This is a genomic window from uncultured Ruminococcus sp. (assembly GCA_902785355.1).
In the GTDB taxonomy this organism is placed as follows: domain Bacteria; phylum Bacillota; class Clostridia; order Oscillospirales; family Acutalibacteraceae; genus Ruminococcoides.
In genome coordinates this window covers 1-57,671 of sequence record CACZYF010000009.1, presented here as the reverse complement: position 1 = coordinate 57,671, position 57,671 = coordinate 1, and the positions used below count along the sequence as shown (strand labels likewise).

The window sequence follows — 57,671 nt, the reverse complement described above, 5'->3', positions numbered from 1 at the left end:
AATCGGAGGAAACCCAAGTTCTCGGCGGTTATGATGCGCCGCAGAATATGTACGAATCCGAGGAGACTCAGGTACTGAGCGACTATGACGCGCCGCAGAGCATGTACGGCTCCGAGGAGACTCAGGTGTTGAGCGACTATGACGCGCCTCAATCTTATGCGCCGCCGCAGCCTTACGTGTCGCAGCAACAGACATATGCTCCTCAGCAACCGACCGTCAATCCACAGCAGCCCTATCAACAGCCGATCGATCCCCGGCAACAGAGCTTTGCTCCACAGTACGGTTACCAACCGGCACAGCCGAAAAAGTCCGGCAAGAAGCCGTTAATCATCGGCGCGATCGCTGCGGCTGTTATTCTTGTCATTGTGCTGGCAGTTCTGTTTCTCCCGAAGCTGTTCATGTCCGACAAGGATAGGATGCACAGCCTGGAGAAAAGCACCGTTCACGAAGCGCTTGCCAGTCTCAGCAACGCAGATTTCGTCCAAGAAAGCAACGGCTCTGTCGAGCTGGATGTTGTACCCGGTCAGTTCCTAGCCGATTTAGCTAAGGATCAAGGCGTCGACATCTCGTGGCTGAAGGACGCCAAGATCACAGAGACGACCGACTCCAAGGATGGCGCTCAGGCGACCAGGTTCCGTCTCACTCTCAACAATACCGAGATCGCCTGTCTGGATATGCTGATCGACAGCAAAACCAATACCTCTTTGATCGGACTGGAGGGTCTGACAAAAAGCTACGGAAAAATCGATCTGAACGCGATCAACACCTCAATCATGGGTATATCGGGTATCGATAAAGAAAAAGCAACCGGCCTGATCGAAAAGTACTTTGCGATGACGGTAGACTCGATCGACGACGTCAAGAAAACCAGCGAAGACGTTACCGCCGAGGGCATAACCGAGAAAGTCACGGTCTATACCGCTACCGTATCCGAGCGTCAGGCGCTCGCTATCGGTAAGAAGGTACTCACCGCCGCACTGGAGGATACCGACCTTAAAGCCTTCTTAGAGCAGGTGTATCCCGTACTGGCTCCCAGTTCCGGCGCAGGCTTTGACAGCTTTGAGGATTTTTATACCAACTTTAAAGATGAGCTTAACAACTCGATTAAACAGATAACCGATCAGGAAGCAACCGCGACCGATAACGCCGTGCTGATCCTGACCGAATATGTCTCCCACGACAAGATCACCGGTGTCAAGGTTTCCTTACCTCAGGAAGACAGGGAGATCTCCGTGATCTTCGCGATCAAGGGCAACAGCTTCGGTGCGCAGGCGGCCGTAGACGGCGAGACCTTCCTCACCGGTTCCGGTACCATTAAAGGATCTGTTATCAGCGGCGACTTCCGGATCATCGCCGAAGAAACAAACTATGCCAACATCAAGCTGACCGACTTCAATCAAAAGGAATTCACCGGTACGGTCGAGCTCTCTCTTACCAAGGACGCATGGGACGGCGTAACGCATAACTCCTCCCTTTCCCCTATTCTTGCTACCGCTGCTTTGAAGCTTGAGTTCTCCAAGGGCAAGGTTGCTGTCGACGTGAATGTAGCAAGTCAGTCCTTTGTCACTGCGACGATCTCCAAATCGAAGCCCGAGCAGCTCTCCTTCGACACTAACGTAACTACTGTCGATATTTCCGAATGGTCAAGCACCATTGATACCACAGAGCTGGTAAAACGTCTCACCGACGCAGGCGCTCCCGCAAGCTTTATCCAGAACATCTTCGGTTCGCTTATCGGATCGAGATAACCCAACGATAACCGCAGATCAGGCGGCAGAAATCCCTGCCGCCTGATCTTTTTCAATTATAATACTGTTATGTAGTGACCGTTTGTCAATAGGCAATCTCAAACGGCCAAAGAATTAAGAACCATGTTAACAGAAATTAGAAACATCAAAAAATCATACGGAAAAAACCATGTGCTCAACGGGATCACCTTCTCGGTCGAAGCGGGCAGATGCGTCGCCATCCTCGGCAAGAACGGCTGCGGTAAATCAACCCTGCTGTCGATCCTCGCAGGCGTGCAAAGATGCGACAGCGGCGAACTGCTGATTGACGGTCATCCGCTGTTCAGCCGACCCGCCGAACTGCGCCGCAACATCGGCTACGTTCCTCAAGGCACACCTCTGATCGAAGAGCTGTCCGCCCGTGACAACCTTCTGCTGTGGTATGCCAAGGCAGAGATCGAACGCGAGCTGAACGAGGGCGTACTCGATCTGCTCGGGATCGGCGATTTTCTGAAAACGCCCGTATCCAAGATGTCGGGCGGTATGAAGAAGCGTCTCTCCATCGGATGCGCCATGCAAACCCGTCCGCCCGTGCTCCTACTCGACGAGCCCTGCGCCGCGCTGGATATCGAGTGTAAGGAACGCATTCTCCGCTACCTGAGCGATTACAAGAGCCGCGGCGGTACATTGGTATTGATCTCACACGATCCGATGGAACTCTCGATCTGTGACGAGTATAAGATCATGCGCGGCGGCATACTGCACGACTACGCCTACGACGGCGACGTTGCGCGTCTGGTACAAGCCCTATGAACCGCGCGATAAAATACTTTCGCTTACAGCTCAAACGATTCTTCAAGCTGACACCTACCGTTATCGTTCTCAGCGCGCTTTTACTGGGAGCTCTCGGCATGGCGTTTTACGGGATGTTTGCCGATTCCGAATCAGATGAGAAAAACTCGCTGATCAATATCGGTATCGTCGGCGACACGGAGGATTCCTACCTCGGCATGGCGATCAACGCTTTACAGAATCTGGATTCTTCACGCTTTTCGATCGCGGTCGAGACAATATCGGATGAAGCTTTTGCCGCCGAAAAGCTCAGGCGCGGAGAGCTGGTGGCATACATTGTGATGCCCGATAATTTCATCTCCGAGGCGATCAGCGGAAACATGCAGAAGATCACCTGCGTCACATCTTCGGGCGCGGCGGATTTCGGTACACGGATCACCGAGGAACTTATGAAAACCGTGACTGAGATCGTAGCAAACTCACAGAAGGCGGTCTACGGCTATCACCGCGCCGCGCTGGATAACGGCGTACCGCCTGATAAAGCATACGATCAAGGTAACGCCGTCGCCCTCGAGGAGCTCGGCGCAATTCTGAACCGTGAGGGCGCATATGAGATCGTCGAGGTCGGTACAAGCGGTGCCGACGCGATCGACGACCCTTTGATCTGCGGAATGACAGTGCTTCTGCTGATGCTTTGGGGAATCACCTGCTGTACGATCTTTGCCGCCCGCAGCACGCCGCTCAGCCGTGTACTCTTCTCCAAGGGAACGGGCGCTGTCGCCCAAATACTCGGCGAATACGCAGCCTATCTGCTGTTCATGACGTCGATCCTCACCATCCCTGCCGTTGTGTTTACAGCAGCAGCGCGCTTTCTGCCTTCGATCCCGCTTTTAGAACAATACAACTTCACCCGCCTGTTCCCGGGAATCATAATCCCCCTGATCACTATCGCTGCGATGCAGTTCTTCCTGTATGAAGCGGCGGGCGGGATGGTCTCGGGAGCGCTGCTCCAGTTCTTCTGCGCGATGGGACTGGGTTATATCAGCGGCTGCGTTTATCCCGCATATTTCTTCCCCCGTCAGGTGCAGGACGCGGCGGCATGGCTGCCTGCTTGGTACTGTCGGCTGTGGCTTGATGAGCTGCTCGCGGGCGTTCCTTCGCTGAAAACCTTCGTCATCCTTGCAGCCTATTTCTTCCTGTTCCTGTTGTTGAGCGTGCTGATACGCCGCGTACGTATCAAACGAGAAGGAGGCGGCGCATGAAACGCTTTTTGACCCGTTGGTATCTTTTGAATAAACGTCTGCTGAAAAAGCCTGTCTTTATCATGATCCTGTGCGCCGTTCCCGTACTGATCGCCGCACTCAACGCCGTGACCTCTCACACCGAAGGCTTCGTCAAGATCGCATTAGCGGCAGAGGATCCCGCCGATCCTTCCGTCACACGTATGATAGACGAGCTTTGCGAGAGCTCGGGGATCGTACACTGCGCACGATGCACTGGCACAGAAGAAGCGGAGGATCGGGTGCGCTACGGTGAGGTTGACGGCGCATGGATCTTCTGCGACGATATTCTCGGACGTATCGACCGCTTTGTCAGCGGAGACAAAAGCCCCGCCTGCATCCGAATCATCGAGCGCGAGGACACGATCGCGCTGAAGCTGGCGCGTGAGAAGCTCGCCGCAACGTTATCATCCGACACAAGCTTCTCCATCCTCAAGCAGGCATATGCGAAAAACGTCTCTCCGAATTACGATGGGACAAAACTGCGCCGGTACTTTGACAGCGTGATCAACAGCGGCGAGCTGTTCGAGTTTCGCTACGCTTCGGGCGAATATGCGGGCGATAACGATGCTTCCTACCTGATGCTTCCCATCCGCGGAATTCTTGCGGCGGCAATACTGCTGTCGGGCTTTGCGATGGTGATGTTCCGCGTCAGAGACAGGGAGCAGAAGCTTTTCGCCCGTATCAACAAACGGACGCTTCCGCTCTTTGAGCTCTGCTACCACCTGACAGGCATCGTCGATGTCGCTTTGGTGGTGCTTCTGTCGCTTTATCTATCGGGCAACGCGACCTCTCCCCTGCGGGAGATCCTCTCGATGGCAATATACTGCCTGAACTGTGCGGGCTTCGTTATCCTGATCGGTCTTATACTGCGCAAGGCGGGTAGGATCGCGGCGGCAGCTCCGCTTATTATTGTAACGGTGATCGTCGTCAACCCGATCCTGTTCAACCTGCCGTTCGTTTATCCCCTGCGCGTTATCACACCGCTGTACTACTACTTACAGGCCGCTTACAACTCCGCGTACCTGTGGTACGGACTCGGATACTTCTCAGTCGTCGCATTGACCGATCTTGTTCTGATACTAAACACTGATGAATATTGAGTTAAACCATCTATATCATCGGAAAGGATTAATACTAAGTATAAGTATAAACGATACACCGCATCACTCGGCTAAACGCCGTAAGTGATGCGGTGTTTCTCTATAAATTACGGATCACACGGCAGGGATTACCGACCGCGAGAACATTATCGGGGATATCCTTGGTCACGATACTCCCCGCGCCGATGACGGTGTTCTTACCGATATGCACTCCGGGGACGATGATCGCCCCGGCGCCGATCCAGACATTCTCTCCGATATAGACGTCGCGGTTGTACTGTAATCCTCTGCGCCGCTGTTCGTGATCAAAGGGATGGTTTGCGGTCGCGATGGTGACGTTCGGGCCGATCATGACCCGGTCGCCGACATAGATATGACCGTCGTCAACCAGCGTCAGGTTGGAGTTTGCGTAGACGCCCTCGCCGAAATGGACGTGATGACCGCCCCAGTTCGCGTGGAAGGGAAGTTCGATATAACAGCCTTCTCCGCACTCGGCAAAGACCTCGTGCATATATGCCTGTTTTTTCTCAATATCGGAGGGTCGGAGCTGATTGAACGCCCATAGCTTATCCTGATAGGGCATCTGCTCGCTCATGATCTCCTCGACGCAGGGGTCGTAGACCTCGCCCCGCACCATCTTCTCATATTCAGTCATCTTTTCTCTTCCTTCCGTTAAGGATCGGCTGTGCGACACGGACGTTGAAAAAACTGATCAGCGGACCCATGAAGAACGCCGTGATGATCGTACCGACGCCGACGACGCCGAAGACCTCCCCGAACGTCATACCCGAGATCAGGCACAGCGCGATACCGATCGCCACACAGACGAAATCGCAGATCACGCGGCAGTAAGCGAACTTGATCTTATTCTGTCGCTGTGACCAGACGAGCGCGACCGCGTCGTAGGTCGATACGCCGAGGTCAGCGGTGAAGTACAGCGCCGAGGATAGGCACAGGATCACGATCGCGATCAACAGAATTACGATACGCAGCCAGAGCGGAGCAGAAGGCATCAGCTGCTCACACATTCCTTGTGAGAACTCAACGATATAACCGAGCAGAAACAGGTTGATGAGGGTCGCGATACCGATCTTCCTACGGTCAAAGATCAGCGCAAAAAGCAGTAGGATTGCGTTTACGATAACGTACAGCGTCCCGAAACGGATCGGGATGATAGCGTCCAGCCCGCTCATCAGCGACTGGAACGGGTCAATACCAAGAGCCGCGAACTTAAACATGCCGACGCTGATTCCACAGATCACGACGCCCATAACGCTCATGATGATTCGTTTTACCAATTGATTCATGTTATCACCTATCGGTATCTATAATACAGTATTCATAGGCGTTCACCACCGTGGTGGCGCCTTTTTCGCATATTTGCGGGATATCCACGCCGTAGTTGCGATGGATATGACCGTGGATAAAATACATCGGCTCATAGCGCTCCATCAGACTGTTGAAACACTCGAAGCCGCGGTGCGGGATGGTCTCAAAGTCGTTGAGATGTCTCGCGGGAGCATGGGTCAGAAGAATATCAAAGCCCTTGTGCTTATGCAGCGGATACCACAGCTTGCGGATCCGCCGCGCCATCTCACGCTCGGTGTACATATATGCCCCGTCGCGATAGCGGTTCGCGCCGCCGAGTCCGAGGATACGCAGACCGCCGATATCGACGATCATATCATCCGCGCAGATACATCCCTGCGGATCGCGGCCGTAGCTGTCGTCGTGGTTGCCGTGGACATATACCAGCGGACATCGCGCCATCGTCACCAGAAACTCCAAATACTCGGGTCTGAGGTCTCCGCAAGAGAGTATCAGATCAAATTCATCGAGCTTTCCGGGCTTGTAATATTCGTAGAAGCGGTCGGCTTTTACATCAGCGACAGCGAGGATCTTCATGAGTTGCGCTCCTTTTTGACAGCAGGCTTCGCCTGCGGGACCCCCATCATCTTGACCGTCTCCCGACCGATCGGGGTAAGCTCGTCGTAGGAGGGGATCGAACCGACGACGTTATCAACGAGGTAATCCATACGTATGATCTGCTCGAGCGTCAGCTCACGTTGACGCGAGCCAATGATCTCACCGCTCTGTATATAGAACGGGGTGAGAAACGGCGTGCCGACGCCGTGGATCAGGCTCTCGCGGAAGAAATCGGCATAACGCCGGGACGCGAGCGGCAGAGCGGGGGCGTATTCGATATCGACAACGCCGGCGGACATACCCCAGTAGTAGTTCAGCGCACGGCTGCTGCCCTCATACTCGCTCTGGAGAATACTCTCGAGCATTCCGCGTAGGATGCGTTCGTAGTAAACGCCCCACTTCCAGACAGGCACCGCGAGCAGGTCTGTTTTGTCGTGACCGATGTGCGACAGACCGAAGCTGTGGCGGTCGTCGCCCATATAACGCGCGGTATCCTGGGACGAGATGATGTGGATATGGTTACGGTTCAACGAAAGCGCCGCCTCCTTCGCGCCCTTGACGGACGACCATTCGAGGAACACCTTAGCGCGGGGATTCGCCATCTGCGCACCGAGGGCGAAGGCGTTGATTCCCGCGATCTGACCGTAGATCGGATAGTCGCAGACGTAGCCGAGCCTTCCGCTCTGGGTCAGCGAGCCCGCCAGCAAGCCGAGGATGAACTTCACCTCATACATGCGCGGATAATAGGAGCGCACATAACGGTGCGAGGTATTCAGCGAGCAGTTCATGATAACCGCGTCGGGATGATGGATCGCCGCCTTCAGGCTCGCCTGCAGCATACGCGGCGAAACAGTGATGATCAGCTTGTTGCCGTCCGCGATCGCGCGTTCGATCACAGTCGCGAAGTTCCTCTCGTCCTCTTCGATATAAACGGATGTGTCCACCTTGCCGCCGAGGGCGGTCTGTGCGTGACGGCGACCCAACTCGTGGTCGGTGACCCAGCCCGAGCGCTCGGGTCGCATATCGTAGACGAACGCCGCCTTGAGGAAAGCGGGCTTGCGCTCGAAAACGCGCTCGATGACGGAGGGCTTCTTCTTCTCGGCAGGAGCGGATTTAAGCTCGATCGCCTCGTTCTCCTCGCTGAGAGCGATCTCCTCCCACATCTTCTTGAGGTTCATCTTGATCTCGGCTTCCCCCGAATGCTGGAGCTCGGTGTAGCCGTATATCCGGATATACCGGAGCATCGCGTCGCCGACGGTGGTCTTGAGCTTATCGCCGCCGCTGTGGACGTATGCCTGCTCAAAGTAGTAATACGCGCTCGAAAAACGCCGCTGTTCCTCGACCGACCAGTATTCGTCGAAGGGCTTGCCCATCGCCGAGAGCAGCTCGCGGTAACCGCCGCGGGTCGACATCTCGATGAAGTTGATCTTCGTGAAGCGGTTGAACTCGACAAACTCGTAATACAGCTGCACCTTTTCATCGTCGCTCGGTTCGGGCATCACGCGGATGACGTCGGCGGGCACGCTGTAGGCATTGCAGTATTTCAGCACACTGACGCGCTTATTGCCCTCCTCAACGTAATAGCGGTTCAGGTATTCATACACCTTGATCGGGTCGCGGATCCCTTCGCTCAGGTGGGAGCGGTAGAGCGACTCCCACTTATCGGCGAACTCGGTACTCTCATCCAGCAGCGGCATGAAGTTCGCGGCAAAGGCGTTGAGGCGTCCCGCAGTCTTGGTGCCTTCGATGAAGAAAACAGGTATTTGGATCACGCCGAGGTGACTGCCGCCGAGTGACTTCTCGGGCGGAATGATCCCGTCGAGTGCCGGCAGGTACGGACTCTCGCCCTTTGCGATACGGGCTTTATACTCTTTTTGTCCAAGCTTCAACGCTTCTTTATAATCATAATAATCCTGTTGCATGGTTACTCCTAAGGGTTTTGCGTTTGTGGATAAAAAGCTCCTTTGCAAAAGCAGAGGAGCTTTGAGTTACTCGTCAATCAGTATCCATAAAAAGCCGTAGGGCTTCAGTTCTGTCGTCAAGCCGCTGAACTCCTCGCCGGTCACCAGATCCCTTCCGGTCAGGATGGTATCAAAGTACACATTCTGCGGCTGTTCGCTGAAATTGAAGTAAGAACAGAGGCGCTGACCCTCATACTCTCTTCTGATACCCAGCACATGGTCGTTCGCGGTATTCAGCACGCTGAAGCCTGCCGCCGCGGTAAAGACCGGATGCTCTCTGCGGAGCTTCTCGAGCTGTAACAGGGCTTGATAGATCCTACCCTGTACCGATTCAGGGTCGCTGCGCTTCTCGGCGAGCTTCCAATCGAACCTTCCGCGGTGCAGATAGCGGCTGTCGGCTTGTTTATCGGGATCGTCGTGATAGGTCAGATCGTTGAGCTGACCGACCTCGTCGCCGCTGTAGATGACGGGGATGCCGCTCTGGGTCAGCATATAGGCGTGGAGCATGATATCGCAGTTGACCGCTGTATCCAGACGCTCCCTGTCATCGGAATCAAGCGCGGATTCGATACCGCACAGGCTCGCGGCAGTGCCGCAAAGCCGCGCGTCACCAAGGCTTTCGTCATCGTTATACAGTTCGCCGCGCGAGGGACTGCCCTCGAACTTGCCGGTGAAATAATCGTTTAAAAATCGCTTATGCGCAACCTCGCTCATACCTAATTCGCTCAGATATTCATAGTCCAGTCCCCAGCCGATGTCGTCATGACAGCGCAGATAGTTAAGGAACACATAGTCCTTCGGCAGATAAGTGAGCTGCTTCATCTGGCGCTCCAGCAGGCGCACGTCGCGGGTCGCGACGGTATGCCAGGTGCTCGCCATGGTGGTGACGTTATAGAGCATGTGGCACTCGGGCTTATCGGGCGTACCGAAGTAAGGCGCGACCTTGGAGGGCTCCATCACAACCTCGCCGAGCAGCAGTACCGAGGGACAGACGATCTCGGTGATGATGCGCATCATGCGCACGAGGGTATGAACCCGCGGCAGGTTGCGGCAGTTAGTGCCGAGCTCCTTCCAGATATACGGCACAGCGTCCAGTCGGATGATGTCGATACCGCGATTGCACAGAGACAGCATGTTGAGCACCATATCGTTGAACACGACGCAGTTGCCGTAGTTCAGATCCCACTGGTAGGGATAGAAGGTGGTCATGACGACCTTGTCGCAGTCGGGCAGATAGGTGAAGTTGCCCGGCGCGGTGGTCGGGAACACCTGCGGCACGGTACGCTCAAACTCAAAGGGGATATCCCAGTTATCGAAGAAGAAATAGCGCTTCCTCGCCTCTTCATCGCCGGCACGCGCCGCCTTCGCCCATGCATGATCCTCGCTGGTATGGTTCATCACGAAGTCGAGACATACGCTGATCCCGTTCTTATGACATTCGGCAGTCAGCGACTCGAGATCCTTCATCGTACCGAGCTCGGGCTGGACTCTGCGGAAATCCGCTACGGCATAACCGCCGTCGCCGCGATCCTTCGGGCTCTTCAAGAGGGGCATCAGGTGCAGATAATTGACACCGCTCTCCTTAATATAATCGAGCCTGCTTTTCAGCCCCTTGAGGTTATCGGCGAAGTTATCGACATACAGCATCATGCCGACGAGGTCGTTCGTGCTGTACCAGAAGGGCGTTTTCTCACGCGCTCTGTCGAGCTTTTTCAGCGATGCGCCGCGCTTTTGATAATACTCATAAAGCGAGTTGCACAGCCAGGAGAAAGCGCCGATATCATTATTGTAAACCTCGCAGTAGAGCCATTTCAGCTCGTCAAAATGCTTTTGGAATCGCGAGGTGAATTCTTTATCCCATTTTGCGGACGGTTTCATCATATCACATCATTTCACTGAGGGTAGGCATCGCGGGGATTGCGCCGTGGCGCGAGGTCGTCAGCGAAGCCGCTTTATTCGAGAAGATCACAAGCTCCCTGAGCTCATCTTCGCTGAGCTCACAGGGCTTATACTTGCCGAGTCGCGCCATGCCGCTGAGGAATGCGCCGAAGAAGGTGTCGCCCGCGCCGTTTGTATCGGCGACCTTGACCTTGAAGCCCTCGCACATACCTGTGATATCACCCATGCAGTAGTAAGCGCCCTTTGCGCCGAGCGTCAGCAGGATCAGGCTGATGCCGTAGGTGTCGCGGAGCATTTTTGTTCCCTTCTCCGCGTCATCGGTATCGGTCAGAAGCGGCAGCTCCTCGTCGGAGATCTTGAGGATATCCACCATCGGCAGGGGGCGCTTCATCATCTCGATCGCCTCGTCGCGGTCGCGCCAAAGGCTCTCACGGTAGTTGGGGTCGTAGGTGATCGTCGCGCTCTCCTTCGCTCTTTGCGCCGAAGATAAGGTAGCCGAGCGGGACGGCTCGTCCGTCAGGCTGACGGAGCCGAAATGCAGGAAGCGGGTATTCTTCAACAGCTCGTCGGAGATCTCATCCTCACTGAGCAGGGTATCGGCGAAGCCGCGGCGGTAGAAGGCAAAATTACGCTCGCCGCTGCCGTCGACCGAAACCACCGCGAGGGTGGTGTTGGCGGTCTTTGAAACGATCATGCCGTCGGTGCATACGTTATTCTCCTTCACGGTATCGACCAGAAGCCGACCGAAAGCGTCGTCGCCGACCTTGCCGATGAAGGCGGTTTTCGCGCCCAGCTTCGACGCAGCTACCGCGACGTTCGCGGGAGCGCCGCCGGGAAAGGAGGTATAGACGGGGATCCCGCCCTCCGATACGCCTGTCTGGGTCAAATCGATCAGTATCTCGCCGATCGCGGTAATATCAAACATCTCGTCCACCTCATTTACTGTCAAATAATCTATTAGACGACCTGGATACCGCCGACGGGACGGATACGCAGAACATAGCAGCTGCCGTCGCCGAAGAGGGCGTCCATCTTATTCTTATATTCTTCTGTTTTGTCAACGGGGACAAACGCCTGGATCGTACCCGCAAACCCGCCGCCATGTACGCGGACGGCGCCGTATTCGCCGAGGATCAAGCGGCTGACGGCGATCGCCAGCGGGATGCCCTGCTCGAGGGGCTTGGAGGTCGAGTAGAGGTTCTGGAGCAGGTTCGCGGAGGACGCCGCCGACTGACGGTACAGGGTGAAGAAGCGCTCCAGGTCGCCGCGCTCCAGTGCGTCCGCCTCATAGATCGCGCGGCTGTTCTCTCCGAAGAAATGGATCGCACGCAGGATGGCGCGGTCGCTGACCTTGCCGTGAAGCTGAGGTACAGCGGCGAAGAACGCCTTATCGTCCACCTGACGCAAATATTCCTTGCCGAAATACGCCGCGACGCTCTTCATCTCGGAGGGTACGGCGACATAGTCGTCGGTCAGGTCGCTGTGGCTGCCCTTGGTATCGGTGATACACAGGCTATAGCCTGCTTTCTCAAAGTCGAAATCATGCTTCTCAACCTTCGGGTTCTCGGTATCGTTGAAGTCGATGAATACGAAGCCGCCGACGGAGCAGACCATCTGGTCGAGCAGACCGCTGCCCTTGCCGAAGTAGACGTTCTCTGCATACTGACCGATCTTGGCGATCTCGATCTCTCCCGCCTTGCAGTCGTTGTAACGAACGTCGATAATGGTACCGAGCAGGGTCTCGAACGCCGCCGAGGACGACAGGCCGCTGCCGCTGAGGACGTCGGAGATCGTATAAGCGTCGAAGCCGCCGATCTTCACGCCCATCTGTGCAAAGCGCGCCGCGATACCGCGGATGATACCGATCGACTTACCCTTCTCCTCCTCGTGGACGCTGAGATCGGAGAGGTCGACCTCGCTCATACCGTAGCCTTGCGACTGCAGGCGGATGATTCCGTCCTCACGGAAGGCGACGACCGCTACCGCGTCGAGGTTCACTGCCGCCGCCAGCGCACAGCCGTGCTGGTGGTCAGTGTGGTTGCCGCCGATCTCCGATCGGCCGGGTGCGGAGAAAATATGCACGTCATCCCGCTCGGGGAAGAACTCCATAAACGCGCGGATCGCCTCAATATAGCGCTTGCGCTGGGGGTACAGCGCCTTTTCATCCGCGCCGTACAGCAGCTTTAATTCATCGGTATATTCTCTGTTTTCTAATCTTTCAATTAATTCCAGGGGTCTCATGATAATCCTCACATATCCAGTTTTTTCATTTCTTCGAGGATCTCATCCTCGGTCATCGAACGTCCGCCGGTGTTCATTCCTTCGCCGGCAAAATATGCCTTCTCCTCGGGGGAGCCGGGCATGATCTTCTCACCGTCCTCGGTGAGGATAAAGTCACCGTCGTCATCGACGAGCGGCAGATATTTGGAAAAGTCCTTGATCAGCAGTCGGGAGGTCAGCATCGTGATCGCGCCGAAACCGAAGAAGAACCAACAGAACGCATACAGCGGCATCATCTGGGGGTCGGAGTAGGTCAGATACAGAGGGAACACGTGGAAGAACAGGTTGACTACCAGCCACCACGGCTTATGAAACGCGAAGTACAGCCCGTTGCGGATCAGGTTCGGGATCGTATTCGCGAACGCCGCCATCGTCGGGAAAAGGTAGATCATGATGATCACCGCGACGATGCCCAGCGCATAGATGCCGTACTGCAGGTAGTTGATGAAGCCCGTTGCCTGACGGCAGATACCAGCATTATAATAGCCGAACGCAAACAGCAGGGCGAAGATCACCCACGCGATGGTCGCCTGCTTAAAATTCGACTTGAAGCCGATCCAGAATTCCTTGAAGGGGTTGAGACCGGTGTTGCCGCGCAGGGTCTTGAGCATTACGTGATAGAGCGCGACATACGAAGCGCCGATCGTCACCACCGGCATACTGAACAACACGAACATCAAATTCGCGCAGATAATGATACCGATCTTGGTCATCGTTCTGCCGAAGGCGCTGTCGTTACTCATGAAGGAGTTGATAAAATTTCTCATGGCTGCTTCTCCTCCAATACATAGTCGATGAAGGCTTCTACCTCGCCGAGGTTCTCGCTCTTTGCGCCGATACCGATGGCACAGCTATCCTTGTACAAATGATACTTTGTCATGAGGATGCTGTCGCTGATATCGATACCGACAGGTATCTTCTCGGGCGTTTTGCCGTCCTCCGCCTCGGGCTGATAGTAAACGAAGCGGTCGGCATATTTCGCCTTGATGGAAGCACAGCGCTCATCGTTCAGATCAAGCAGTCTCCCGCTCTGTCCGAGGGCTGCGAGCGAATCCTTCTCCATCGTGATCGCGTCCAGCTCGCCGACGTCGGCAAGCGTGACAAATGCATTGTAATACGCGTTGCCCTTCGCCTGATTTTGCAGGTAATCAAAATAGGATTCTGCGTTGAACTCGACCTTTTTCTTTTTCAGGTCATAGCCCTGCTTCTCGGTGAAGTCCTTCCACAGCTCGGAGTCGTTGCCGACCCTCGCGGTCGTATTCGCGAAGGTGACCGAGATCCAGTTGTCAGGGATATTCGTCGTGATGCGGACGATCAGGAAGGTGCCAAACGCGAGAATGAAGATAACGGCGATGATCGGGATCTTGAAGTACATCCATATATACGCCGCCGCTTCCTTGAACGGCATCTTACGTATCTTCTCCTTCTCCTCCGCCCAGACGATCTTATTGGGATTCATAGAACGCAATCTAAGCGCCTCACTTTACTTGCTTGATATCCACCTGCAGTGCGGGATAATCTCCCGTCAGCCGGGTGAAGGTGTAGCCCGCCTTCATCAGCGCGGAGCCGCTGCACTCGAACTCGCCGTCCACGGAATACAGCGCGTCGGGATCGAGACCCTTTAAGCGCACATGGATGGGCGTTGAGTTCGCGAGCGGATTGGTCACGACGATGTTCACGAGGCTGCGGTCCTTTTCGGGACTGACGAACTGCCAAGCGAAGTAGTGACCGCTCTCCTGCATCGAACTCAGGCGATAGAACAGACCGTTATGAACGATCGGCTCGATCTCCTTGAAGCGCGCGACCTGCTCCTTGATCTCGGCGAGCTCCCCGTCGCTCAGCTTGAGCAGATCGAGCTCATAACCGAAGGCGCCGGACATTGCGACGATACCGCGGGTCGACAGGGGCGTAAGGCGGCCTGTCTGGTGGTTCGGAGTGGCGGAGACATGCGCGCCGACGGATGACATCGGATAGCCGAAGGACGTACCGTACTGGATGGTCAGGCGGGAGATCGGATCGGTGTTGTCGGAGCACCAGATCTGCGGCGCATAATGGAGCATGCCCGCGTCAAAGCGTCCGCCGCCGCCCGCGCAGCCCTCGAAGAGGACATTCGGGAACTTCTCGGTCAGCCGCTCATAGATTTTGTAAAGGCTCAGGTAATAGCGGTGAGCGACCTCGCCCTGGCGCGGCGAGGGGGTGGAGCGGGAGTAAACGTCCGACAGCGGACGGTTGAAGTCCCACTTGATATAGGTAATGTTGTATTTTGACAACAGATCGGAAAGCGTATTGAAAATGTATTCATGCACCTCCTGGCGCGAGAGGTCGAGCACAAGCTGGTTACGCGCCATCATGGGGGCGCGGTTCGGTGCGGTCAGCGCCCAGTCGGGGTGCGCGCGGTAGAGGTCGGAATCCTCGCTGACCATCTCCGGCTCGACCCACAGTCCGAACTTCATCCCCTTCGCGTTGATCTTCTCGATCAGGCTGTCGAGGCCATTCGGGAGCTTCTTCTCATCCGGTACCCAGTCGCCGAGCGCCGCGTTATCATCGACGCGGTTCTTGAACCAGCCGTCGTCGAGGACAAAGAGCTCGATGCCGAGGCTTGCGGCTTTATCCGCGAGGGCAAGGAGCTTCTCCTCATTGAGGTCGAAGTACATTGCCTCCCAGTTGTTGATCAACACGGGACGATGGCTGAGCTTGTACGCGCCGCGGACGACGTTGTTGCGGATGACGCGGTGATAACGGTGAGAAAGCTCGGTCAGACCGTCCGCGCAGGTCAGGATGACCTCGGGCGTATGCAGGCTCGTATTAGGAGCCAGCTCCCAGCGGAAGCGATCGTCGCTGAGTCCCATCACCACGCGGGTGCTGTCGAACTGGTCGAGCTCGATCTCGGTCTTATGATTGCCGGAGTACATCAGCATCATGCCGTAGCAGGTTCCGCTGTCCTCGGTCGCTTCGTGATCACAGAGGATGACGAAGGGATTATGCTGGTGGCTGGACATACCTCTGCCGGAGGAGAGCGTATGGATGCCGTGGAAGAGCGGGACGCGCTCGGGCTGGCGCTCCATGCAGTGACGGCCGTGGAAATGGATCATATCCCACTTGCCGAACGGCAACTCAAGGCACATGGAGGACGCCTTCCTCAGCCACACGATCTCGTAGCCCGCGTTGCTGATCTCTGCGGCACGGGTGATGATATCCAGGCTCTCGAAAACACCGTAATACAGCTTGATACGGATATTGGCGGCATTGTCGATCAGGGTAACGATCAGCGTCTGGGCAACAGCGCCGCTGTCATAGACGGAGGGCAGCCCCGGGATACTGTACTTTCCGTCGATGATCTCGTGCTTTTCATAGCGGAACTCCGCGCAGCGCGAGCCGTCCGAGCAGGACGCAGCGATACTGCTGACGCGAAAATCGCCTACGCCGAAGGAGGTATATTCCTGCGGCATCGAATCGAGCGAGAAGGCGCGGTTATTGCGCATATCGTAGGGATTGCCCGAAAAGCCGTGATCGTAGATACGATACGGATAGGACATATCGGTCGTTTCTACCTTCGGACCGTAGTATAGATGATTGAGATAGCCGAGGCTGTCGATCTTCATCTGATAGCTGGTAGATCTCGTTTCCAGGATAAGCTGCCCGGTTTCTTCGATATAACGGATACTCATGCGATTTGGCTCCTTTGATTCAGATTATGATTCGTCATTCTTCAGATGTCTTGTACGGTATTCGCGGGGACTGATGCCGTAAAAGTTTTTGAAGGTCTTTGAGAAGGTCAGGGGATTATCATAGCCGATCTGGCGCGAGATCTCCTGGATCGGATTACCGGTTTCCTCCAGCAGCTTGCAAGCCTGCTGGAGCTTACACTGCATCAGATACTCCTGCGGAGATATCCCCATTTTTGATTTGAACAGATTGGTCAGATAGCTGCGGTGCAGCCCGACGAACTTGGCGACGTCGCCGATCTTGGCGGTCGCGTAATTGGCGCGGATAAAGTCCGCGGCGTAGGTGACATAATCATCCGAGGGGTATTGATGCACCCTGCGGATACGTTTCTCGGACTCATAGTTCGAGTGTACCGCCGTGCTGATGAATTCGAGCAGATGACCGGTGCGGGAGTAAACATTGGAGGGGGTGACCTCCGCCTGATCGAGAACCTTCGCGACGATTGAATAGAACTGACGAATATCGACATGACAGTCGAGCACGTTGACGCCCTTGACAAAGCCCGCCTCCTCAGCGCACTTCTGAGCGATCGTGCCGTCGAACGCCATCCAGCAGTAGACCCACGGGTCGTTGCTGTCCGCCTTGTACCAGGCTTCCTCACCGGGCTTGGTCATGAACATCTGGCCGAAGTGCAGCTCCGTCTCCTTACCGTTGACGGAAAGCACGCCTCTGCCCTCCAGGATGACATGCAGATGATAGCCCGATCTGCCGGTCGCGTCAAAGCAATAATCCGGCAGACAGTGTTCAAGACCACACAGCATCAAATAAAGCGAATCCGTCACGCGCTTCTGGTAGACGAGGCATCGCACCTTGGGCGTCACATATAGGCCGGGTTCACCGTATAAGCTGATTTCATCATTCATAGAGATCTCACCTACTTTCTCAGTAGTTTACGGTAAAACTGTAAGCACTTATCAAAACCGGGCGGTATATCGGAGAAAAGGAAAAGAAGGAAATCGTACTAAAAAACTCTGACTATAACGCCTCAAAGCTTATGAATCAGGGGTTAATACAAGAGAGTTTGCCCGGTTTTGATAAATGTTCACGGAATCAATGCAGAAAGCCGGAGGCACCTTACGGGACACCTCCGGCTAAACGTCAATTATACAGGCTCATCCGCCATAGAGCGAAATAACCTTACAGCTTGCCGCCCGAGGTAGCGATACCTTCTACAAATTGCTTCTGGAAAATCACATAAATAACAATCATCGGTACAACTGCCAGAACAGCCGCCGCCATCATGGTGGGATAGTTACTGCTGAACTGTCCCTGCATCTTCGCGAGACCTGCCGACAGGGTGGTGGTCTCAGCCTTGGTGCAGACGATCATGGGCCACATCAGGTCCTTGAATGCGAACAGAGCGGTGAAGATACCCAGAGATACCATCGAGGAACGGGTCAGCGGCATCATGATGCGCAGGAAGCGCTGGCCGATGTTACAGCCGTCGATGTCAGCCGCCTCCTCCAGATCCTTCGGCAGACCCTCGTAACCGGTCTTGAGCAGGTAAGTACCGAACGCGGTAACGATACCCGGGAATACCAGACCCGAGATGGTGTTCAAAAGGCCGAGCTTAGAGACCATCAGGTACTGAGGGATGATGAAGATCTGAGCGGGGATCATCATCTGTACAAGAACCAGAGCGAAGAAGAAGTTCTTGCCCGGGAACTTCAGACGACCGAAGGCGTAACCCGCCATGGTCGCTGTCAGACATGCACAGACAACGCGGAGCAGAATCATCAGAAGAGTGTTCTTATAGAGTACGACAAAATTGTAGCTCTGCCATACCTCGGCAAAGTTTTCCCAGTGCCAGCCGTGGGCGGGGAAGATGTAGAACGGATCTACCGAGATCGCTTCCTGATTGGTTTTCAGGGCGGTCAGGATCATCCATACGAAGGGAACCAGCATGATGAACGCCATGATGATCAAAACGATATACATCACGACTTTACTTGCGATATTTCTTGCGCGAGCGCTTTGCATAAATCAGTTCCCCCTTTCTTACGGATGATAAACTAACTTCTTCTCTGCACGCTGCAGGATGAAGGTTACGATCATAATAAAGATGACCAGGAAGATAACGACGGTCGCGCCGTAGCCCTTGTTGCCCTGTGTGAACGCATAATCGTAGAACAGGTAAACGATAGACTGGGTATTCTCGAGCGCGAGGTTCGTCTTATCCATGACCATGAACATCAGGTCAAAGATCGTCAGAGCGCCGATGATTCGGGTCTGAACGATAAAGAAAGTCGTCGGGGAGAGCAGCGGAACGGTGATGTGGAAGAACTGGCGGATACCGGTCGCACCGTCGATCTCAGCAGCCTCGTAATAGTCGCCGGGGATCTCCTGTAAGCCGGAGATGAACAGAACCATGTTATAACCGATGACTGACCAAACGCCGATGATACCGATGGAGACCCATGCGATCTTCGGATCGGAGATCCAAGCGACGTTGGTGCCGAAAACATTATTCAGCAGACCAAACTGCTGGTTGTACAGCCACTTCCATACCATGGCAACCGCTGCGGGAGCGCAGACCATGGGCAGGAAGAAGATGGTGCGGAACAGCGAGGTTCCCTTGAGCTTTTTGTTAAGGAATACCGCCAGGATCAGCGCGATCACGACACCGAAGGGTACTTCGATCAGCGCGTACTTGATGGTGTTCCAGAGTGAATGCCAGGTCTCACCCGCGGCGAAAACCTTCGCATAGTTTTGAAAACCTATGAAGATATTGCCCTTACCGAAGTCGCCGGTTTTGCAGAAGGACTGCCACAGTGTATCAAATGCCGGATAAAAGTTCAGCACGATCAAACCGATAATGGTCGGCGCGATAAAACACAACGCCCATATGGCTTCTCTCTTCTGCGCCTTGGTACGCTTCTTCTTAGGCGCTTTCTGTTTCATAAGTCCCCTCCTTTTCAGATTTAATAAAGCCGCAAGGCGAGCCGCGCCGCAGTACGGTTCGGCTCGCCGAAATTATTCATTAGAGTTCTGTTGAAACAGATTACTCGGCAGCGATAGCGTCCTCGATGATCTTCTGAGCATTGTCGCAGGCAGTAGCCATCAGAGCAGGGTCCTCGGGATTCTGCCAAGGATCAAGGAAAGCACCCTTCTGCTGGAGAGCATCTTCCCAAACGGTGGTGTTGCGGGTGTAAGGACGGAAGTAGAGGCTGTACTCTTCAGCCTTCAGGAAAGCGGAGATATCCATGCCGTCGAACGCATTCGCGAATGCGTCGGAAACGCCGGTCATACCGCCCATGGTAACACCCTTTTCAGCCTGCATCTTCTGGCCCTCTTCGGAGCAGAAGTAAGAGATCAGGCTGTAGCAGGATTCGGGATCCTTGGTAGCAGCGGAAGCAGCCCAGCCCAGACCGTTGTAAGCGGACCAGCGCTCTTCCTTCTCGCAGGTGCCGTTACCGTTTACATCGGCGTAGGGCAGCAGCGACCAGTAATAATCAGCGTGGTTCTCAGCAGTGTAGAAAGCGTTAATCATCCAGGAGCCCTGAGTGATCATGCCGACCTTACCGGACTGGAACAGAGAGTCGGTACCGGTCTCGGCAACGACGGACTGAGGAGCGCCTACGGTGAGGAGCTTTCTCATCATTTCCATACCGGCCTTAGCCTCGTCGGAACCGATCTTGGTGGACTTATGATCCTCGCCGACAACGTTGCCGCCGTAGGAGTAGATCAGGTTGTACCAACCGTCCTGGTTGTTAGAGGTGTTCATAGCCATACCGTAGACCTCGCCGTTGGAGCCTTCGGTGATCTTCTTGGCAGCCTCGTACATATCCTCCCATGTCCACTCGTCGGTGGGATACTCTACGCCGTACTTGTCAAAGATCGCCTTGTTGTAGAGCAGAGCGATGGTGTCATGATCCTTAGGCAGAGCGAATACCTTGCCGTCGGAGCGGGTGTACAGGTTCTTAACGCCCTCATAGAACTTGGACATATCGACGGAGCTGTCCTTCGCGATATAATCGGTCAGGTCGAGCAGAATGTCGTTCTCCATGTACATCTGAGCGGTGTTGGAATGCATCCAGAATACGTCAGGCATGGTGCCGCCGGAAGCGCCCGCCTCGAGCAGGGTCCAGTAGTTATCCCAGTCAACGACCTCGACATTGACCTTGACGCCGGAAGTCTCGGTCCACTTGTCAGCGATCTCCTGAATGCCCTTCTGCTGGTTGGAGTCCCAGATGTTTACGGTGATGGCCTTAGCCTTAGCACCGGAGCCGGAGCCCGAGCTGTCCTTGGAGCTGCCGGAGCCGGAATTATTTCCGCCGCAGGCAACCAGAACAGATGCAACCATCAGAACTGTGAGTAGTAATGCAACTATCTTTTTCATTTTTTCCTCCTGTAAGAAAATTGTTATTTTGCACAAGGTAGCCTCCTCATGCTTGCTTACAACGCCATTTTACTCCCTAATCTCACATTTGGCTATGGTTCGATGTGAGCCAAACATAGAATTATGTTGGAATTATATCAAAAAGGCTACCATTTGGCAAGTTTTTTCGTACTTTTCCGCTTCGATCTGTGCGCTTTTTCTACAGAAACGCCTCACATCACGTCTTTTGTTTGTTCGTTTTGCTTGTTGAAAATTATAGGAAAGTTGCACAAAATTCCCTATATTTTTTCTAACCGACCTGCCGACAGGGTTGATTCAGCCGCGAGAAGCCCAGTATTTATGCGGGTTTCGAAATAATATTGTCTGATGTTTCCAGCAGTTATCTTTATGGTATATCAAATACCAATATTGACTTTTTGTTAGAATACAACATTTTGACATATTTTCACGACATCTGCCTATAGTCATTTACGTTTTTATGCTTTACACTAAAGGCGTCGAGGTATATCTCGGCGAAAACCATTCCCATGGCGCTTGCTCACTCCACACTATGAGCGGCGTACATCCTAAAGGAGGTACTGTCAACCCGTCAGGCTTACGGTGCGGCAGCGTGGAGACCTGTCGTATATGCGGAGCAATACATTATATAGTCATTGTCAGGCTATAAACAGCCGCGGCAATCTCAACCTTATTATGCTGTTGCCCGTGAGGCGGTATCACGGAGGTTTTACCGTCAGAGCCGATTTTATGTCCGAAGTAATCTTAAAAGGAATCAAAAAAATCTATGACAACAAAGTAACCGCTGTACATGACGTCAACCTGAAGATCGCCGATAAGGAATTTATCGTTCTGGTCGGTCCCTCCGGCTGCGGTAAGTCCACCACCCTGCGCATGGTCGCCGGACTGGAGGATATTTCCGAGGGCGAGTTGTACATCGACGGCAACCTCATGAACGACATCGTCCCGAAGGATAGAGATATCGCAATGGTTTTCCAGAACTACGCGCTGTATCCTCATATGACCGTCCGCGACAACATGGCTTTCGCATTAAAGCTCAAGAGAACTCCCAAGGCGGAGATCAACAAGAAGGTCGACGAGGTGGCGCAGATCCTGGGCATCACCCAGTACCTCGACCGTAAGCCGAAGGCTCTCTCCGGCGGTCAGCGCCAGCGTGTCGCCATCGGCAGAGCGATGGTCAGAAACCCGAAGGTCTTCCTGATGGATGAGCCTCTCTCGAACCTCGATGCAAAGCTCCGTAACGAAATGCGTGCCGAGATCATTAAGCTCCGCCAGCGCATCGACACCACCTTCATGTATGTCACCCATGACCAGACCGAGGCTATGACGCTCGCCGACCGTATCGTTATCATGAAAGACGGCTTCGTCAATCAGATCGGTACTCCTCAGGAGCTCTTCAACAAGCCCGTCAACCTCTTTGTCGCAGGCTTCATCGGTATGCCCGTCATGAACTTCTTCAAAGGCAGCAAGCTCCTTCTCGAAAACGGCAAGTACTTTGCAGAGATCCGCGGCGTGAAGTTCGAGCTCAGCGACTTCCAGCAGAAGGCGCTCAAGGCGAAGGGTCAGAAGCCCACCGGCATCGTTGCAGGCATCCGTCCGCAGCATATCACCGTCGGCAGCGGCAAGCTCTCCGCGAAGATCGAAGTCAGCGAGATGATGGGTACCGAGTACAACATCCATGCAGTCAGCGGCGATGATGAGGTCGTCATGGTCATCCCCACCATCGGTCTCGGCGCAGACGTATCCATGGGCAACACCATCAACTTCGACGTTGCTCCCGAGCTGATCCAGCTCTTTGACGAGGAGACCGGGAATAACCTGATCTGGTTCGACGAAGAATCCGCGAAGGCGAACGCTCCCGAGTGCGCTAAGTACGACTGATCCGCGCAATTATGAATTATAAGTATTAGAGTCTTTTACTTCTTTCTTTAATTTTTTCCTTATATTCCTTTTTTCATTTCTCTAATACGCTTCCTTTCAGCATCCCCGGACGGTCTATATCGTTCGGGGATGTCTGTTGTCTGCTTTTATTATAATTATAGTATCATTATATATTGAAAAGAGGTTATCCCTATGAAAAAAAGCTTGGGTTCCTTCCCCGGCGTCTACCCGATGCCCGTACTGATGGTCGCCGCTTACGACGAGAACGGCAAAGTCAACGTTATGAACGCCGCGTGGGGCATGATCTGCGCGATGGATAAGATCGCGCTTTTCATCGATGAGGAGCATAAAACCACCCAAAATCTACTGAAAGCCAAGTCGTTCACCGTTAGCATCGCCGATAAAGCGCACATGGACGCCGCCGACTTCTTCGGCATTGCCACCGGCAACAAGATGGCGGACAAGTTCGAGCGCACCGGCTACCATGCCGTCAAGAGCGACGTTGTCAACGCGCCGGTCATTGACGAGTTCCCGTATGTAATGGAATGTGAGCTTGCCGAGGTCATCGACACAGAGAACATGTACGCGATCGTCGGCAGAATCGTTGATACAAAAGCCGAAGAAAGCATCCTCGATGAAAAGGACAAGGTCGAGGTCGATAAGCTGCAAGCCCTCATCTTCGACCAGTTCAAGCACGGATATTTCATCACGGGCGAGCAGGTCGGAAAGGCGTGGAACGCCGGCAAGGACTTGTTCGGCGGCTGATTTCATCTCTTTAGCCCGAAGCGGAGAGACGTCGTGAGCTTCGCTGTTACATAAATCTGATATTATACCGAAAAGGCGCCGAGGTTCAGCCCCCGGCGCCTTATCTGTGTTTACGCATATATTCCACGGTTCGGTGGAGAGTCTCGACCTTGTAGATCTTCTCAAGATTTCCGGCAAAATCCAGATGATACCGCTCTCCGAGTCGGTCGAGCAGAGCTTTCAGCTCCGCGTCATGATCTTCAGCTCCGCTGTCAAAGAAACCGTCAAAGGTCAGCTGCGTTTCTTTCTCCTGTGAAAGATTATAGATGCTCACACCGATCAGTCGGACGGGGCGGTTCTCAACCACGTCCAGCATCAACGCCGCCTCGCGGTAAATCGCCAACGCCGAATCGGTCGAGTAACAGGCGCGGGAGCGGGAGATGGACTTCATATCGCCGTAGGTCAGCTTCAGAGTCACGCCCTTGCCGTGCAGTCCGACGCGCTCAGCACGATTCTGTACGCACAGCGAAAGGAGCACCAGCACATCTTTCAGCAGCTCATAATCGGAAACATCCTTCTGAAACGTGACCTCTCTGCCGATGGACTTTGCCTCCTCGGGACGGTAGGGGGTGACCTTCCTGTCGTCGATACCGTAGGCGATCTGCGTGATCCAGCGCCCCTGCTTACCGAGCAGGCGCACGACGTCATCGGGCTTTTCACGAATATCGCGCACCGTGCGGATCCCCGCGGAATACAGCTTCTCTGCGGATTTCGCGCCGACGGTGTAGAGCACGCGCACATCGCGGTCGATAATCAGGTCAACGAAAGCCTCGGGAGTCGGGATCTCAAAATAACCGTCCGGCTTCTTCTCCTCGCTGGCGGTTTTCGCGGCAGTCTTGGAGTAGGCAACGCCGACGGAACAGGTCAGCCCCAGCTCGTCGAGCGTTCGCTGCTTGATGGTGCGGGCGATCTTTCGGGCGCCGTCAAAATCCTTCGCCTGCTCGGTCACGTCGAGATACGCTTCATCCAACGCGATCGCCTGAGAAGCCGAGGCGTAGGTGTTCCAGATCTCGTGCAGCCGGTGCGAAATCGCCTTGTATTTCTCAAAGTTCGGATGCATGAATACCGCGTGAGGGCAGAGCCGATACGCCTCCTTGATATTCATGCCCGAGCGCACGCCGAACGGACGCGCCTCATAGCTGCACGTCGCGACGACGCCCCGCTCGCTCGGCAGGGAGCCGATGACCAACGGCTTGCCGCGCAGGGACGGGTCGTCCCTGATCTCTACGGAGGCATAGAAAGCGTCCATATCCACATGTATGATGATCTGATCCACTTCTGTCCCTCCTTCACCGTTTTCTTTATTATACACCTTATGCGACAAAATGTCATTATTAATTCGCTCTTGAGAAACTTCCTTCATCATGGTAGAATAACACCGTGAGGTGATAGTATGAAGATCGCGTTCGCGGGCTTTGACCTGATGGCTCCGGCATTGGAAGCGCTGGTGCAAAATAACGAGCTGCTGCGGCTGTTCACCTGTCGCGTAGACGGCGTTTATGAAACAAACAACAGGGTGATCGCCCTCGCAAAAGGGCTGAACGTCCCCTATACCCTCGATCGGATCACGAAACACGACGTTGAGCAGCTTTTGAACGACGGCTGTGAGCTGCTGATCTCGGCGGGCTACTACTACCTCATACCTATAGACGACCGCCTGCCGATGGTGAACATCCACCCCTCTCTCCTACCCTACGGACGCGGGGCGTGGCCGATGCCGCTGGCGATCCTCGACGGACTGACAGAAAGCGGCGTGACCGTCCATAAAACGGAAAAAAGCTTTGATACGGGCGACATCCTTCTGCAGGAGCGCTTCACGCTCGCGGATGATGAAACGCTCACAAGCTTCATGGATAAGGTCAACGCCCGTCTTCCCGCGATGATGCATCAGCTGACGGCAGATTTCGACACACTTTGGCAGAACGCGACCCCGCAGGGAGAGGGCGAGTACCAACAGCAACCCGACCCCGAACGGTATGTGCTGACCCCAAAGGACACCGTCAAGTATGCCGACAAGGTACTGCGTGCCTTCTTCGGCTTTCCGTGCTTTTACCGTAACGGCGAAGACCTGATCGAGCTGATCGACAAACGCGCTTACCCCGACGGCGAAGGGTATCCGTTGATTGACGGCGTGATCCGATGATCGGATTTTCTAGCCGTCGTACTCCTTGCAGAGCTTTATAGTGACGATAAAATGCAGGAAATCCTTACAAAATTGCAAAAAATGTAAAAAACTGTTGACGAAAACAGGTCAACAGTACTATAATACACTTTAGTAATAGAGGCGCGGGCTTCATCAGTAGCCGGATAACGCACGGGAATGTGCCGGTGAAAGGGGATACCGCCGAGGTTCCTGTACGTTTCCCGACGTACATCTGCCGGGATCACGCAGAAGATGCGTGGTACTGTCGTTTCTTAACGGAGTGCTATTCGAAAAGCTTTGTTTTCCGAGCCGCGGGTACTCCCTGCGGCTTTTGATATTTCCAAATAAACTAAGGAGAGAAAACAAATGTCAAAGACTAACAAAATCGTGCTCGCGATCGCGGCTGTCGTTATCGTCGGTCTGTTGATCTACGTCGCCGTATCGGGCGGCGCGCTGGGCACCATCAAGTGTCAGGACTGCGGCGGCACCGGTCTCATCGACGGCGCTGACTGCGAGACCTGCGGCGGCGAAGGCGCTGTACGCGGCTCCGCGTGGGCACTTCTGCCTCCCATCATCGCCATCGGCTTGGCGCTGATCACCAAGGAGGTTTATTCCTCGCTTGCTGTCGGTATCGTCGTAGGCGGTCTGATGTATTCGAACTTCAACTTCCTCAAGGCGATGGACGCCATCACCTCCGACGGTCTGATCTCTGCCGTGAGCGATACGGCGGGTATCTTTATCTTCCTTGTCGAGCTGGGCATCATCGTCGCTTTGATCAACAAGGCGGGCGGCTCGCGCGCCTTCGGTAAATGGGCGGCAAAGCACATCAAAACCCGTACCGGCGCGATGCTCGCGACCTTCGTACTGGGCGTGCTGATCTTCATCGACGACTACTTCAACTGTCTGACGGTCGGCTCCGTCATGAAGCCCGTGACAGACGGCCACAAGGTCTCCCGCGCGAAGCTCGCGTACCTGATCGACGCGACCGCGGCTCCCGTCTGCATGATCGCTCCCGTATCCTCCTGGGCGGCGGCTGTCGCCTCTTATGCGGATGAGGGTCAGGGTCTCAAGCTCTTCATCAACGCGATCCCCTACAATTTCTATTCCCTCTTGACCTTCGTGTTCATCATCGGCATCTGCGTCATGGGCTTCGATTACGGCTCCATGGCGATCCATGAATTCAACGCCATGTACAAGGACGACCTCTACACCACCGGCGACAGAGTTGATACCGAGCTCGAGAACGAGGGCGTCAATGAGAACGGCAAGGTCATCGACCTGATCCTGCCCGTGCTCGTCCTGATCGGCGTTTCCGTATTCGCGCTGGTCTATAACGGCGGAATCCTCGAGGGCGCGTCCTTCATCGATGCATTCGGCAACACCGACGCGACTGTCGGTCTGCCCTGGGCAGGCGCGATCGCGCTGGTATTCACCATCGTTTACCTGATGCTTCGCAAGATCGTCAACTTCAAGGAGGCGATGGAACAGGTTCCCAAGGGCTTCTTCGCCATGGTTCCCCCCATCCTTATCCTCACCTTTGCTACCGCCCTCAAGAATATGACTACCATGATGGGTGCGAAGTACTTTGTTGCTGATATGATGAGCGGCGCGGCTGCTTCCTTACAGAATTTCCTACCCGCGATCATCTTCCTGGTAGCCTGCCTGCTCGCATTCGCGACCGGCACCTCCTGGGGTACCTTCGGTATCCTCATTCCGATCGTCCTGTCGATCTTTACAGACAACCCCACCCTCCAGATCATCGGTATCTCCGCATGTCTTGCGGGCGCTGTCTGCGGCGACCACTGCTCCCCCATCTCCGACACCACCATCATGTCCTCCGCGGGCGCACAGTGTAACCACATCAACCACGTCAGTACCCAGCTGCCCTATGCGATCACCGTTGCGGCGGTATCCTTTGTCAGCTTCATTATCGCAGGCTTTGTCCAGAGCTGGTATATCTGCCTGCCTGTCGGCATAGCGCTGATGATCGGAACCCTGCTCGTGATCAAATTCACTACCAAGAACCGTCGCGAAGCGATGAAGTCCGAGATTTGATCGATCATACCATAGTATATGCCCGTCGTAGCGAGAAACGGCGGGCATTTCTGTTGCAAAATCGCTGAAAATAGTGTATGATATGCCATAGAATCTGACCAAGGGGGTGACGCGATGAATCCGAAGATGAAGGAGCTCCGCGCGAAGGCGATGGCGCTGCCGCTGCAGCCGGGCGTTTATATCATGAAGAACAGCCGCGGCGACATCATCTACATCGGCAAAGCGAAGAAGCTCAAGAACCGCGTCAGCCAGTACTTCGGCTCTCAGAACAACCACACCGAAAAGGTACGCCGCATGGTCGACAACGTCGACGACTTCGAGTATATCATCACCGACAGCGAGTTCGAGTGTCTGATCCTCGAATGTTCGCTGATCAAACAGCACACGCCGAAATACAACATCCTCCTAAAGGATGACAAGGGCTACAGCTACATCCGCGTGACCGACGAAGAGTGGCGGCGGCTGAGTTACGTCTTGCAGAAGGCGGACGACGGCGCGCGCTACATCGGGCCCTACAAGTCGAGCTATTACGTCAAGTCCTCCGTCGAGGAGGCGAACAAGATCTTCGGACTCCCGACCTGCAACCGCCGCTTTCCCGAGGATTTCGGACGCGGCAGACCGTGTCTGAACTTCCACATCAAGCAGTGCTGTGCTCCCTGCACGGGCAGGGTCAAGCTCAGGGACTACAACGAGCGGGTCGACGCGGCGCTGGAGTTTCTCTCCGGCGACAGCTCCCGTATGATGAAGGAGCTGCAGGATCGCATGACCGCCGCAGCGGAAGCGCTGGACTTTGAGCGAGCGGCGCGATACCGCGACCAGATCGCCTCGATGAAGAAGCTCCGCGACAAACAGAAGGTCGTCGATATCCGCCTCGACGAGCTGGACGTCATCGCCGTCGCTATCGAGGGGAACAAGGGCAGCGCCACGGTGCTGCGCTTCAACGAATCGCGGCTGTACGACACTGAAAACTTCATCATCGACGATGTAGACGACGAAGTCGACTTCCGCTCCCAGTTCACCCTGCGTTACTACACCCTGCGCGGTGAGATCCCCTCTCACATCGCGCTGGACGGCGAGATCGACGACCCCGAGAACACCGAGCACTGGCTCAGCGACAAAAAAGGCAAGCGCGTTTATCTGACCGTTCCCCAAAGAGGAGTACAGAAGAATCTGATCGATATGTGCCGTAAAAACGCCTTTGAAGCGCTCGGTCAGCAGCGCGGCGTAACGGGCAGACAGCTCAGCGTGCTCGACGAGCTGAAGAACCTGCTCGGACTTGATAAGCTCCCCGAATACATCGAGAGCTATGATATCAGTAACCTCGCGGGAGCCGACAATGTCGCGGGCATGGTCGTATTCGAGAATGCGAGACCGCTCAAAAGCGCCTACCGAAAGTTCAAGATCAAATCGTTCAGCGGTCAGGACGACTACGGCTCGATGGCGGAGGTACTGACCCGCCGCCTGAATGAGTACAAGAAGGCGCAGGAGGAAGGGATCGACACCGGCTTCGGCAGGCTCCCCGATCTGATTCTGCTCGACGGAGGCAAGGGACAGGTCGGTGCGGTACTGCCCGTTGTGGCGAGCACCGGACTCGACATCCCCGTATTCGGCATGGTCAAGGACGACCACCACCGAACCCGCGCCATCGTCAGCGATTCGGGCGAGATCGCCATCCGTCCCAACCGCGCGGTATTCACCTTTGTCACCAACATCCAGGACGAGGTTCACCGCTACGCGATCGGCTTCAACCGCCAGCAGCGCAAGCGCGTCTTAGGCTCGACGCTGGAGGAGATCCCCGGGATCGGAAAAAAACGCGCGAAGGAGCTGATGCGCTTCTTCCGCACGATCAGAAAGATATCCTCCGCCACGGTCGAGGAGCTCGAACAGGCTCCCGGGATGACCCATCCCGCCGCCGTGAGCGTGTATCAATACTTTCATGAAGAAGAAGGAGATTAACTATGCTTGGATTTATCTGCGCCCTGTCAATCGAGGTCGAGGGCATTGTCGGCATGATGGAGAACAAGAGTGAACAGACCGTCGCGAAGATCACCTACCATCAGGGTGAGATCGGCGGAAAAAAGGTCGTGTGCTGTGAGTGCGGCATCGGCAAGGTCAACGCCGCCATGAGCACCCAGCTGATGATCGATCTCTACCACCCCGACGTCATCATCAACAGCGGCATCGCCGGCTCGCTGTCGGGAGATATCCGCATCGGCGATATCGTCGTCAGCGACGACTGCGTCCAGCACGACATGGACGGCACCGAGATGGGCGATCTGCCCGGCGAGGTACAGTTCAATGATGAAAAACGCATCTACTTCCCCGCCGACAAGAGAACCGCCGACAGCCTGTATGAAGCCTGTCTGACCCTACCCGACATCCATGTATTCCGCGGACGTATCGCCTCGGGCGATATCTTCATCTCGGCGCATGATCGCCGACAGACGGTCGCCGATACCTTCAACGCTCTCGCGTGCGAGATGGAGGGCGCGGCGGTAGGCACCGTATGCTTCCGCAACGGCGTCCCCTTCGCCATCCTGCGCAGTATCTCGGACGACTTCAACAACAACGATTACATGGACTTCATGCAGTTCCGCGAGCTCGCCGCCAAGCGCTCGATCAAGGCAATCGCCGAGTTCATCACAACTTACTGATTTCTCTCAACATCTTACCTTTTCAGCAGGGAGTGTCCTTATGAAAAAAGTGCTGTGTATGCTGATCGCGGCGGTGTTGATGAGTGCTCTGATGATCATTCCTGTCAACGCCTACAGCAACAACATGTTCGATTATGTCGTAAATTACGATAACACGATCCGGATCACCTCGTACCATGGTTCATATACAAATGTAACTGTACCGTCACAGCTCAACACCGACTCCGGCGTCTGCCCGGTCACCGCTATCGGCAAACGCGCCTTCGAGAATTGCACACATGTCAAAAGCGTGACCCTCCCGGATACCGTTACAACGATCGGAGAAGGGGCTTTTTGGGGCTGCAGTAATCTGACGAACATCACCGTACCCGATTCGGTCACCGAGATCGGTCAGTCGGCTTTTTATGAAACGAATCTGCAGAACCTGCGTGAGGACGACTCCTTCGTCTACATCGGCAAGGTGGCTTACCGCTACAAGGGAGATCTCAACGATGAAGAGATCCGCTTTTCGGACGGTACGCTCGGTATCGCGGGCGGTATCTTCTATGTTTCGCGATATTCGGGTCCCCGTACCGTCTATATCCCCGATTCGGTCAGGACGATCGGCGATTGGGCTTTCCGGGGGTGCGGCGTATTGACAGACGTTCAAATGGGCAGCGGGGTCGAGAAGCTCGGCTCTCAGGCGTTCGGTTTCTGCTCGTCGCTGAGAAGCCTGACCCTTCCGCTCTCCGTTGTCGATATCCGCTACGGCGCCTTTGAGGAGTGTCCGTCCCTGACTCTTTTCTCCAAGTCGGAGAATGTACACGATTATGCGCTCATCTATGAGATACCCTTCGTCAAGCTGTCCGAACAATACCTGCTCGGCGACGCGGACGGTAACGGCGAGGTCGATATCTGTGACGCTGTGATTATTCAGCGACTTGCCGCCATGATCCCATCGGAAAACGGCATCGAAGAGGCTGCCGACATCGATCACGACGACGATATCACGGTCTGTGACGCAACCTTATTACAATGTTTTCTTGCCGATATGCCAACCGTTGACGGTATCGCAAGCCGTAGGATATCCGTAGGCGGTACCGATCCCGATGCGCCGTATATGACCGTTGACTTCGGACGATTTACCGCGGATGTTCCCAAAAACTGGGTCTATGAGAGATCCGAAAACGGCTTTTTCTTCTTTGAAGCCTACAATCATGACCATCCGGAGACCGGTTCGGACGGTTATTTATGTGAGATCCTGAGCGTCATGCCCGAGGACAGCTACATGGTGCTTCCGTTCGCGCATTATCTCGGCGGAGACGATTACTATTCGACCTATATCCAATACCCGACCGGTATGGGGATCATAGAGGATAAGACCGGCTCGCAGAAGATGCAGACGGCGTTAAAACAGACAGGCGACTTTGAAGCGTCCGTCATCGTGAAATAATACCTGTAAGACAGCAAAAAACGCACCCGTTGAAGGGTGCGTTTCCTTTTGCGTATTACTTATCTCAGACCTTCAGCTCGTCCTCGATGGTGTTGGTCGCGTTCTCGAAATAATCGCCGACGAAGAGCTCGACCGTGCCGGTATCGACCGACTTCGCGAGGTCGGCGTCCATCGGAACCTTCGCGAGTACACGGGTGCCGTACTGAGCGGCGATCTCGTCGATATGGCTGTCGCCGAAGATCTTATGCTCCTTGCCGCAGTCGGGACACTTGAAATAGCTCATGTTCTCTACCAGACCGAGGATCGGGACGTTCATCAGCTCCGCCATCTTGACCGCCTTGCCGACGATCATGGAGACCAACTCCTGAGGCGAGGTGACGACGATGATACCGTCCAGCGGCAGGCTCTGGAACACGGTCAGCGGCACGTCGCCGGTGCCCGGAGGCATATCGACAAACATGTAGTCGACGTCCTTCCAGATCACGTCCGTCCAGAACTGCTTGACGGTGCCGGAGATCACGGGACCGCGCCAGACGACGGGATCGGTAGTGTGCTCGAGCAGCAGGTTGATCGACATGATGTCGATGCCGGTCTTGGTGGTCTCGGGGATGATGCCGAACTCCGAGCCCTTGGCGCGGGCGGTGATGCCGAACGCCTTGGGAATCGACGGGCCGGTGATATCGGCGTCGAGGATCGCGGTCTTGTGGCCGCGGCGGTTGAGCTCGACCGCCATTGCGGAGGTGACGAGGCTCTTGCCTACGCCGCCCTTGCCGGAGACGACGGCGATGACCTTCTTGACAGAGCTCAGGTCATTCAGCTTTTCGTGCAGATCCTGCGGCGCGGTGCGGGACGCACAGCTCTGTCCGCAGGTGGAACAATCATGGGTACATTCGCTCATTACAGGGAACCTTTCTACAATTATTTATCGAAGTTATCATCCTTGTCGCTGTCGGCAAGCTCTTCGGCGATACCGCCCTCGACATAGACGTACTCTTCCTCGGTATCCTCAGTCTCCTCGACCTCCTCGGCGATTTCATAGCCGGAGAAGAAGGTGTAGGGGATGCCGTAGCCGAGCGCTACACAGGCGAGCAGCATCACGAGGGACGGAGCGGAGCCTGCGGGAGCAAGCGCGTCGTGCAGGGGGAAGCCCTTGATCAGACCCGCCAGGATGATCAGGCAGGAGGGGATATCTACCATCAGAAGGACTGCCAGAGAGAAGCGCCTGACCTGCTTGCCCTCGCCTACGCGGGTCGCGTAGAACAGCAGCAGACCGAAGACAACGGTGATCAGCGCATAGATCAGCGTACCGACAACGCCGGATACCTGAGACGCCAGCGAAGAGAAGAAGTAGGTGCAGACGATGTAGCCGATAACTAAAAAGGATGAGAAAATGATGTTGAGTTTGTTTCTGTTATTCTTGTTCATAATAACCTCCGTTATTCAATTATGATGTCAATAAGGTTGTCAGTCTGCCTGCTTTTTGCGAAGGGAGAAGCAGTACCAGCCGCCGAGGGTATATTCGCCGGTGATCTCAAAGTCCTTTCGGACGGCTTCTCTGACTTCATCGGCGCGTACGTCGATGATGCCGCTGACGATATAGACCGCGTCGTCCTTCATGAAGCGGCTGACCTGAGTTGACAATGATATTATAGCATCTGCAACGATATTTGCAACCACAATATCGAATTTTCCTTCAACTTTATCGACCAGATCGCCCGCGATGGCGGTGAATTTATCCTCCACCCGGTTCACGACGGCGTTCTCGTTCGCGGTACGCACCGCGAGCTCGTCGATATCCACGCCGAGCGCTTCACCCGCGCCTAGGAGTACCGCCGCGATACCGAGGATACCGCTGCCGCAGCCGACGTCGAGCACCCGCTCGCCGCCCTTGATACAGCGCTCCAGCGCCTCCATACACAGGCGGGTGGTCTCATGCTTGCCGGTACCGAAGGCGAGACCGGGGTCGATATTCAGCACCGCTCTGCCCTTTGGGTCGGTGTCCGTACACCACGAGGGGTTGATCAGCAGCTTCTCGCCTACCGGGGTGGGCTTGAAGTACTGCTTCCAGTTATTGCGCCAGTCGTCCTCCTTGACGAGGCTCCGGTCGATCGTGTAATCGATCCCCGCGGCGGAGAGGCGTTCGTTCAGAAACGACACCGCCTCGTCGATGCTGTCCTCGGGGTCGATGTAGATGTGGATCTTCGCGCGGGTACGGTCCATCTTCAAAAGATCCTCGTCGATCAGATCGATATGCGCGATCTCCTCGACCTCCTGCTCCAGCGCGGAGTAATCCTCGATATAGATGCCGTAGGGCACGGTCATGTTGGCGATCGCCGCCGCCTCGTCGATACGCGACGCGCTGACGTCCACCGAGATCTCAGTCCAGTCCATACTTTTCTCCTCAACGTGTGAAAGCCGAATGAGTCGCCCCATCCGGCTGTTCGGTCAATGGTTTATCCAAATAAATCTTTCAGTTTATCCATGAAGCCCTTGCGCTTCTGGTAATTCTTATCATTCGTGGCGGCTTCAAAGTCCTTGATCAGCTGCTTCTGCTTCGAGCTGAGGTTCTTCGGCACCTCGATAACGACCTTGACATACTGGTCGCCGCGGCCTCTGCCGCCCAGGTGCTGGATGCCCTTGCCCTTGAGGCGGAAGACGTCACCGGGCTGGGTACCCTCATGGATATCGTAGCTGACCTTGCCGTCGAGCGTGGGGACGGTCACGGTCGAGCCGAGAGCCGCCTGGGTAAAGGTGATGGGCAGATCGCACCATACGTCGTCGCCTCTGCGCTCGAAGATCGGATGGGGACGGATGCCGATAAAGACATGCAGATCGCCCGCGGGGCCGCCGTTCAGTCCCGAGTTGCCGTGGCCGGAGACATTGAGCACCTGCTCGTCGTTGATACCGGCGGGAACATTGACCTCGACGGTCTTCTTGCGGCGCACCTGACCTCTGCCGTTACAGGTATGGCACGGCTTCTCAACGATCTTGCCTCTGCCCTTACACGCGTCGCAGGGACGGGAGGTCTGTACAACGCCGAAGGGAGTACGCTGGTTGATGGTCACCTGACCTCTGCCGCCGCACGCGGTACAGGTCTTGGGGGTGGTGCCCTTCTCGGCGCCGGTGCCGTTACAGTCCTTACAGGTGGATACCGCCTGGTATTGTACAGTCTTCTTACAGCCCTTTGCCGCTTCCTCAAAGCTGATATACAGCTGTGTCTCGATATCGGAACCGCGGCGGGGTGCATTCGGATTTGCCGAACGTCTGCCGCCGAAGCCGCCGAAAAAGCTCGAAAAAATATCGCCGAAGTCGATATCCTGACCGAAGGGCGAGCCCGCGCCGCCTGCGCCGTAGTTGGGATCGACGCCCGCGTGACCGAACTGGTCATAGCGCGCCTTTTTCTCACTGTCGGAGAGCACCTCGTAAGCCTCATTGACCTCCTTGAACTTCTCCTCGGCTTCCTTATCGCCGGGATGCAGGTCGGGATGGTACTTCTTCGCCGCCTGACGGTAAGCCTTCTTTATCTCATCGTCCGAAGCGCCCTTGTTCACGCCTAAGACTTCGTAATAATCTCTCTTATCTGCCATGGTGTCACCACGTTTCAAATGAATCTGAAAAATGCATTATGCGGGCGGGTAAAGTCTGAGCCGTACCCGCCCGTAAGCTTATAAAACAATCAACGTCAAATCAAGAGCATCGATACAATCGGGTGCGGACAGCGTCCGCCCTTCACTGTTATCTGTCCTCTGTTATCCGTTCTCTATACTCAGTCTACATCCTTATAATCGGCATCGTAGACGTTGCCGTCGCTGCCGCCGTTATTCGGAGCGGCGCCCTGGGTCGGGTCGGCGCCGGGCTGAGCGCCCGCTGCCTGTTGAGCCGCGGCTGCCTGCTGGTACATCTTACCGCCGACGTCCTGCAAGGTCTTCATCAGGTCATCCTTTGCAGTCTTGATCTGAGCGGCGTCGTTCTTTGAGATCGCGTCCTTGACAGCGGCGATCTTCGTGTTCAGCGCGTCCTTATCAGCGGCGTCGATCTTATCGCCGTTATCGTTGATCAGCTTCTCAGCCTGATAAGCGACCTGCTCCGCCTCGTTCTTCGCGTCGACCTCTTCACGGCGCTTCTTATCCTCAGCGGCATACTGCTCGGCTTCCTTGACAGCCTTGTCGATGTCGTCCTTTGACATGTTGGAGGTGTTGGAGATGGTGATCTGCTGCTGAGCACCGGTGCCGAGATCCTTCGCGGATACGTTTACGATACCGTTCGCGTCGATATCGAAGGTGACCTCGATCTGCGGGATGCCGCGGGGAGCCGGAGCGATACCGGTCAGCGCGAACAGACCCAGCTGCTTATTGTCGCGGGCGAACTCACGCTCACCCTGCAGGATATTGATCTCGACCTGCGTCTGGTTATCAGCCGCGGTAGAGAAGATCTGGCTCTTCTTGGTGGGGATGGTGGTGTTGCGGTCGATGATCTTGGTCATAACGCCGCCCATGGTCTCAACGCCCAGAGAAAGCGGTGTGACGTCGAGCAGCAGCAGGCCGTCTACCTCGCCGCCGAGAACACCCGCCTGGATCGCCGCACCGATCGCGACGCACTCGTCGGGGTTGATACCCTTGAAGGGTTCCTTGCCGATCAGCGCCTTGACAGCGTCCTGAACAGCAGGGATACGGGAGGAGCCGCCGACCATCAGGACCTTGTCGATCTCGTTGATGGACAGACCGGAATCGGACAGAGCGGTCTTGACGGGACCCATGGTCTTTTCGACCAGATCAGCGGTCAGCTCGTTGAACTTCGCGCGGGTCAGGGTGAGGTCGAGGTGCTTGGGGCCGGTCGCGTCAGCGGTGATGAAGGGCAGGTTGATGTTGGAGGTGGTCACACCGGAGAGCTCGATCTTCGACTTCTCGGCAGCCTCCTTCAGGCGCTGCATCGCCATCTTATCGTTCTTGAGGTCTACGCCGGTCTCGGTCTTGAAGGACTGTACCATCCAGTCGATGATACGCTGGTCGAAGTCGTCGCCGCCCAAACGGTTGTTACCGGCAGTCGCCAGAACCTCCTGAACGCCGTCGCCGATCTCGATGATGGAAACATCGAAGGTACCGCCGCCGAGGTCGTAGACCATGACCTTCTGGTCGTTTTCCTTATCGATGCCGTAGGACAGCGCCGCGGCGGTAGGCTCGTTGATGATACGCTTTACGTCTAAGCCCGCGATTTTGCCGGCGTCCTTGGTCGCCTGACGCTGCGCGTCGGTGAAGTACGCGGGAACGGTGATGACGGCGGAGTTGACGGTCTCACCCAGATACGCCTCGGCGTCAGCCTTCAGCTTCTGGAGAACCATCGCGGAGATCTCCTGCGGTGTATAGCCCTTGCCGTCGATGTTGACCTTATAGTCGGAGCCCATCTCTCTCTTGATAGAGGAAACGGTGCGGTCGGGGTTGGTGATCGCCTGACGCTTCGCGACCTGACCTACCAGTCGCTCGCCGGTCTTGGAGAACGCTACCACGGAAGGCGTGGTGCGCGCGCCCTCGGCGTTCGCGATGACGACGGGCTCGCCGCCCTCGATAACTGCTACACAAGAATTGGTTGTACCTAAGTCGATACCGATTGTCTTTGCCATAATAATACCTCCGTTTAAGTTCGTGACCGATAATCAACGGTCAGTGATTCGTTATTGGTTTATTGTTGATACTTTATATGAATGGGTGAGGGCTTTGCCCTCCCGCAATTATTGACTGCGCTTTTATCACGCGTTCGCTACGACGACCATCGCGTGACGGATGATCTTGTCGCCGAGCTTATAGCCCTTCTGGTAAACAGCGGAGATCGAATTCGCCGGCAGGCTCTCGTCCTCAGCCATCGAGACCGCGTTATGCAGCTCGGGATCGAAGGCGTCGCCCACCTCGCCGAACGGCTCGATCTTGAGCTTCTCAAAGCACTTAGCAAGCTGCTGGGCGATCAGCTCGATACCCTTCCTGAATTCCTCGGGTACCTCCTTGCCCTCGAACTGCGTCAGCGCCTGGGTCATGCTGTCGGCAAGCGGCAGCAGCTCCTTGACCGCTCTCGCGGTCGCGTCGTCATAGATCTGGAGCTTCTCAGCCGAAGTGCGCTTGCGGTAGTTGTCGTATTCGGCGCACAGGCGAAGGTACTTATCCTTCTCTGCCTTGAGCTCCTCCTGAAGCTTCTCTTCGGGAGAGGGCTCCTTAGCCTCTTCCTTAACCTTCTGCTCAGTTTCCTTGACCTCTTCGGTCTCGACGGTCTCGGGCTGCTGCGCCTTGGTCTTTTTCTCTTTCTTCTCTTTACTCATATATGTCACTCCTTAGAGTAAGTCGCCTATCGCGCGGGAAACGCAGCCCGCGGCGTAGATGACCTCGCTCGATATGATACGGTAGTTGATCCTCAGCGGCGCGATCACCGCGACGGCGCCCGCGTTCTCTCCCGCGATCTCGTAACGGGCGGTGATCACCGCGCTGTCACTGAGTTCGGGGATCCTGCTCTCTTCTCCCAGATAGATGCGATGACTGCGGCTGTTGTTCAGAAGTCCCGAGATCGCCTTGGTGTCGGACAAAAAGCGGATCGCCCGTCTCGCCGAATCGAAGTCGTAAGCGTCGGAAAACAGCAGATTGGTCTGACCCGCGACGGTCACGCTGATCTCCAGCGCACTCTGCACGGCGTCATAGATCGCGACCAGCACGTCGGGGATGAAGAGCGTCAGCTCGCCCATGCCGGACGCCGCCGACTGTAAGAAGCCCTTGGTGATATCCCTGAGCTTCACGCCCGCGAACGCCTCATTCACCGCCTTGTCAAACATGCTCAACAGCTGGGGCGTAAGGACGAATTCACATCGGAACAGCCGCGACTTCACCATGCCGTTGGAGGTGACCAGCACCGCCATCGAAGTATGTCGCCCGGTGGAGACGAAGCGGATACGGTGTACCCTTGCTTCATCCGAGGACGGGGTCGTCGCCGCCGAAGCGGAACCCGTCAGCTGAGCCAGCACGCCGACCGCCCTGCTCAGAAAGCCCTCGGGGGATTCGCTGCCGGTGCGTATCCCGCGCTCGATATTCTCGCGCACACGTTCCGGAAGGATCGTAGGCTTCATCAGGTTGTCGATGTAGTAACGATAGCCCATCTTGGTCGGGATACGTCCCGCCGAGGTATGAGGCTGGTACAAATAGCCCTCGTCGTCCAGCGCTTTCAGCTCGTTGCGAATGGTCGCGGACGATACGCCCAGGTCGGTACCCGCCATCAGCGCCTTTGAGCCGATCGGCTCGCCGCTCTCGATATAGCTCTCAACAACAGCGGACAGTATCTTCTCTTTTCGTAAAGCGAGCCCCATACTGTCGCCTCCTTTGCGTCGAGTCATCGGAGCGCTTCAAATCATCTGTCATTCAACAACTCTCTTTCCTAAGGTGAGCTTCTGTCCAAAACTTGTTTTGTTACAGAATCCATACACCGGAGAGCTGCCGGCGAAGTTGACGGAGGGTTGAGCCCTTTCATCACAGATCGCTTTGTTTGCTTTTAGCACTCTCGGTGTCTGAGTGCTAACTACAATACTTAGTATAACCCAAAATCAGGAAAAGTCAATATCTTATTTGTGAATTTTTTGTAAAGGGCGCGTGCGCCTTTTTACGCCATACTGCAACGTATGATATCAACAGCGGTCTTTGCGATCACCGCCTTGTGATGTAATCCCAACAGAGAATGGCGCGGGCGCCTTTTTACGCCATACTTCTGATTTGGCTGTTTACAAACACACAGCCGATCACCGCTTCGGGATAGCAGTCAAGCGAAGATGTCAACCGGGATGTAACCCCAATGTAACCGACTGCTGTAACCGAGGGTAAAGACTTTTTTCAGCACGGAACCCCAATGTAACCGACTGCTGTAACCGAGGGTAAAGACTTTTTTCAGCACGGTTTGTCCCCTTTTACGTATTTTATTATTTTTCTTACTATTATTGGGTTACATGGTTACAAACACAGAGAAACCTACTAAACATCAGGCTTTCTGATGTAACCGCCCTGTCAACCGAACGTCAACCGACATGTCAACCAAAGGCGCTTCGGGCTCAGTGTCGGGATAGTCATGCCGACCATGATGACTGAGATCTGTCGCCGGGTGGGCATAGGTGGACTTGATAGGACTATGGTGGAGTTGGTTTCGACTGCTCCACCACCCGCAAATACACTGCCTATCCCGACTCCCGCTCCCTTAGGTGGACTTGGTGGAGCAAGTCCGGTTTGTCGGGGGCAGCCCCCATTAGCCCCGACTGACGGGACAGAGGGAATGAGGTTGTATGTCAGAAGCAGTTAAGAGAGAGAATGACTTTTTGAAACAAGTCCACCAACTCCACCATCCGACCTCAAAACCCTACATTCTATCGGAGAAAATACATGGTGGAGCGGCGCCGATCTTCTCCACCCTCAATCCACCTCAGCCCCACCAGACCAAAACCGCCGGGGGTGGTCAAATCCTCCGGGCGAATCGAAACCGGACAACGGCGTGGGCTGTCAACCGAACGTCAACCGATATGTCAACTGAGGGGCGCTTCGGGCTCAGTGTCGGGATAAAATGATACCGCGCACAGCGCCGTCATCATCTGTCGGATATGTAAAGTTGACATTTTGCGCGGTCGCCGTTATACTATATATAATAAATCGGTTGAGATTGTCACAACCCGAACACTCATGTTCAAGGGTTTCACAATTACGCTGATTGAAATAGAAACGGAGATGGAATTATGATCCTTGCTATCCTGACGGCTGTCGTATGCTTTGCGGCAGCGATCATCATGCTCACGCCCTACTTCCGCAAGATCACCCTGCTGCGCCCGATGGCGTTCTACCTGATCTTTCAGGGAGCGTGGCAGATCTTCTCGTACATCATCAGCGACCTCTACCCCACCTCGCCGCTGCCGGGCTATGTCGACCGTATCGGCACCATCCTGATCGTCCTGTACTACATCTTCATCCTGTTCATGACCCGATCGAAGAGCAAGCGCAAGAAGAGGGAGAAGAAGAGCTGATGGGCTATCTATATACCGTCGTATGGTTCCTGATCGCGGGCTATCTGCTCTATACCGCCATCCGCCGCAACCGCACACCGATCCTCTTCATCCTGTCGGGCTTCATGGTATTCCTCGGCGTATGGGAGCTGATCGATACGATCAGCGACGTCAACATGAAGGCGGGCACCTACGGCTGGATCTACCGAGGCGTGGCGCTCGTCGCGCTGATCGCGTGCCTTGTATGGATGGTTCTGAGCCGCAGAAACCGCTGAACCGCCGAAAATGCCACCAGATATAGTGGGCTCGGTCAAATCGACCTACTAGGCAGAAAAATTTCCGCCGAAATTTCACAAAATACTTGCATTTTGCGAGTATTAATGGTATTATTGATTGTACGTGGAAACGTGTACTGTAGAGATCGGTGCCGTGTTAAACCGATTTCTATTTGTGATTTACTGTATCTTTAAGGAGGTGGGACAATGCCGAATATTAAATCAGCTAAGAAGCGCGTTAAGGTGATCGCAACCAAGACCGCCCAGAACAAAGCCCTCAAGTCTGCTCTCAAGACCTATATCAAGAAAGCATACATCGCGGTTGATACAAACGCTGATGACAAGGCTGAGGCGGTACGTCTTGCTGTTAAGAAAATCGACCAGGCAGTCGCTAAGGGTCTGCTGCACAAGAACACCGCTGCCAGAGCCAAGTCTTCTCTCGCAAAGAGACTCAACAAGGCTTGATCAAGCATATCCACAAAAGCAGGCTTTCCGCCTGCTTTTTTTGCTGTAACCATAAAGAGATAACAACAGCGCCCGGAGCAGCTACTCCGGGCGCTGATTTTGTAATGATCTTCAATTACTGATTCTTCTCGAGATAGGCGACGATATCGCCGACCTTCTCAAAGGTCGCCAGCTCCTCGTCGGGGATGACGATGCCCTTCTCCTCCTCGATGGTCATGAGCATCTGTAACACATCGAGGCTGTCTGCGCCGAGATCCTCCTTGATACGGCTCTCGGGGGTGATCTCCATTCCGTTCAAATGGAGCTGTTCGTCCAGTATCTTTGCCAGTTCTTCAAACATGATAAGTCTCCTTTGTTTTATCGGTTGAGATTGCCGCGTCGCTGAACACGTGTGTTCGCTCCTCGCAATAACATATTACAATTGCTGTAAAGCCGCTTCGATCTCGGCGTTCATCGCGCCAGCGGACATCCGGTACGCCTGGTCGATGCAGATCTTCACCGCCCTCGCGTCGGAGCTGCCATGCCCCTTGACGACGGTTTTCTCACAGCCGAGCAGCACGGAGCCGCCGTAGTTGTGGTAATTCATGAACTCCTTCTCCTCCATGAACATCTTCTTCATCAGCAGCGCGCCGAGCTTATAGACGGTTCTGGAGTAGATATCCTTTTTCAGCTTTTTGAGCAGCTCGAGCGCCGTACCCTCGGTCGATTTGACCAGCACGTTGCCCGAGAAGCCGTCACAGACAACCAAATCATACTTGCCCGACAGCAGGTCGCGGCTCTCCATGTTGCCGACAAAGTTGATCGCCCCGCACGCTTCGAGCATAGGGTAAGCAGTCTTGCGCAGGTCGTCGCCCTTCTCGCTCTCGACGCCGATGTTCAGGAGGGCGACGCGGGGATTCCTGACGTTATAAACGTTCCTGAGATATGCCGTGCCGAGGATCGCCTGATGCACCAGCATCTCGGGGGTGATATCCACGTTCGCGCCCGAATCGCAGATACCTACGATCCCGCCGTCCATCGTCGGCAGGAGCGGACAGAACGCCGGACGTCTGATCCCTCTGATCCGCCCGATCCTCAGGGTCGCGGCGGCGATCAACGCGCCGGTCGCGCCGGTAGACACCATACCCGCGATATCCGGCTCCCTGCGGAGCATGGCGATCGCCTTGATCATTGAGCTCTCCCGCTTGAGGCGGATGGCGTCGGTAGGCTTATCCTCACCGGTGATCACCTCCGGGGCATGGACGATCTCGATATGATCGCCCGTGTAGCCGAGACGGTCAAGCTCCGTTTTTATCACATTTTCATCGCCTGTCAGGATCAGGCTCAGGTCGCTGTGCTCCTTTAAGGCGAGGACAGCGCCCTCTACGTTCGCCGAGGGGCTTTTGTCCCCGCCGAAGCAGTCTACGATGATCTTCATTCCGTAAGCCTCTTTACATACGCGCGGCGGCGCTTATGGCGCACCTCTTTGAAGCGCTTCCACTGATTCAGGATCGCGCTGTTGGTCTCGAGATTCAGGTTGGTCTCGGCATACTCGATGCCGTCGTCCCTGAGCATATCCATCACGGCGCTGCAGATCACCGCCGAGATACCGCGGTTGAGATAGCTCGGCTCCACCGCGATCAGTCCGAGGTCGATGACCTTCGGGTGCCTGATCGCCTTGAGCAGGCGTACCAGAGCGGCGGGAGTCAGCTTGCCCCGCGACTTCTGTACCGCCTTCGCGATCGAGGGGAAGCAGATACCGATGCATACCGCGCGGTTATTTTCATCCAAGATGATCGCGACGTGCTTCAGGTCAACGATCAGCTTGAACGACTTGATGATCTCGTCCTTCATCGCCCGGGTGAACGGCACGGTGCCGTAGAGGTGCTCGTAGCCCTTATCGATCAGACCGAAGAAGTCGTCGCCGTACTTTCTGATGAAATCGTCGATGTTCTTCGCTTCACCCAGATGCAGGTTATAGCGCTTCATGACGAAGTCCGCCATCTTCTTCATACTGCCGTCGTCGTGATCGGGCAGATAGATCTTTGACTCGAGCCAGTCGACCTCCTTCTCATAGCCGAGGCTCTCGATCAGTGTGCCGTAGTAGGCGGCGTTGTACTGTTCCTCGAAGGTGGAGAGCTGGTCGAAGCCGTCCACCAACAGCCCCTCGCGCTCGAGATCGGAGAAGCCCAGCGGGCCGCAGGCGGTATCCATGCCCTTTTTGACTGCCCACTTCTCAACGGCGCCGAACAGCGCCGAGGCGACCTCGCGGCTGTCGATCGCATCAAAGCGGTTGAATCGCACGCGCTTCTCGTGATTCTTTTCGTTGGAGGCGCGCTGGATGATGCCCTGGATCCGTCCGACGACCTTCTCGCCGTCGTATGCGAGATAATTGACCACATCGCAGGTCTCGTTGTAGATGAAGCCCGCCTTGAACATCCCCATCTCGTCGCCGTACAGCGGCGGGACAAAGTACGGATTATCCTTATACAGCTCCAGCGGGAAGTCCACGAACTGTCGCTGCTGCTTCTTTGTTTTGACTTCTTGTACGGTAATCATAATGATCTTCTCTTGCCGTGGAAGCAGATACCCACGGTATTAGGGCCGCAGTGAGAGCCCGCAGTGGGGTTGACGTCGACGATCATGGTACGCAGGTCTCTGCCGTAGCGCTCCTTGAGCATACGCTCGATCTCCTCGGCGATATCGCGGCTGTCGGTGTTGCCGATCAGTACGCGGTGATCCTTGACGTCCTCGCCGAGCGCGTCCACATAGCTGAGCAGGCGCTCCATCGCCTTGACTCTGCCCTTCTCCTTACCGACGGAGACCATCTTGCCCTCGTCGTTCATATAGATGATGGGGCGGATACCCAAGAGCGTGCCCATTGTACCCGCGATACCCGAGACCCTGCCGCTGTGGCGGAAGAATCGCAGATCATCCGCAAAGAAGTAGCACGCGACCTTCTTCACCTCTCTGTCAGCGTAAGCGAGCAGCTCCTCGGCGGTCTTGCCCGCCTTGTAGAGGTCGCCGATCTCCAGCACGGTCTGCAACGAGCAGAGGGTGATGCCCATGGTGTCGATCTCATAGAAATGACAGTCGGGATACTGCTCCAGAAGCTCCTTGACCGCGATATCCATATTATCGAAGGTGGCGGTCATATTGCGGGAGAAGTGGACGTAGAGGATATCGTCGCCGTTTTTGAAATGCGGCTCGAAGTAATCCTTGTAGCGCTGCGTCGAGATCGCGGAGGTGTTCGGTAATACCCCGCCGCGGAGCTTTTCATAGAACGCGTGCGCGTCGAACTCCTCGAAGTCCTCATAAGGGTAGGTGGTCTCGCCGTCGATCGAATACGGCATACTGATGAGGTGGTAACCGTACTCCTTCGCCTGCGCGGGGGTGATATCGGTATCGGTATCGGTAAACAGAATTAACATGGCTTTCTCCTTATATAAGATGTCATTGCGAGGAATGACCGCAGGTCATGACGTGGCAATCCCAACCGAATAAAAGGGGTTGGATTTCCCTCCCGCAATGCAGATCATATCCGTTATCATTTTTTCTTCGAATTTGTGCCGAAGCAGATCATTCCAAAATCAGAATGTAATCATAGATCGGCTGGCCGCCGTCGAGCATGATGACCTCGCTGCGGCGGTAGCTCGCGGTGAGCCCTTCCGCCATTTTCGAAGCCTGTCCCGCGTCGGTATCACCGCCCGCCAAAATCAGCAGGATATCATAATCGCCCGCGTTCAGGCTCTCACACAGCGCGGTCAGCGCCGCTTCGGGCGTTTTTTCATCGACATAGATCTTATTGCCGACGAAACCGATGTAATCATCCTTGACGACCTCGACCTCGCCGCTGACGTCGCGGGACGCGCGGGACACCATGCCGGTGACAACGCCCCGTGCGACTTCGTTCAGCCCTTCGACGATCGTCTCGGGATCGCCCGCATCGGGATCGAACATCGAGATCGCGGCGTAGCCCTCGCCGATATTCTTTGTACGGACGACGCGGATATCGGAGCCCTGATACAGCTCTGCCGCCTGCTCGGCGGTGAGGATGATATTGCTGTTGTTCGGGAAGACATAGACCGTCTCGGCGTTACAGGTATCGAACGCTTTGACCAGCTCCTCGGCAGAGGGATTCATGCTCTGACCTCCGTCGACAACCACGTCGACGCCCAGGGAGGTAAACAGATCCCTTAGTCCGTCGCCCGACGCTACCGTCACGATACCGAAAGGCTTCTGATGCTCCCTGTTGCGAAGCTTCAGCTCCTGCATGGAGTGACTGCCGTTGTGCTGGAGGGTCATGTTCTCGATCTTGGTGGTTAAAAACTCGCCGTACTGCTGACAGTGATTGAGGATATCGCCGGGGGTCTTGGTATGGACATGCACCTTGACGATACTGCCCTCCTTGAAGCAGACCACCGAATCGCCCACGCTGTTCAGCCAATCCGTAAAAGCGTCGGTATCGAAGCGGTCGATATCGACCTTGCTGCGCTGTAAACGGAGCAAAAACTCGGTACAGTAGCCGAACCGGAGCACACTGTCCTCGGTGAAGGCGTCGAGATCAACGTTCTGAGGGGTCGCGGAGGACGACAGCGCCTCATACGCTCCGCCCGAGAGCGCCTCGCCCATGCCCTGAGCGATATAGACGAGCCCCGCCCCGCCGGAATCGACCACGCCCGCGTCACGCAGAACGTCGAGCTTGTCAGGGGTATGCTCCAGCGAATCGGTCAGCTCGGGCAGCAGGGTATCGAACAGCTCCTCAAAGCTCTCGGGCTTCGCCTGTGCGGTCTTTTCCACGCCCTCACGGTAGACGGTGAGGATCGTGCCCTCTACGGGGGTCGAGACCGCGCCGTAAGCCTCGTCGACGCCCAGCTCCATCGCTCGGATAAAGCCCACGGTATCCAGCGCCGCGGCATCCTCCACCCCCTTCGCGATCCCCGCGAAGATACGCGAGAGGATCACGCCGGAGTTGCCGCGCGCGCCGAGGAGCATCCGGCGCGCCGCGTCGGTCGCAACATCGCCGAGCAGCTCGCTCTCAGTCGCCTTGGCAGCGCCCGCGTTCACGGTCATGAACATATTATCGCCCGTATCGCCGTCCGGTATCGGAAAAACGTTGAGGTCGTTCACCGCCGTCCGGTTGGCGTCCAGCCGCTGAGCGCCCGCGCGGAGCATGTTCAGATATAATCTTCCGTCAATGCTAGTAATCATAATTATTCCTTTCATAGGAAATGGGTTTAAGCACACGCTTTTACAATTATATCACAATATTCGACAAAAGTCATCACAGAACACACAGATCAATTGTGAAGAAAACGCACAAGACTACCCACCTAATCTGCAAAAACAGATTGCAAAAACCTTTCGTTTCCTGTAAGATAGTTTTATCAAAAAGACGGAGGAACCTATGACGAACGAGAGAACACCTACCCGCTACAGCCTGCTCGACGCGATCCGCGCCGTCGCGATCGTCAACATGATCGCCTATCACCTGTGCTACAACATCTTCTGTGTGTTCGGCGTATGGGCGGACTTCTACCGGCATCCCGCCGCGATCGTATGGGAGCGCCTGATCTGCGGCACCTTCATCCTGATCTCGGGCATGGCGGTCAACTTCTCGCGCCACGGCTACCGACGAGGCGTCATCGTCAGTATGTGCGGCTTTCTCATCACGATCGTCACCGTCCTCGTCATCCCCGAACAGCAGATATGGTTCGGCGTGCTGAACCTGCTGGGTATCTCCATGATCATCACCTTCGCGATACGCAGGGAGCTCAGCCGCATCCCGCCGCTGCTCGGCATGGCGATCTTTTTGATCCTGTTCATGCTCTGCTACGGCATACCGCACCGTTATATCGGGATTTTTTCCTACCCCTTGATCAGTCTGCCCGACGCGCTGTACCGATACCGCTCTCTCGCGTTCCTCGGCTTCCCCGACGAGCGGTTCTACTCCGCCGACTACTTCCCGATTCTGCCGTGGATCTTCCTGTACCTGAGCGGCTTTGAAGCATGGCGGTTGATCGAGAAGAAGGGCCTGAAAGCCGCCTTCATCCGCCGCGTCCCCGTGCTCGACTTCATCGGCAGGCACAGCCTGATCATCTACATGGCACACCAGCCGATCCTGTACGGACTCTGTTGGCTCTGGTTCACGGTCACAGCGAAATAAAGGCAACACCGTTCTAATTATAGGATGTTCGCAATAACGATACAACATAAAAGGCCATCCCCTGACACGCCGTCTCGGGATGACCTTTGTTTATGAAAGTGATAATCGTTCGATTGCCTGATCCAGCAGGGCGATCGCGACCTGATGGGGATTGCCTACGGAGCGGTTACCGCTCACGATCTGGCAGTAATCCTTATCGGGGATATAGAATACGGCGCTGCTGCATGACGGGATCCAGCCCGTATGGTACATGACCTCGCTCCCGCCGACAGTCGCGAGCATCAGCCCGAAGCCGTAGCCGATCTCCTCCTCCGTGCTGTAATTCGTTGTCATCATTTTAAGAGAAGCCTCGCCGATGATCTTTCCGCCGAACAGTCCGCGGTACCACAGATACAGCTCGCGGGGCGAGATCAAGAGGTCGCCGCAGCCGTACTCGGCGCCCTTAACGGCGTAATAGTCCTCGGAGAACGCAACGCGGTCGGTCTGAGCGATCACAGCGTCCTTCACGTCGGCGGAATCATCGATGAACGAAGCGTGCATCATGTGGAGCGGCTTAAAAATATGCTCCCGCACATAATCGTGATATGACATACCCGAGACCTTCTCAATGATTGCGGCGAGCAGTCCGTAGTTGGAATCGGAGTATTCGAAGCGCTCGCCCGGGGTAAAGCTCAGATCGGACGAGAACACCATATCGCGGATCAGCGCGATATTCTCAGCGGCGGTATTGTCGGTGCTGAGTGTGACCGCCTCGGAGAGCGTTTCATCCCCGTCACAGAAAGCGACGATCTCCCCCTCGCGCGTCTCGACCGAATAATCGGGGATTCCCGAGCGCTGGCTCAACAGCTGACGCAGGGTGATCTTCTCAGCCTGAGCGTAATCGGGGAAGAAACGGTTGAGCTTGTCGTCAAGATCGAGCTTCTTCGCCTCATACAACTGCAAAATACAGGCGGCGGTGAATTGCTTGGTGATCGAAGCGACGCCGTAGAGGGTATCGACCGTATTCGGCACGCCGTCAAGCGCTTCGCCGAAGCCCTCGGCGTAGACCTCCTCCCCGCCGTAAACCGCTAAGACAGCGCCCTGCATCCCGTCGCTCTTGACGATCCGGGTAAAAGCGTCGCCAAGCTCTGTGTCCGAGCCGACTTTTTCCTCCGTCGGAAAAACCGCCTCCGTCACCTCTGTCGGATGAGTATCGTTACTGCCTGCACAAGCGGTCAGGACGAACAGCAAAGATGCCAATATGATTGAGAGAATCGACCGTATTTTCATCGTTTCCATCCTTTCAGCCGCACGGTCACGAGTTGAGCGCACAGCCCGGTGAAGGCTCCCGCAAGACACCCCGACAGGAGCAGAAACGGATAGTATAACCATAACTGCGGCGTACGCAGAAGCACCAGCGCCATCAGCAGCTGTCCCGTGTTGTGGAGTACCGCGCCGAGCACCGACGCCATCCAGAGATGCTTTTCGTCGATGACGCGCTTGAGCAGCAGCATCCCGATCAGGCAGAGATACGCGCCCGCCGCGCTGTAGAGCAGGGCGGAGATGTTCCCGCCGAACACGGCGCCGAGCACCAGCCTCACGGTCACCAGCATCGCGACCTCATAAGCTCTGTAATGATACACCGCGTAAACGGTGATGATATTCGCGAGCCCGAGCTTGATGCCCGGGATCGGGAAGGGATTCGGGATCTGTAACTCCACGACGAAGATGATCAGCGCGACAGCGGTCAGCACGCCGAGCTCCGCGAGCCGTTTGACGTTCTCTTTCATGGCGTTACCTCGTCATGGCGTCCACGCCGTCGGTGCTGTCGGTAAATTCGATGACGAGCTTATGCGGCAGACAGACGATCGGCATCGCCGCGCTGTGCAGATATCCCATCTTTACGCAGGTCTGATCGGGGCAGTCGGCGCTCTTGACGCGGATCCGATGATCCCTGATCTCGACGGTATTGACGTGCCCCTGATATTCGACGTCAAAGGACGTATCGGCGGTCACGCCGAGATCGGCGGTATAGACGGTTTTGCCGTCGGACACGACGCGGACGAAGCTCTTCTTCGGCGCATTGAGCACCCATACCGACCCGATGATCCCGATGATAAAGATCACGCAAATCGTGATCAGAATTGGTTTATGTTTCATATAAACTCCGTATATTCATCTTGATACATCGTCATAGTAACACATTAAAGCGCAAATTGCAAATACAGATTGACTTCACGCCTGATCTGTGATAATCTTCTGTTATGAAACGATTGTTATGCGGCGCGATCTGCGCCATACTTCTGCTCACTCTGAGCGCCTGTGCGCCTGCAAAGCCCGCCGTGACCTCCTTCGAGGCGATGGATACGCTCATGACCCTCACGGTCTACGGCGACGATAAGGTCGGCGATCAGCTCCGAAGCCGTATCGACGAGCTCGACAGCCTGCTCGACATGACGGACGAGAGCAGCGAGCTCTACCGACTGAACCGGGAGAAAAACGCCTCCGTCAGCGCCGATACCGCCGCGCTGCTGAAGCGCTCCTTACAGCTCAGCGAGGCGCTGGGCGGGAGCTTTGACCTTACGGTCTGTCCCGCTGTACAAGCATGGGGCTTTACATCCGGCGACTACCGTATCCCCGATGATGACGAGCTGAAAAAGCTGTCCGAAATGATCGACTATCGTCAAGTTACCCTCGACGGTGATTCCGTGAAGCTCTCCGACAATACCCGTGTCGATCTCGGCGCGGTCGCAAAGGGTTACGCCGCCGACTGCTGCGGCAAATTATTGGAAGAAAGCAAGGCGCAGGCGGCGGTGCTCAACCTCGGCGGCACCATCCGCTTATATGGCAGGAAGCCCGACGGCAGCCCCTTCAAGGTAGGCGTTGCCGATCCCGGGAACCCCGCGGCGTACTTCGGCTATCTGTCGCTTGACGGCGGCACGATCGCGACCTCGGGCGGGTATGAGCGCTATTTCGAGCGTAACGGCAGGCGCTACATCCATATCCTCGACCCTAAGACCGCCGCTCCCGTCGAGAACGGCGTACAGTCGGTCACGATCCTCACCGACGACGGTACGGCGGCTGACGCGCTGTCGACCGCGCTGTTCGTCATGGGACGCGACAGGGCGATCGAATATTATCACGCTCACCCGGGCTTCGACTTCGTGATCCTCACCGACGACGGCACGATCTCCCTTACGGAGGGGATCACCGACCGCTTCACCCTCGCTCAGGGCTACGATCTCCGTATCGAAACCATCAACTAACCAAGGAGTAATTATGCGTAAAACTTCACGCGGCGGCTCGTTCTTAGTCGTGCTGCTGTTCAACATCATGCTCAACTTCCGCCTGACGACCCCGGGCTGGATCCTGCTGATCCTACACTTCATCATCCCGCAGTACATCAAGTGGTGGTACTGTCTGGTCTACTTCGGCGGCTTTCTGCTGTATATGATTATCTGGCAGCTCGTGCTGCGCGGGGTGATCCGCTGGGCGAATTCCGCCCCGCCTTATCCGCCCGTCAAGAACATCAACCCATACTCGGTCAAGACCAACGACGTTAACATCCCGCTGTCACAGGCTCGCGGGAAAGTCGATACAAACAACAAAGGAGAATGAATCATGAAAAAAGTACTGTGTATCCTTATCTGCGCCATGATCGCCGTGCTGGGTCTTTCCGCCTGCGGCGGTCAGTCCGCGTCTGACGGTCACATCATCTATGCGATCGATGAGAACAACGGTGACAGCATTACCGCGACCTTCTTCTCCACCGACAGCGACGAGAAGCTCGAGGTCAAGATGACAAAACAGGAAACCACCGAAAAGGGCACGCAGTTCGCCGCCAAGGCGGATACCGCAAAATTCGACCGCGTCATCTTCACCGTCGGCGACAAGACCACCGAGGAGCTGAGCTTCAACGACTACGTCGAGGGCTGGGTGCTGGGCTCGAACCACTTCTACCCCTACGACACCGGCTATCCCGAGCCGGAGTACAAGCGCGTCAGCTTCGATTACGAGAACCGCAAGAAGGATATCCTGATCTGGACGCCCGACAGCTACGATCCAAACGGTTCCGAGAAATATTCCGTCATCTACATGACCGACGGTCAGAACCTCTTCAAGCGTCAGGCGACCTCCTACGGCTCGTGGGGCGTTGCAGAGAGTGTGAGGGCGATGAATGTCTCGAACGGCAACCCCTGCATCATCGTCGGTATCGAGAACGCCGACGGTTGGCGCGACAACGAGCTGACCCCCGATCTCGGCGAGGTACAGTCCGGAAACGTCGACAACAGCAGCTACAAGGAAGGTCACGGCGAATATTTCAGCAACTTCGTCGTTGACACCGTCATGCCCTATATCAACGAGAACTACAACGTCTATACCGACCGCGAGCACACCCACATCTGCGGCTCCTCCTCGGGCGGTATCGAGTGCTTCTACATTGCGATGGAGCATCCCGACCTCTTCTCCTCGGTAGGCGCGCTCTCCCCCGCGTTCATCCTGTACAGCGACCAAACATGGGTCGAGTACCTGAGCAAAAAAGATTTCTCAAAGAACGCTCCCTTCATCTACCTCTACTGCGGTAACGCGAAGTCCGATAACCTCGAGCAGATGCTCTATACCGGCGCCGTCACGATGCCCGAGAACCTCAAAAAGATCGGCTATCCCGCCGACAAGGTGACGATCAAGCTGTACGACGACGGCGTGCATAACGAGATGTACTGGCGCGCCGTCTTCCCCGACTACCTCAAGTACGTCTTCCCAAAACAAAATGCAACGATCGACGAAAAGTGATCTGACAGAACAAGGAACCGGACGACCCCCGCGGCTGTCCGGTTTCCTTTTGTGGGTTCTGACAAATATTGAACATATAATTCTACATTTTATCACTTGCATTTCGTCTGTATATTATTGTATAATTATTATGTATGAAAGTACATAGCCGCCGCGCGCCCTACCCTTGGCGGCTGACAACACCATATTTTCACTATAGGAGGAAAAGATTATGGGTCTTATCAAAGCAGGTCTGGGCTCCCTCGGCGGAGTACTCGCAGACCAGTGGAAAGAATACTTCGTATGCGACGCGATGCCCAAGGACGTCCTCGCGCGCAAGGGTCAGAAGAAGACCTCCGGCCGTTCCTCGAACACCAAGGGTTCTGACAACGTCATCACCAACGGTTCGGGTCTGGTCGTAGCCGAGGGTCAGTGCGCGATCATCGTCGATCAGGGTAAGGTCGCCGAGTACTGCGCCGTTCCCGGCGAATATACCTATGATTCGCAGACCGAGCCCTCCATCTTCGCGGGCTCCTTCGGCGACAGCATCAAGCGCACCTTCAAAGAGATCGGCAAGCGCTTCACCTACGGCGGCGAACCGCCCAAGGATCAGCGCGTTTACTATTTCAACACCAAGGAGCTGATGGAGAATCCCTTCGGCACCGCGAACCCCGTACCGTTCCGTGTCGTCGACAGCCGTATCGGCATCGACCTCGACGTCAGCATCCGCTGCAACGGCTACTACAGCTATAGAATCGAGAACGCGATCCTGTTCTACACCAACGTTTGCGGTAACTTCGCGGGCGGCGACTATATGCGCTCCGAGATCGACAAGCAGCTCAAGACCGAGTTCATCAACTCTCTGCGCCCGCTGTTCGGCAAGGTCTCCCACATGGAGATCCGCCCCTACGAGATCCCCGATCATGAGGAGGAGATCCTCGACGCCGCGAACCAGGTCCTCGACGAGAAGTGGGGACAGCTGCGCGGCTTGAAGCTCGTATCCGTCGCGTTCCAGAACGTCGACCTCCCCGAAGAGGATCAGAAGATGCTCAAGGAGGTTCAGCGCAACGCTGCCTTCCGCGATCCCAACATGGCTGCGGCTCACCTCGTCGGCGCTCAGGCTCAGGCGATGCAGGACGCCGCAAACAACCAGAACGGTGCGATGAACGCCTTCATGGGTATGGGTATGGCTCAGGGCGTAGGCGCCGGTCAGGCTGCCAACCTTTTCCAGATCGGCCAGCAGCAGGCGGCTCAGCAGCCTGCGGCACCCGCTCCCAAGGCGGCTCCCGCTCAGGGCGGCTGGACCTGCCCCTCCTGCGGCAAGCAGGCGACCGGTAAGTTCTGCCCCGAGTGCGGTACAAAGAAGCCCGAGGATGATACCTGGACCTGCTCCTGCGGCGCAGTGAACAAGGGTAAGTTCTGCCCTAACTGCGGTCAGAAGAGACCCGAGGCTGCCGCTGCCTACAAGTGCAGCAAGTGCGGCTGGGAGCCCGAGGATCCGCATCATCCGCCGAAGTTCTGCCCCGAGTGCGGCGATGTCTTCGACGACAACGATAAGGTATAATTGAACAATACGCAGAAAGGCTATAGGCGATCTATAGCCTTTCTTTCAACCGTCCCCATAAGGAGGAATCATGGCAGTACATGAATATAAATGTCCGTGCTGCAGCGGCGCGCTAGCGTTTGACAGCACGATCCAAAAGCTGAAATGTCCCTTCTGCGATACGGAATTCGATGTTGAGGCGGTCAAGGGCTATGATGAAGACCTCAAGAACGCCGGTACCGATAACCTCGACTGGAACACCGACGCGGGTACCAAGTGGACCGAGGATGAAGAGACAGGACTGCGCTCCTATATCTGTAAGAGCTGCGGCGGCGAGATCGTCGGCGACGTGAACACTGCGGCGACCGAGTGTCCCTTCTGCGGCAACCACGCCATCGTGATGGAACAGTTCAAGGGCGACTTAAAGCCCGATTACGTCATCCCCTTCAAGCTTGATAAGGAGAAAGCGAAGGAGGAGTACAGAAAGCACCTACAGGGCAAGTTCCTACTGCCCAAGGTATTCAAGGATGAGAACCACATCGACGAGATCAAGGGCATCTACGTCCCGTTCTGGCTCTTCGACGCCGACGCGGACGCCGATCTGCGCTACCGCGCGACCCGAACCCGCATGTGGTCTGATTCCGACTATAATTACACTGAGACCTCCTACTTCTCCATCTACCGTGCCGGCAGCATCGGCTTCGACCATGTCCCCGTAGACGGCTCGACTCGGATGCCCAACGACCTGATGGAGAGCGTGGAGCCCTACGACTTCCGTGACGCAGTAGATTTTCAGACCGCATACCTGTCCGGCTACTTCGCCGATAAATACGACGTTGACGCCGAACAGTCCGTTACACGCGCCAACGAGCGCGTCAAGGAATCCACCGTCGACGCCTTCCGCGATACCGTGAACGGTTATGCCACCGTCACCCCCGAGTACACCTCCGTTCGACTGCACAACGGCAAGACCAAGTACGCATTCTATCCCGTGTGGCTGCTCAACACTACCTACAAGGATGAAAAATTCATCTTTGCCATGAACGGCCAGACAGGCAAGTTTGTCGGCAACCTTCCTACCGATAAGGGCAAATTCTGGAAGGTCGCCGCGCTGATCACCGCCGTCTCGGGTGCGATCATCTACGCCGGCATGTGGCTGGCGCAGCTGTTGTAAGGAGGTGCAGGGATGATGAAACGAATCTTAGCGATCCTGTTCGCGGTTGCGATGCTCCTGACGATCACTGTACTTCCTGCCGGAGCCGCCGTCGTTTCCTCTCAGGAGGGCGACTTCGGCTACATGCTGGACGACGCCGCCGAGAAGCTGACCCCCGCCGAACGCGACAAGCTGCTCGGAGAGTTGAGCGATCTCAGCGCTACATGTAAATGCAACGTTCTGTTTGCCTTTGTCAATGATCTGAGTAATGCGAAATTCTCATTTAACGGCACGGCGAGCGACTATATCCAAAGGTATTATGAAACTGTTTACGGCGTAAACAAGGACGGTCTGCTGGTGCTTGTCACCCTGTCGGATGAGAACGGAAAACGCTATGTTGGCGTTTTCGGCACCGGCAAATGTGAAAAACGCCTTACGGACGATGAAAGCCTCGATATCCGCAACGACGCGATCGAGAACCACAATCCCGATTCTAACGGTTATTATGACTTTTTCAGCTCGATCGCGAGCGGCTTAAAGAAAGCGGTTCCCCCTCATGTTCCGTTCACCAAGCTGCTCCTTGCCTTCGGTATCGGCATTGTCATCTCCGCTATCATCATGCTGATCCTGAAAAGTCAGCTCAAAACCGTCAGCATGCAGCACGGCGCGGCAAACTACACCCGCACGGGCAGTATGAACGTGACCGCCTCACGCGATACTTACCTCTACAGCACCGTGACCAAATCCGCCCGACCCAAGGAGAGCAGCAGCTCCCACTCAAGCTCCGGCGGCGGATCCTACAGCGGCGGAGGCTCCAATTTCTGATGATCCTTTGATCACGAACGATAACAAAACCGGACAGCGCCCGCTGTCCGGTTTATTGCTTATAGGATTCAGTTCATACCACCTGGAAGATATAGAATTTCAGATAATCCGTTTCCTCTACGCCCCAGAGGATGGGGTGATCCGCCGCTTGTTGGCGACACTCGATCTGTCGCAGGCTGACGTTCGCGTCTGCTGCGGCTGAGTACAGCATCCTCCTGAACCGGTCGTCGGGCATGAAGTGAGAGCAGCTGCAGGTCGCGAGATAGCCGCCGCGCGGCAGCAGCTTCATCGCCTTGAGGTTGATCTCCTTATACCCGCGCTCCGCAGAATGTGCAGTGGAGCGACTTTTGGTGAAGGCGGGAGGGTCGAGGATGATCATGTCCCAGTCGTGCTTGTGCTCCCTGTCCGCTTCGGTCAAGAGCTCGAACACGTTCGCCGTTACAAAGTCGATATTCGTCAAGCCGTTCAGCGCGGCATTATGCTTTGCCATATCAATAGCGGTCTGTGAGATATCCACGGCGGTGACGTGCTCCGCAGTCGTCGCGGCATTCAGCGCGAAAGCGCCCGTGTGGGTGAAGCAGTCCAGCACCCGCTTGCCCGCGGCGATTTTCGCCACGGCGCGTCGGTTGTACTTCTGGTCGAGAAAGAAGCCCGTTTTCTGTCCTTCGACGTAGTCGACGGTGTATTTTATGCCGTTCTCTATGATCTCCACCGTGCCGTCGAGGTCATCGCGAAGCCCGTCAGCATGATAAAAGCCCTTGTACTGCTTGAGCCCCTCGAGCTCGCGCACCTTGACGTCGTTGCGCTCGTAGATCGCCCGTATCTCATATCCGCGCTCGCGCAGAGAGCCAATCAGCTCCGAGAAGATCAGTTCCTTGATCCGATCCATTCCCAGCGACAGCACCTGCGTCACCAGAACATCCTCGAATTTATCCACGGTCAGCCCGGGGAAGCCGTCCGCCTCGCCGAACACCAGTCGACAGGAGGAAAAATCCTCACCCATCACGGTCAAGCGGTAATCGACGGCATAGTCGAGCCTGCGACGCCAAAAGGCGCGGTCAAAGCGGTCGTTCGCGTTCTTCGACAGGATGCGCACGCGGATCTTGGAGTGATCGTTGATGAAGCCCGAGCCGAGATACCGCCCTTTCTCGGTCATCACGTCCACGATATCGCCGTTCTCATATATGCCGTTGATCTCCCTGATCTCGTCGTGATAGACCCAGATATGACCGTCCCTGATAAAGCGCTCACACTTCCTACTGACGGTCACCCGCGGATAGCCTCTGTCCATATTGAACTCCTCTCAAATGCAGAATAAATATAGGTTTATTATAACACGATATCGAAAAAGTGCAATAGCAATACCGCCTGTTCACGAAACGGCATACAGCAAACAGCCGACGCTTGATCGTGCCGTAGGGGCGACCATCGGTCGCCCGCGAATGACGGGCGTTATCCGTATCGAAAACGTGAGATAGGAAATGCCACG

Annotated in this window: 52 protein-coding genes and 1 riboswitch (1 of these 53 running past the window's edge); of the genes, 21 read left to right on the top strand and 31 right to left on the bottom strand. The window is 55.5% G+C overall.

The features are described 5' to 3' along the window. The 4 genes from R2I50_RS03340 to R2I50_RS03325 all read left to right on the top strand — a co-directional run. On the top strand, positions 1-1,748 hold the 3' portion of the coding sequence (locus R2I50_RS03340; protein WP_316607693.1) for a zinc-ribbon domain-containing protein. Its footprint begins 145 nt before the window's first position; the window shows 1,748 of its 1,893 coding nt (coding positions 146-1,893); its start codon lies beyond the left edge, outside the window; it ends in the stop codon at positions 1,746-1,748. A gap of 123 nt (positions 1,749-1,871) precedes the next feature. After that, positions 1,872-2,540 carry an ABC transporter ATP-binding protein gene (locus R2I50_RS03335; protein ID WP_316607692.1) on the top strand — a complete coding sequence of 223 codons (669 nt, stop codon included), beginning with the start codon at positions 1,872-1,874 and terminating at the stop codon, positions 2,538-2,540. Further along, a complete protein-coding gene (locus R2I50_RS03330) occupies positions 2,537-3,781 on the top strand; it encodes an ABC transporter permease (RefSeq protein ID WP_316607691.1) in 1,245 nt (414 codons plus the stop codon). The genes R2I50_RS03335 and R2I50_RS03330 overlap by 4 nt, the downstream gene beginning before the upstream one ends. Further along, positions 3,778-4,902, top strand: coding sequence for an ABC transporter permease (locus R2I50_RS03325; RefSeq protein WP_316607690.1), 1,125 nt, complete (start codon positions 3,778-3,780; stop codon positions 4,900-4,902). Before R2I50_RS03330 ends, R2I50_RS03325 begins: the two co-directional genes overlap by 4 nt. Before the next feature lie 100 nt (positions 4,903-5,002). Here R2I50_RS03325 and R2I50_RS03320 read toward each other — a convergent pair whose 3' ends face one another. From R2I50_RS03320 to R2I50_RS03255, 14 genes are all read right to left on the bottom strand, one after another. Continuing rightward, positions 5,003-5,557 carry a sugar O-acetyltransferase gene (locus R2I50_RS03320; protein WP_316607689.1) on the bottom strand — a complete coding sequence of 185 codons (555 nt, stop codon included), beginning with the start codon at positions 5,555-5,557 and terminating at the stop codon, positions 5,003-5,005. Further along, complete coding sequence (locus tag R2I50_RS03315) at positions 5,550-6,209, bottom strand: hypothetical protein (protein WP_316607688.1); 660 nt, start codon at positions 6,207-6,209, stop codon at positions 5,550-5,552. The genes R2I50_RS03320 and R2I50_RS03315 overlap by 8 nt, the downstream gene beginning before the upstream one ends. Before the next feature lie 4 nt (positions 6,210-6,213). Then, positions 6,214-6,807: a metallophosphoesterase gene (locus tag R2I50_RS03310; protein ID WP_316607687.1), complete on the bottom strand. Its 594-nt coding sequence runs from the start codon at positions 6,805-6,807 to the stop codon at positions 6,214-6,216. Beyond that, positions 6,804-8,750 carry a BMP family ABC transporter substrate-binding protein gene (locus R2I50_RS03305; RefSeq protein WP_316607686.1) on the bottom strand — a complete coding sequence of 649 codons (1,947 nt, stop codon included), beginning with the start codon at positions 8,748-8,750 and terminating at the stop codon, positions 6,804-6,806. Before R2I50_RS03305 ends, R2I50_RS03310 begins: the two co-directional genes overlap by 4 nt. Before the next feature lie 66 nt (positions 8,751-8,816). Beyond that, positions 8,817-10,670, bottom strand: a complete 1,854-nt coding sequence (locus tag R2I50_RS03300) for an alpha-amylase family glycosyl hydrolase (RefSeq protein WP_316607685.1) — start codon at positions 10,668-10,670, stop codon at positions 8,817-8,819. Between the two features lies 1 nt (position 10,671). Beyond that, the gene (locus R2I50_RS03295; protein WP_316607684.1) at positions 10,672-11,613 is read right to left on the bottom strand and encodes a carbohydrate kinase; all 942 of its coding nucleotides are present in this window, start codon (positions 11,611-11,613) and stop codon (positions 10,672-10,674) included. A gap of 32 nt (positions 11,614-11,645) precedes the next feature. Continuing rightward, on the bottom strand, positions 11,646-12,929 hold the full coding sequence (locus R2I50_RS03290; RefSeq protein ID WP_316607683.1) for a galactokinase family protein: 1,284 nt from the start codon (positions 12,927-12,929) through the stop codon (positions 11,646-11,648). An 8-nt stretch (positions 12,930-12,937) separates the two neighbouring features. Next, positions 12,938-13,735 carry a DUF624 domain-containing protein gene (locus R2I50_RS03285; RefSeq protein ID WP_316607682.1) on the bottom strand — a complete coding sequence of 266 codons (798 nt, stop codon included), beginning with the start codon at positions 13,733-13,735 and terminating at the stop codon, positions 12,938-12,940. Then, positions 13,732-14,427, bottom strand: coding sequence for a hypothetical protein (locus R2I50_RS03280; protein ID WP_316607681.1), 696 nt, complete (start codon positions 14,425-14,427; stop codon positions 13,732-13,734). The genes R2I50_RS03285 and R2I50_RS03280 overlap by 4 nt, the downstream gene beginning before the upstream one ends. 19 nt (positions 14,428-14,446) lie before the next feature. Next, positions 14,447-16,636, bottom strand: coding sequence for an alpha-galactosidase (locus R2I50_RS03275; protein WP_316607680.1), 2,190 nt, complete (start codon positions 16,634-16,636; stop codon positions 14,447-14,449). Positions 16,637-16,660: 24 nt separating this feature from the next. Further along, the gene (locus tag R2I50_RS03270; protein ID WP_316607679.1) at positions 16,661-17,557 is read right to left on the bottom strand and encodes an AraC family transcriptional regulator; all 897 of its coding nucleotides are present in this window, start codon (positions 17,555-17,557) and stop codon (positions 16,661-16,663) included. 274 nt (positions 17,558-17,831) lie between these two features. Beyond that, entirely contained in the window at positions 17,832-18,674 is an 843-nt protein-coding gene (locus R2I50_RS03265) for a carbohydrate ABC transporter permease (RefSeq protein WP_316607678.1), read from the bottom strand. Positions 18,675-18,692: 18 nt separating this feature from the next. Further along, entirely contained in the window at positions 18,693-19,595 is a 903-nt protein-coding gene (locus R2I50_RS03260; protein ID WP_316607677.1) for a sugar ABC transporter permease, read from the bottom strand. Positions 19,596-19,695: 100 nt separating this feature from the next. Then, a complete protein-coding gene (locus R2I50_RS03255) occupies positions 19,696-21,033 on the bottom strand; it encodes a sugar ABC transporter substrate-binding protein (protein WP_316607676.1) in 1,338 nt (445 codons plus the stop codon). Between the two features lie 747 nt (positions 21,034-21,780). Between R2I50_RS03255 and R2I50_RS03250 the strand changes: the two genes are divergently transcribed. Further along, entirely contained in the window at positions 21,781-22,932 is a 1,152-nt protein-coding gene (locus R2I50_RS03250) for a sn-glycerol-3-phosphate ABC transporter ATP-binding protein UgpC (RefSeq protein ID WP_316607675.1), read from the top strand. 192 nt (positions 22,933-23,124) lie between these two features. Continuing rightward, positions 23,125-23,697 carry a flavin reductase family protein gene (locus R2I50_RS03245; RefSeq protein WP_316607674.1) on the top strand — a complete coding sequence of 191 codons (573 nt, stop codon included), beginning with the start codon at positions 23,125-23,127 and terminating at the stop codon, positions 23,695-23,697. Positions 23,698-23,797: 100 nt separating this feature from the next. Here R2I50_RS03245 and dinB read toward each other — a convergent pair whose 3' ends face one another. Continuing rightward, positions 23,798-25,012, bottom strand: a complete 1,215-nt coding sequence (dinB, locus tag R2I50_RS03240) for a DNA polymerase IV (RefSeq protein WP_316607673.1) — start codon at positions 25,010-25,012, stop codon at positions 23,798-23,800. Positions 25,013-25,129: 117 nt separating this feature from the next. Here dinB and R2I50_RS03235 point away from each other — a divergent pair, with 117 nt between their 5' ends. The 5 genes from R2I50_RS03235 (at position 25,130) to R2I50_RS03215 (ending at position 32,020) form a co-directional block, all read left to right on the top strand. Continuing rightward, positions 25,130-25,879, top strand: a complete 750-nt coding sequence (locus tag R2I50_RS03235) for a formyltransferase family protein (RefSeq protein WP_316607672.1) — start codon at positions 25,130-25,132, stop codon at positions 25,877-25,879. Positions 25,880-26,007: 128 nt separating this feature from the next. Further along, a riboswitch (Lysine riboswitch) is annotated at positions 26,008-26,173 on the top strand. Between the two features lie 72 nt (positions 26,174-26,245). Continuing rightward, positions 26,246-27,934 (top strand): Na+/H+ antiporter NhaC family protein, encoded by a 1,689-nt coding sequence (locus R2I50_RS03230; protein WP_316607671.1) that lies wholly within the window; start codon positions 26,246-26,248, stop codon positions 27,932-27,934. 114 nt (positions 27,935-28,048) lie between these two features. After that, on the top strand, positions 28,049-29,890 hold the full coding sequence (gene uvrC / locus R2I50_RS03225) for an excinuclease ABC subunit UvrC (protein ID WP_316607670.1): 1,842 nt from the start codon (positions 28,049-28,051) through the stop codon (positions 29,888-29,890). A gap of 2 nt (positions 29,891-29,892) precedes the next feature. After that, positions 29,893-30,588, top strand: coding sequence for a 5'-methylthioadenosine/adenosylhomocysteine nucleosidase (locus tag R2I50_RS03220; RefSeq protein ID WP_316607669.1), 696 nt, complete (start codon positions 29,893-29,895; stop codon positions 30,586-30,588). 40 nt (positions 30,589-30,628) lie between these two features. Beyond that, the gene (locus R2I50_RS03215) at positions 30,629-32,020 is read left to right on the top strand and encodes a leucine-rich repeat domain-containing protein (protein ID WP_316607668.1); all 1,392 of its coding nucleotides are present in this window, start codon (positions 30,629-30,631) and stop codon (positions 32,018-32,020) included. A 64-nt stretch (positions 32,021-32,084) separates the two neighbouring features. Here the strand turns inward: R2I50_RS03215 and R2I50_RS03210 are convergent, their stop codons facing one another. The 7 genes from R2I50_RS03210 to hrcA all read right to left on the bottom strand — a co-directional run bounded on the left by R2I50_RS03210 (position 32,085) and on the right by hrcA (position 39,356). Then, positions 32,085-32,918, bottom strand: a complete 834-nt coding sequence (locus R2I50_RS03210; RefSeq protein WP_316607667.1) for an Mrp/NBP35 family ATP-binding protein — start codon at positions 32,916-32,918, stop codon at positions 32,085-32,087. Positions 32,919-32,938: 20 nt separating this feature from the next. Then, positions 32,939-33,445, bottom strand: a complete 507-nt coding sequence (locus R2I50_RS03205) for a hypothetical protein (RefSeq protein ID WP_316607666.1) — start codon at positions 33,443-33,445, stop codon at positions 32,939-32,941. A 39-nt stretch (positions 33,446-33,484) separates the two neighbouring features. Further along, a complete protein-coding gene (gene prmA, locus R2I50_RS03200) occupies positions 33,485-34,411 on the bottom strand; it encodes a 50S ribosomal protein L11 methyltransferase (protein WP_316607665.1) in 927 nt (308 codons plus the stop codon). A gap of 62 nt (positions 34,412-34,473) precedes the next feature. After that, entirely contained in the window at positions 34,474-35,607 is a 1,134-nt protein-coding gene (dnaJ, locus tag R2I50_RS03195) for a molecular chaperone DnaJ (protein WP_316607664.1), read from the bottom strand. Between the two features lie 179 nt (positions 35,608-35,786). Next, entirely contained in the window at positions 35,787-37,637 is a 1,851-nt protein-coding gene (dnaK, locus tag R2I50_RS03190) for a molecular chaperone DnaK (protein ID WP_316607663.1), read from the bottom strand. Positions 37,638-37,763: 126 nt separating this feature from the next. After that, the gene (locus R2I50_RS03185) at positions 37,764-38,324 is read right to left on the bottom strand and encodes a nucleotide exchange factor GrpE (RefSeq protein ID WP_316607662.1); all 561 of its coding nucleotides are present in this window, start codon (positions 38,322-38,324) and stop codon (positions 37,764-37,766) included. A gap of 12 nt (positions 38,325-38,336) precedes the next feature. Further along, positions 38,337-39,356, bottom strand: coding sequence for a heat-inducible transcriptional repressor HrcA (gene hrcA / locus R2I50_RS03180; RefSeq protein WP_316607661.1), 1,020 nt, complete (start codon positions 39,354-39,356; stop codon positions 38,337-38,339). A gap of 1,404 nt (positions 39,357-40,760) precedes the next feature. On the opposite strand from hrcA, the gene R2I50_RS03175 reads away from it, so the two are divergent. The 3 genes from R2I50_RS03175 to rpsT all read left to right on the top strand — a co-directional run bounded on the left by R2I50_RS03175 (position 40,761) and on the right by rpsT (position 41,764). Next, the gene (locus R2I50_RS03175) at positions 40,761-41,045 is read left to right on the top strand and encodes a hypothetical protein (protein ID WP_316607660.1); all 285 of its coding nucleotides are present in this window, start codon (positions 40,761-40,763) and stop codon (positions 41,043-41,045) included. After that, entirely contained in the window at positions 41,045-41,299 is a 255-nt protein-coding gene (locus R2I50_RS03170) for a hypothetical protein (protein WP_316607659.1), read from the top strand. The genes R2I50_RS03175 and R2I50_RS03170 overlap by 1 nt, the downstream gene beginning before the upstream one ends. 207 nt (positions 41,300-41,506) lie before the next feature. Further along, the gene (rpsT, locus tag R2I50_RS03165) at positions 41,507-41,764 is read left to right on the top strand and encodes a 30S ribosomal protein S20 (RefSeq protein WP_316607658.1); all 258 of its coding nucleotides are present in this window, start codon (positions 41,507-41,509) and stop codon (positions 41,762-41,764) included. A gap of 115 nt (positions 41,765-41,879) precedes the next feature. Here rpsT and acpP read toward each other — a convergent pair whose 3' ends face one another. The 5 genes from acpP to R2I50_RS03140 all read right to left on the bottom strand — a co-directional run bounded on the left by acpP (position 41,880) and on the right by R2I50_RS03140 (position 46,954). Next, positions 41,880-42,104 (bottom strand): acyl carrier protein, encoded by a 225-nt coding sequence (gene acpP, locus R2I50_RS03160; RefSeq protein WP_201428088.1) that lies wholly within the window; start codon positions 42,102-42,104, stop codon positions 41,880-41,882. Between the two features lie 75 nt (positions 42,105-42,179). Next, entirely contained in the window at positions 42,180-43,181 is a 1,002-nt protein-coding gene (plsX, locus tag R2I50_RS03155) for a phosphate acyltransferase PlsX (protein ID WP_316607657.1), read from the bottom strand. After that, positions 43,178-44,302 (bottom strand): hypothetical protein, encoded by a 1,125-nt coding sequence (locus R2I50_RS03150; RefSeq protein ID WP_316607656.1) that lies wholly within the window; start codon positions 44,300-44,302, stop codon positions 43,178-43,180. The genes plsX and R2I50_RS03150 overlap by 4 nt, the downstream gene beginning before the upstream one ends. Continuing rightward, positions 44,299-45,174 (bottom strand): DegV family protein, encoded by an 876-nt coding sequence (locus R2I50_RS03145; protein ID WP_316607655.1) that lies wholly within the window; start codon positions 45,172-45,174, stop codon positions 44,299-44,301. The genes R2I50_RS03150 and R2I50_RS03145 overlap by 4 nt, the downstream gene beginning before the upstream one ends. 148 nt (positions 45,175-45,322) lie before the next feature. Next, positions 45,323-46,954, bottom strand: coding sequence for a DAK2 domain-containing protein (locus R2I50_RS03140; protein ID WP_316607654.1), 1,632 nt, complete (start codon positions 46,952-46,954; stop codon positions 45,323-45,325). Between the two features lie 196 nt (positions 46,955-47,150). On the opposite strand from R2I50_RS03140, the gene R2I50_RS03135 reads away from it, so the two are divergent. Continuing rightward, the gene (locus R2I50_RS03135) at positions 47,151-47,909 is read left to right on the top strand and encodes a heparan-alpha-glucosaminide N-acetyltransferase (RefSeq protein WP_316607653.1); all 759 of its coding nucleotides are present in this window, start codon (positions 47,151-47,153) and stop codon (positions 47,907-47,909) included. 90 nt (positions 47,910-47,999) lie between these two features. On the opposite strand, the gene R2I50_RS03130 is transcribed toward R2I50_RS03135, so the two are convergent. The 3 genes from R2I50_RS03130 to R2I50_RS03120 are packed head-to-tail and all read right to left on the bottom strand — an operon-like array spanning position 48,000 to position 50,048. Continuing rightward, the gene (locus R2I50_RS03130; RefSeq protein ID WP_316607652.1) at positions 48,000-49,178 is read right to left on the bottom strand and encodes a serine hydrolase domain-containing protein; all 1,179 of its coding nucleotides are present in this window, start codon (positions 49,176-49,178) and stop codon (positions 48,000-48,002) included. After that, the gene (locus R2I50_RS03125) at positions 49,175-49,678 is read right to left on the bottom strand and encodes a Gx transporter family protein (protein WP_316607651.1); all 504 of its coding nucleotides are present in this window, start codon (positions 49,676-49,678) and stop codon (positions 49,175-49,177) included. Before R2I50_RS03125 ends, R2I50_RS03130 begins: the two co-directional genes overlap by 4 nt. Positions 49,679-49,682: 4 nt before the next feature. Beyond that, the gene (locus R2I50_RS03120) at positions 49,683-50,048 is read right to left on the bottom strand and encodes a NusG domain II-containing protein (protein ID WP_316607650.1); all 366 of its coding nucleotides are present in this window, start codon (positions 50,046-50,048) and stop codon (positions 49,683-49,685) included. A gap of 104 nt (positions 50,049-50,152) precedes the next feature. Here R2I50_RS03120 and R2I50_RS03115 point away from each other — a divergent pair, with 104 nt between their 5' ends. From R2I50_RS03115 to R2I50_RS03090, 6 genes are all read left to right on the top strand, one after another. After that, a complete protein-coding gene (locus R2I50_RS03115; RefSeq protein ID WP_316607649.1) occupies positions 50,153-51,154 on the top strand; it encodes an FAD:protein FMN transferase in 1,002 nt (333 codons plus the stop codon). 13 nt (positions 51,155-51,167) lie between these two features. Further along, on the top strand, positions 51,168-51,506 hold the full coding sequence (locus R2I50_RS03110) for a hypothetical protein (protein ID WP_316607648.1): 339 nt from the start codon (positions 51,168-51,170) through the stop codon (positions 51,504-51,506). Positions 51,507-51,509: 3 nt separating this feature from the next. Then, positions 51,510-52,682, top strand: a complete 1,173-nt coding sequence (locus tag R2I50_RS03105) for an alpha/beta hydrolase-fold protein (protein ID WP_316607647.1) — start codon at positions 51,510-51,512, stop codon at positions 52,680-52,682. Between the two features lie 211 nt (positions 52,683-52,893). Then, on the top strand, positions 52,894-54,225 hold the full coding sequence (locus R2I50_RS03100) for an SPFH domain-containing protein (protein WP_316607646.1): 1,332 nt from the start codon (positions 52,894-52,896) through the stop codon (positions 54,223-54,225). A 70-nt stretch (positions 54,226-54,295) separates the two neighbouring features. Continuing rightward, on the top strand, positions 54,296-55,378 hold the full coding sequence (locus R2I50_RS03095) for a hypothetical protein (RefSeq protein WP_201428075.1): 1,083 nt from the start codon (positions 54,296-54,298) through the stop codon (positions 55,376-55,378). A 15-nt stretch (positions 55,379-55,393) separates the two neighbouring features. Beyond that, on the top strand, positions 55,394-56,182 hold the full coding sequence (locus R2I50_RS03090) for a TPM domain-containing protein (protein WP_316607645.1): 789 nt from the start codon (positions 55,394-55,396) through the stop codon (positions 56,180-56,182). A gap of 73 nt (positions 56,183-56,255) precedes the next feature. On the opposite strand, the gene R2I50_RS03085 is transcribed toward R2I50_RS03090, so the two are convergent. Further along, complete coding sequence (locus R2I50_RS03085) at positions 56,256-57,473, bottom strand: class I SAM-dependent rRNA methyltransferase (protein ID WP_316607644.1); 1,218 nt, start codon at positions 57,471-57,473, stop codon at positions 56,256-56,258. Positions 57,474-57,671: the final 198 nt, after the last annotated feature.

Excerpts from the sequence above, each read along its gene's own strand:
- R2I50_RS03330 (WP_316607691.1), top strand. The coding sequence starts at position 2,537 with ATGAACCGCGCGATAAAATACTTTCGCTTACAGCTCAAACGATTCTTC.
- R2I50_RS03115 (WP_316607649.1), top strand. The coding sequence starts at position 50,153 with ATGAAACGATTGTTATGCGGCGCGATCTGCGCCATACTTCTGCTCACT.
- R2I50_RS03310 (WP_316607687.1), bottom strand. The coding sequence starts at position 6,807 with ATGAAGATCCTCGCTGTCGCTGATGTAAAAGCCGACCGCTTCTACGAA.
- dnaJ (WP_316607664.1), bottom strand. The coding sequence starts at position 35,607 with ATGGCAGATAAGAGAGATTATTACGAAGTCTTAGGCGTGAACAAGGGC.
- R2I50_RS03095 (WP_201428075.1), top strand. The coding sequence starts at position 54,296 with ATGGCAGTACATGAATATAAATGTCCGTGCTGCAGCGGCGCGCTAGCG.
- R2I50_RS03300 (WP_316607685.1), bottom strand. The coding sequence starts at position 10,670 with ATGATGAAACCGTCCGCAAAATGGGATAAAGAATTCACCTCGCGATTC.
- R2I50_RS03215 (WP_316607668.1), top strand. The coding sequence starts at position 30,629 with ATGAAAAAAGTGCTGTGTATGCTGATCGCGGCGGTGTTGATGAGTGCT.
- R2I50_RS03110 (WP_316607648.1), top strand. The coding sequence starts at position 51,168 with ATGCGTAAAACTTCACGCGGCGGCTCGTTCTTAGTCGTGCTGCTGTTC.
- R2I50_RS03250 (WP_316607675.1), top strand. The coding sequence starts at position 21,781 with ATGTCCGAAGTAATCTTAAAAGGAATCAAAAAAATCTATGACAACAAA.
- R2I50_RS03170 (WP_316607659.1), top strand. The coding sequence starts at position 41,045 with ATGGGCTATCTATATACCGTCGTATGGTTCCTGATCGCGGGCTATCTG.
- R2I50_RS03245 (WP_316607674.1), top strand. The coding sequence starts at position 23,125 with ATGAAAAAAAGCTTGGGTTCCTTCCCCGGCGTCTACCCGATGCCCGTA.
- R2I50_RS03325 (WP_316607690.1), top strand. The coding sequence starts at position 3,778 with ATGAAACGCTTTTTGACCCGTTGGTATCTTTTGAATAAACGTCTGCTG.
- R2I50_RS03135 (WP_316607653.1), top strand. The coding sequence starts at position 47,151 with ATGACGAACGAGAGAACACCTACCCGCTACAGCCTGCTCGACGCGATC.
- R2I50_RS03280 (WP_316607681.1), bottom strand. The coding sequence starts at position 14,427 with ATGAATCCCAATAAGATCGTCTGGGCGGAGGAGAAGGAGAAGATACGT.
- plsX (WP_316607657.1), bottom strand. The coding sequence starts at position 43,181 with ATGAAGATCATCGTAGACTGCTTCGGCGGGGACAAAAGCCCCTCGGCG.
- R2I50_RS03105 (WP_316607647.1), top strand. The coding sequence starts at position 51,510 with ATGAAAAAAGTACTGTGTATCCTTATCTGCGCCATGATCGCCGTGCTG.
- R2I50_RS03100 (WP_316607646.1), top strand. The coding sequence starts at position 52,894 with ATGGGTCTTATCAAAGCAGGTCTGGGCTCCCTCGGCGGAGTACTCGCA.
- hrcA (WP_316607661.1), bottom strand. The coding sequence starts at position 39,356 with ATGGGGCTCGCTTTACGAAAAGAGAAGATACTGTCCGCTGTTGTTGAG.
- R2I50_RS03185 (WP_316607662.1), bottom strand. The coding sequence starts at position 38,324 with ATGAGTAAAGAGAAGAAAGAGAAAAAGACCAAGGCGCAGCAGCCCGAG.
- acpP (WP_201428088.1), bottom strand. The coding sequence starts at position 42,104 with ATGTTTGAAGAACTGGCAAAGATACTGGACGAACAGCTCCATTTGAAC.
- R2I50_RS03230 (WP_316607671.1), top strand. The coding sequence starts at position 26,246 with ATGTCAAAGACTAACAAAATCGTGCTCGCGATCGCGGCTGTCGTTATC.
- R2I50_RS03260 (WP_316607677.1), bottom strand. The coding sequence starts at position 19,595 with ATGAAACAGAAAGCGCCTAAGAAGAAGCGTACCAAGGCGCAGAAGAGA.
- R2I50_RS03235 (WP_316607672.1), top strand. The coding sequence starts at position 25,130 with ATGAAGATCGCGTTCGCGGGCTTTGACCTGATGGCTCCGGCATTGGAA.
- R2I50_RS03275 (WP_316607680.1), bottom strand. The coding sequence starts at position 16,636 with ATGAGTATCCGTTATATCGAAGAAACCGGGCAGCTTATCCTGGAAACG.
- dnaK (WP_316607663.1), bottom strand. The coding sequence starts at position 37,637 with ATGGCAAAGACAATCGGTATCGACTTAGGTACAACCAATTCTTGTGTA.
- R2I50_RS03220 (WP_316607669.1), top strand. The coding sequence starts at position 29,893 with ATGCTTGGATTTATCTGCGCCCTGTCAATCGAGGTCGAGGGCATTGTC.
- R2I50_RS03315 (WP_316607688.1), bottom strand. The coding sequence starts at position 6,209 with ATGAATCAATTGGTAAAACGAATCATCATGAGCGTTATGGGCGTCGTG.
- R2I50_RS03285 (WP_316607682.1), bottom strand. The coding sequence starts at position 13,735 with ATGAGAAATTTTATCAACTCCTTCATGAGTAACGACAGCGCCTTCGGC.
- R2I50_RS03150 (WP_316607656.1), bottom strand. The coding sequence starts at position 44,302 with ATGATTACCGTACAAGAAGTCAAAACAAAGAAGCAGCAGCGACAGTTC.
- R2I50_RS03320 (WP_316607689.1), bottom strand. The coding sequence starts at position 5,557 with ATGACTGAATATGAGAAGATGGTGCGGGGCGAGGTCTACGACCCCTGC.
- R2I50_RS03090 (WP_316607645.1), top strand. The coding sequence starts at position 55,394 with ATGAAACGAATCTTAGCGATCCTGTTCGCGGTTGCGATGCTCCTGACG.
- R2I50_RS03255 (WP_316607676.1), bottom strand. The coding sequence starts at position 21,033 with ATGAAAAAGATAGTTGCATTACTACTCACAGTTCTGATGGTTGCATCT.
- R2I50_RS03140 (WP_316607654.1), bottom strand. The coding sequence starts at position 46,954 with ATGATTACTAGCATTGACGGAAGATTATATCTGAACATGCTCCGCGCG.
- rpsT (WP_316607658.1), top strand. The coding sequence starts at position 41,507 with ATGCCGAATATTAAATCAGCTAAGAAGCGCGTTAAGGTGATCGCAACC.
- R2I50_RS03145 (WP_316607655.1), bottom strand. The coding sequence starts at position 45,174 with ATGTTAATTCTGTTTACCGATACCGATACCGATATCACCCCCGCGCAG.
- R2I50_RS03270 (WP_316607679.1), bottom strand. The coding sequence starts at position 17,557 with ATGAATGATGAAATCAGCTTATACGGTGAACCCGGCCTATATGTGACG.
- R2I50_RS03335 (WP_316607692.1), top strand. The coding sequence starts at position 1,872 with ATGTTAACAGAAATTAGAAACATCAAAAAATCATACGGAAAAAACCAT.
- R2I50_RS03205 (WP_316607666.1), bottom strand. The coding sequence starts at position 33,445 with ATGAACAAGAATAACAGAAACAAACTCAACATCATTTTCTCATCCTTT.
- R2I50_RS03085 (WP_316607644.1), bottom strand. The coding sequence starts at position 57,473 with ATGGACAGAGGCTATCCGCGGGTGACCGTCAGTAGGAAGTGTGAGCGC.
- R2I50_RS03305 (WP_316607686.1), bottom strand. The coding sequence starts at position 8,750 with ATGCAACAGGATTATTATGATTATAAAGAAGCGTTGAAGCTTGGACAA.
- prmA (WP_316607665.1), bottom strand. The coding sequence starts at position 34,411 with ATGGACTGGACTGAGATCTCGGTGGACGTCAGCGCGTCGCGTATCGAC.
- R2I50_RS03175 (WP_316607660.1), top strand. The coding sequence starts at position 40,761 with ATGATCCTTGCTATCCTGACGGCTGTCGTATGCTTTGCGGCAGCGATC.
- R2I50_RS03295 (WP_316607684.1), bottom strand. The coding sequence starts at position 11,613 with ATGTTTGATATTACCGCGATCGGCGAGATACTGATCGATTTGACCCAG.
- R2I50_RS03125 (WP_316607651.1), bottom strand. The coding sequence starts at position 49,678 with ATGAAAGAGAACGTCAAACGGCTCGCGGAGCTCGGCGTGCTGACCGCT.
- R2I50_RS03290 (WP_316607683.1), bottom strand. The coding sequence starts at position 12,929 with ATGAGACCCCTGGAATTAATTGAAAGATTAGAAAACAGAGAATATACC.
- R2I50_RS03265 (WP_316607678.1), bottom strand. The coding sequence starts at position 18,674 with ATGCAAAGCGCTCGCGCAAGAAATATCGCAAGTAAAGTCGTGATGTAT.
- R2I50_RS03130 (WP_316607652.1), bottom strand. The coding sequence starts at position 49,178 with ATGAAAATACGGTCGATTCTCTCAATCATATTGGCATCTTTGCTGTTC.
- R2I50_RS03210 (WP_316607667.1), bottom strand. The coding sequence starts at position 32,918 with ATGAGCGAATGTACCCATGATTGTTCCACCTGCGGACAGAGCTGTGCG.
- uvrC (WP_316607670.1), top strand. The coding sequence starts at position 28,049 with ATGAATCCGAAGATGAAGGAGCTCCGCGCGAAGGCGATGGCGCTGCCG.
- R2I50_RS03120 (WP_316607650.1), bottom strand. The coding sequence starts at position 50,048 with ATGAAACATAAACCAATTCTGATCACGATTTGCGTGATCTTTATCATC.